Annotated in this window: 38 protein-coding genes and 1 pseudogene (1 of these 39 cut by a window edge); 14 read left to right on the plus strand and 25 right to left on the minus strand. The window is 49.8% G+C overall.

Annotated features, from left to right (window positions below; all coding sequences use genetic code 11):
* From ACGYLY_RS26550 to ACGYLY_RS26610, 13 genes are all read right to left on the minus strand, one after another.
* Positions 1-160: the beginning of a dockerin type I domain-containing protein gene (locus ACGYLY_RS26550; protein WP_395285746.1), read on the minus strand. The gene continues 1,475 nt to the left of window position 1, outside the view; 160 of the gene's 1,635 nt are visible here — the first part of the coding sequence; it begins with the start codon at positions 158-160; its stop codon lies beyond the left edge, outside the window.
* A gap of 887 nt (positions 161-1,047) precedes the next feature.
* Positions 1,048-2,817, minus strand: coding sequence for a malectin domain-containing carbohydrate-binding protein (locus ACGYLY_RS26555; RefSeq protein ID WP_395285745.1), 1,770 nt, complete (start codon positions 2,815-2,817; stop codon positions 1,048-1,050).
* A 209-nt stretch (positions 2,818-3,026) separates the two neighbouring features.
* Positions 3,027-3,878, minus strand: a complete 852-nt coding sequence (locus ACGYLY_RS26560; protein WP_395285744.1) for a sugar phosphate isomerase/epimerase family protein — start codon at positions 3,876-3,878, stop codon at positions 3,027-3,029.
* A gap of 63 nt (positions 3,879-3,941) precedes the next feature.
* A complete protein-coding gene (locus ACGYLY_RS26565) occupies positions 3,942-4,853 on the minus strand; it encodes a UbiA family prenyltransferase (protein WP_395285743.1) in 912 nt (303 codons plus the stop codon).
* A 27-nt stretch (positions 4,854-4,880) separates the two neighbouring features.
* The gene (locus ACGYLY_RS26570) at positions 4,881-5,756 is read right to left on the minus strand and encodes a sugar phosphate isomerase/epimerase family protein (RefSeq protein ID WP_395285742.1); all 876 of its coding nucleotides are present in this window, start codon (positions 5,754-5,756) and stop codon (positions 4,881-4,883) included.
* Entirely contained in the window at positions 5,756-6,538 is a 783-nt protein-coding gene (locus tag ACGYLY_RS26575) for a TatD family hydrolase (RefSeq protein ID WP_395285837.1), read from the minus strand. The genes ACGYLY_RS26570 and ACGYLY_RS26575 overlap by 1 nt, the downstream gene beginning before the upstream one ends.
* A gap of 439 nt (positions 6,539-6,977) precedes the next feature.
* On the minus strand, positions 6,978-7,847 hold the full coding sequence (locus tag ACGYLY_RS26580; RefSeq protein WP_395285741.1) for a sugar phosphate isomerase/epimerase family protein: 870 nt from the start codon (positions 7,845-7,847) through the stop codon (positions 6,978-6,980).
* A 193-nt stretch (positions 7,848-8,040) separates the two neighbouring features.
* Complete coding sequence (locus ACGYLY_RS26585; protein ID WP_395285740.1) at positions 8,041-9,096, minus strand: ABC transporter permease; 1,056 nt, start codon at positions 9,094-9,096, stop codon at positions 8,041-8,043.
* Complete coding sequence (locus ACGYLY_RS26590; RefSeq protein WP_395285739.1) at positions 9,093-10,229, minus strand: ABC transporter permease; 1,137 nt, start codon at positions 10,227-10,229, stop codon at positions 9,093-9,095. Before ACGYLY_RS26590 ends, ACGYLY_RS26585 begins: the two co-directional genes overlap by 4 nt.
* Positions 10,222-11,817 carry an ABC transporter ATP-binding protein gene (locus tag ACGYLY_RS26595; RefSeq protein WP_395285738.1) on the minus strand — a complete coding sequence of 532 codons (1,596 nt, stop codon included), beginning with the start codon at positions 11,815-11,817 and terminating at the stop codon, positions 10,222-10,224. The genes ACGYLY_RS26590 and ACGYLY_RS26595 overlap by 8 nt, the downstream gene beginning before the upstream one ends.
* Positions 11,818-12,135: 318 nt before the next feature.
* Positions 12,136-13,209 (minus strand): BMP family protein, encoded by a 1,074-nt coding sequence (locus ACGYLY_RS26600; protein WP_395285737.1) that lies wholly within the window; start codon positions 13,207-13,209, stop codon positions 12,136-12,138.
* A 431-nt stretch (positions 13,210-13,640) separates the two neighbouring features.
* A complete protein-coding gene (locus ACGYLY_RS26605) occupies positions 13,641-15,002 on the minus strand; it encodes an alkaline phosphatase family protein (RefSeq protein ID WP_395285736.1) in 1,362 nt (453 codons plus the stop codon).
* Positions 14,999-16,198 carry an inositol-3-phosphate synthase gene (locus ACGYLY_RS26610; protein ID WP_395285735.1) on the minus strand — a complete coding sequence of 400 codons (1,200 nt, stop codon included), beginning with the start codon at positions 16,196-16,198 and terminating at the stop codon, positions 14,999-15,001. The genes ACGYLY_RS26605 and ACGYLY_RS26610 overlap by 4 nt, the downstream gene beginning before the upstream one ends.
* A 715-nt stretch (positions 16,199-16,913) precedes the next feature.
* On the opposite strand from ACGYLY_RS26610, the gene ACGYLY_RS26615 reads away from it, so the two are divergent.
* The 5 genes from ACGYLY_RS26615 to ACGYLY_RS26635 all read left to right on the plus strand — a co-directional run bounded on the left by ACGYLY_RS26615 (position 16,914) and on the right by ACGYLY_RS26635 (position 26,113).
* On the plus strand, positions 16,914-17,669 hold the full coding sequence (locus tag ACGYLY_RS26615) for an IclR family transcriptional regulator (protein ID WP_395285836.1): 756 nt from the start codon (positions 16,914-16,916) through the stop codon (positions 17,667-17,669).
* Positions 17,670-18,408: 739 nt separating this feature from the next.
* Positions 18,409-22,002: a ThuA domain-containing protein gene (locus ACGYLY_RS26620; RefSeq protein ID WP_395285734.1), complete on the plus strand. Its 3,594-nt coding sequence runs from the start codon at positions 18,409-18,411 to the stop codon at positions 22,000-22,002.
* A 657-nt stretch (positions 22,003-22,659) separates the two neighbouring features.
* Positions 22,660-23,043: a hypothetical protein gene (locus ACGYLY_RS26625; protein ID WP_395285733.1), complete on the plus strand. Its 384-nt coding sequence runs from the start codon at positions 22,660-22,662 to the stop codon at positions 23,041-23,043.
* Between the two features lie 880 nt (positions 23,044-23,923).
* Positions 23,924-25,138 carry a Cdc6/Cdc18 family protein gene (locus ACGYLY_RS26630; protein ID WP_395285732.1) on the plus strand — a complete coding sequence of 405 codons (1,215 nt, stop codon included), beginning with the start codon at positions 23,924-23,926 and terminating at the stop codon, positions 25,136-25,138.
* A 384-nt stretch (positions 25,139-25,522) separates the two neighbouring features.
* Entirely contained in the window at positions 25,523-26,113 is a 591-nt protein-coding gene (locus ACGYLY_RS26635) for a YqaA family protein (protein WP_395285731.1), read from the plus strand.
* Between the two features lie 408 nt (positions 26,114-26,521).
* Here the strand turns inward: ACGYLY_RS26635 and ACGYLY_RS26640 are convergent, their stop codons facing one another.
* Positions 26,522-26,785 (minus strand): HalOD1 output domain-containing protein, encoded by a 264-nt coding sequence (locus ACGYLY_RS26640; protein ID WP_395285730.1) that lies wholly within the window; start codon positions 26,783-26,785, stop codon positions 26,522-26,524.
* A 549-nt stretch (positions 26,786-27,334) separates the two neighbouring features.
* Between ACGYLY_RS26640 and ACGYLY_RS26645 the strand changes: the two genes are divergently transcribed.
* Entirely contained in the window at positions 27,335-29,098 is a 1,764-nt protein-coding gene (locus ACGYLY_RS26645; RefSeq protein ID WP_395285729.1) for a multicopper oxidase family protein, read from the plus strand.
* 375 nt (positions 29,099-29,473) lie between these two features.
* On the opposite strand, the gene ACGYLY_RS26650 is transcribed toward ACGYLY_RS26645, so the two are convergent.
* The 5 genes and pseudogenes from ACGYLY_RS26650 to ACGYLY_RS26670 form a co-directional block, all read right to left on the minus strand.
* Entirely contained in the window at positions 29,474-32,284 is a 2,811-nt protein-coding gene (locus ACGYLY_RS26650) for a LamG-like jellyroll fold domain-containing protein (protein WP_395285835.1), read from the minus strand.
* A gap of 471 nt (positions 32,285-32,755) precedes the next feature.
* Positions 32,756-33,541, minus strand: a pseudogene (locus ACGYLY_RS26655) (DUF1080 domain-containing protein); the annotation flags it as partial.
* Between the two features lie 444 nt (positions 33,542-33,985).
* Positions 33,986-34,354, minus strand: a complete 369-nt coding sequence (locus tag ACGYLY_RS26660) for a VOC family protein (protein WP_395285728.1) — start codon at positions 34,352-34,354, stop codon at positions 33,986-33,988.
* 219 nt (positions 34,355-34,573) lie between these two features.
* Positions 34,574-35,716 (minus strand): Gfo/Idh/MocA family protein, encoded by a 1,143-nt coding sequence (locus tag ACGYLY_RS26665; RefSeq protein WP_395285727.1) that lies wholly within the window; start codon positions 35,714-35,716, stop codon positions 34,574-34,576.
* A 9-nt stretch (positions 35,717-35,725) separates the two neighbouring features.
* Complete coding sequence (locus tag ACGYLY_RS26670; protein WP_395285726.1) at positions 35,726-36,694, minus strand: sugar phosphate isomerase/epimerase family protein; 969 nt, start codon at positions 36,692-36,694, stop codon at positions 35,726-35,728.
* 1,085 nt (positions 36,695-37,779) lie between these two features.
* Here ACGYLY_RS26670 and ACGYLY_RS26675 point away from each other — a divergent pair.
* From ACGYLY_RS26675 to ACGYLY_RS26700, 6 genes are all read left to right on the plus strand, one after another.
* Positions 37,780-38,625, plus strand: coding sequence for an FAD binding domain-containing protein (locus ACGYLY_RS26675; RefSeq protein WP_395285725.1), 846 nt, complete (start codon positions 37,780-37,782; stop codon positions 38,623-38,625).
* Entirely contained in the window at positions 38,622-39,104 is a 483-nt protein-coding gene (locus ACGYLY_RS26680; protein ID WP_395285724.1) for a (2Fe-2S)-binding protein, read from the plus strand. Before ACGYLY_RS26675 ends, ACGYLY_RS26680 begins: the two co-directional genes overlap by 4 nt.
* Positions 39,105-39,106: 2 nt before the next feature.
* Positions 39,107-40,447: a xanthine dehydrogenase family protein molybdopterin-binding subunit gene (locus ACGYLY_RS26685; protein ID WP_395285723.1), complete on the plus strand. Its 1,341-nt coding sequence runs from the start codon at positions 39,107-39,109 to the stop codon at positions 40,445-40,447.
* Positions 40,440-41,471 (plus strand): xanthine dehydrogenase family protein molybdopterin-binding subunit, encoded by a 1,032-nt coding sequence (locus ACGYLY_RS26690; RefSeq protein ID WP_395285722.1) that lies wholly within the window; start codon positions 40,440-40,442, stop codon positions 41,469-41,471. The genes ACGYLY_RS26685 and ACGYLY_RS26690 overlap by 8 nt, the downstream gene beginning before the upstream one ends.
* Positions 41,472-41,510: 39 nt before the next feature.
* Positions 41,511-42,182 (plus strand): cyclase family protein, encoded by a 672-nt coding sequence (locus ACGYLY_RS26695; protein WP_395285721.1) that lies wholly within the window; start codon positions 41,511-41,513, stop codon positions 42,180-42,182.
* Positions 42,183-42,312: 130 nt separating this feature from the next.
* Positions 42,313-42,750: an SRPBCC family protein gene (locus tag ACGYLY_RS26700; protein WP_395291309.1), complete on the plus strand. Its 438-nt coding sequence runs from the start codon at positions 42,313-42,315 to the stop codon at positions 42,748-42,750.
* A gap of 56 nt (positions 42,751-42,806) precedes the next feature.
* Here the strand turns inward: ACGYLY_RS26700 and ACGYLY_RS26705 are convergent, their stop codons facing one another.
* The 4 genes from ACGYLY_RS26705 to ACGYLY_RS26720 form a co-directional block, all read right to left on the minus strand.
* On the minus strand, positions 42,807-43,151 hold the full coding sequence (locus ACGYLY_RS26705) for a PIN domain nuclease (protein ID WP_395285719.1): 345 nt from the start codon (positions 43,149-43,151) through the stop codon (positions 42,807-42,809).
* Entirely contained in the window at positions 43,148-43,381 is a 234-nt protein-coding gene (locus tag ACGYLY_RS26710) for an AbrB/MazE/SpoVT family DNA-binding domain-containing protein (protein ID WP_395285718.1), read from the minus strand. The genes ACGYLY_RS26705 and ACGYLY_RS26710 overlap by 4 nt, the downstream gene beginning before the upstream one ends.
* Before the next feature lie 238 nt (positions 43,382-43,619).
* Positions 43,620-44,195, minus strand: a complete 576-nt coding sequence (locus ACGYLY_RS26715) for a hypothetical protein (RefSeq protein WP_395285717.1) — start codon at positions 44,193-44,195, stop codon at positions 43,620-43,622.
* Positions 44,196-44,274: 79 nt separating this feature from the next.
* Positions 44,275-44,925 (minus strand): hypothetical protein, encoded by a 651-nt coding sequence (locus tag ACGYLY_RS26720; protein ID WP_395285716.1) that lies wholly within the window; start codon positions 44,923-44,925, stop codon positions 44,275-44,277.
* A 469-nt stretch (positions 44,926-45,394) separates the two neighbouring features.
* On the opposite strand from ACGYLY_RS26720, the gene ACGYLY_RS26725 reads away from it, so the two are divergent.
* Positions 45,395-49,615 (plus strand): malectin domain-containing carbohydrate-binding protein, encoded by a 4,221-nt coding sequence (locus tag ACGYLY_RS26725; protein ID WP_395285715.1) that lies wholly within the window; start codon positions 45,395-45,397, stop codon positions 49,613-49,615.
* A 515-nt stretch (positions 49,616-50,130) separates the two neighbouring features.
* Here the strand turns inward: ACGYLY_RS26725 and ACGYLY_RS26730 are convergent.
* Positions 50,131-54,423, minus strand: a complete 4,293-nt coding sequence (locus ACGYLY_RS26730; protein ID WP_395285714.1) for a family 16 glycoside hydrolase — start codon at positions 54,421-54,423, stop codon at positions 50,131-50,133.
* A 990-nt stretch (positions 54,424-55,413) separates the two neighbouring features.
* On the opposite strand from ACGYLY_RS26730, the gene ACGYLY_RS26735 reads away from it, so the two are divergent.
* Positions 55,414-55,701, plus strand: a complete 288-nt coding sequence (locus ACGYLY_RS26735; RefSeq protein WP_395285713.1) for a twin-arginine translocase TatA/TatE family subunit — start codon at positions 55,414-55,416, stop codon at positions 55,699-55,701.
* A 177-nt stretch (positions 55,702-55,878) separates the two neighbouring features.
* On the opposite strand, the gene ACGYLY_RS26740 is transcribed toward ACGYLY_RS26735, so the two are convergent.
* The gene (locus ACGYLY_RS26740; protein WP_395285712.1) at positions 55,879-56,889 is read right to left on the minus strand and encodes a sugar-binding protein; all 1,011 of its coding nucleotides are present in this window, start codon (positions 56,887-56,889) and stop codon (positions 55,879-55,881) included.
* Positions 56,890-57,671: the final 782 nt, after the last annotated feature.

Genomic DNA, 57,671 nt, shown 5'->3' on the forward strand with positions numbered 1-57,671 from the left:
TAGCGGCTTGTTGGGATGCGGCTCCTACTAGCCCGACGGTACCTACGGCCGGAGCGCCGATTACCATCCCGACCATCAGAACTAGAGTAAACACCCGCAGTAGTGGTGTCCTATTTTTCAATCGATTCGATGAATCGTGACTTCTCTTTCTATCTTTCATGACTTCGTGTTGTGTACTGTTTTTTCTGTGCCTTAGTCTGAGCCAACTACCATTTTCGTGGTGTGATATTCGATTTCACATTGAAACGACGGTTATAGCTTGACTCACGTTCGTATGATCTTCTCACACTTTGGTAACAGGGGGGATAGACCCTATTTCTGAATGATCTGTCTTCACCACTGTTAGCGAGTGGCACGTCTGAATAGTTTATTATACATAATATTAATATTTGTGGTCCGATTTCCTGACTCAATCGCTCGGAACGATGGACATTGAGGTGCGAGTTGTGAAGCGACTGATTTTCGTCGCCCTGTTCGAATCTTTGAGACGGATGCAATGTCGAGACTCTCATTTGATTTGTGGACTGTACAGTGGTGTCCCACCGTACTCTTGTTTGGACGACGAATCGAGATCTCCATTGATGGTCATATCTGCAGCAATTGTAGAACCACAAATCTAATTTTTTTATATTCAAGACGAAACTGTAGAGGATCCTCGAAAATCTATTACAACACTAATTCTGTAATGGGAATTACGAAATTAGGTCTGTAACGGGAATGTCAATTTTGAACCAATCACCTAGTATTGTGAACTATTTGTTCCGATTTCTCCTGATAAAATTGAGAAAACAATTTTCATATAATCAGAACAAATTTGAACATTCACCGTTCCATTACCTAGATACAATCGGTGCATCTCTTTGAGAAAACTGAGATCGTGTCCTTCTCAAAACGAAACCACTCGGATCGGGAGAAATAACATTAACAGATGAAATTTGTGGATTATAGTCGAACTCGACTCGGGACGAAATTCGCACGTTGAAATGTGCGGGTCAACAAGTATCGATTACTCACGGCAAAGAAAACGCGAGGAAATATTGTTTTTGACTACTGTGAACGGAAGAGCTCGACGATATCGTCGAAATCTAGCTGTCCGTTTTCATTGAAGTCGAATGCATCCGGATTCTCTTGGACGACCGAATCATCGTAGTTATGGAAGAAATCAACGACGTCGTCGTAGTTCTCCTCGCCGTCACCGTTGATATCTTCGTACTTGCCATCGTCATCCGGATCTGTCGGTGATTTGTCTCCAACGATGGGGTCGAGATCCTCGTTATCCTCTGCAGGTCTGATTACGAAGCCACTGAATTTCGAGTTCTCTGCATACGTCTTCGTAGTGATTGAGAGATTCCCATCGGTGACTTCGACGTCTTCGACCGTCTTCGTGAAGGCGGCGTCATGACCGACTCTCGCATAGATATCCAACTTGGAGAACACCTGCTCTCCCTGGACAGAGACATCGAATACCCGTGACCCTTCGCCGCCTCCGGTTGGACTTCCGTTGAAGTCGCCGCCGAAGTAAAACTCTGCAAATTGAAGTGTCACGTCATATGTGCCATTTTCGATGGAGACGTCATATGAGAGATTGCCGCCGTACTGCTCACTCTGATAGAGCAGATCGTGTTCAGTTCCCTCGATAGGATCAGAACTCACGCCTGTTTCTACAACGGCACCGTTGGAACTCGCACTCCCATCTCCGTAAGCTTCCACGGCACCCGATTGCGAGACGAACTCGATTCCATCGATTGTGACCGTACCGGACGCTTCCGTTCCTCCCGCATCCCAACCAAATGGTGCAGAGATCGGTTCCGCTTCTACCTCGCCGCTGAGATTTCCATTGTAGTCTGGTCCTCCTACGTCTTCAAATTCCAGGCACTCGAGCCCGGGACGACCATCGAGGAACGAAAGTACACCTGCACCAGTTCCGACGGACCCGGCGGGGTTTTCCGGCCGGTCGTGTTCATACACCAAGTACTCAACGTTGGCCTCTTCTCGTGCGACTTCGGCAATCGTTTCTAAGTCGAGTGCACCCTCGCCGAGCTCATAGAAACCGCCGTCCTGCATATCTTTCATGTGAATCAATTCGGTACGGGTGCTGTACTTGCGAATTACCTCGACTGGGTCGTGTCCGGCAGTATGAACCCATCCGACGTCGATTTCGAAGATGACGTTGTCATTCAGGTTCTCGTCTAGAACCTCCAAGATTGTTCTGCCGTCAATCTCCTCGAATACGGCGTCGTGATTGTGGAAACCGAACCGTGCATCGTATTCCTCCAAGTTCGCTGCAACATCGTTCATCCGCTGTGCAACGCTCTCGGCCTTCTGCACGGAATCAATTGACGGGAGTCCCGGCGTAACAAACATATCGACACCGAGGTCCGCGTACGTCTGAGCGGTACTCTCAAAGCTATCTCCTTCTAGGCTCTCGAGACCGATATGGGCAGACGGAGCGGAGAGCCCTGTCTGATCGAGGACGCTATTAACTTCCTCTGTGCTTGCACCGCCCAATCCAGCGAACTCAACGGCATCATATCCCGGTCCGCCGTTATTGTCAACACTACCCACCCGTTGGATTAGCTGTGGTACAGAATCCGGGAGATTACGGAGTGTGTACAGCTGAATCGATATAGGTACCCCTGATGATTCATCTCCATCATCGTCACTGCTTCCGCCATTCTGCTGTTGAGCGGCCGCAGTTCCGATCGCACCGCCGCCCACGCCAAGCGCAGCAACCCCTTTGAGTAGTGATCGGCGGTGGACGTCAAGTGACGTTCTCTCTTGGCTAATCTCTTCTCTCTCTGTATGATTTTTTGACATTGTTTTATCTCTCGACTTCGTTTATTCCCGTTCTAGTTGACCGTAGTGTCGCTAGCCCAGTGTCACGGGATACCATATATTATATGCCTATCAAAATAAATGTTTATATCAAAAATTCTAATCTATATAAGCAGTAATTGAGATATAAATTATTGATCGGATTCCGTGCGATGTGAATTCGGGTAATCTACCGCCATAGTCGAGAGTTTTCAGTCGAGATATTGGATGAGTTCGTCGTATGCTCTTTCGGCCGCTCGGTCTGGTGAATTCGGATACGTGTACAACTCTAGCGTTGCAAATCCATCATAACCGATATCATCGAGTGCATTGAATATCGACCCGAAATCTAAGTCCCCATCGCCAGGAATCCGATGGTAGTGTTTACCACGTATGCCCCCTCGAATATCTTCTAAGTGGACTCCAGTAATGTGACCAGCACATTTATGTATACTTTCGGCAGGATCATCGCCGTAGACCGCTGCATGTCCGATATCAAGGTTGACCCCCAAGGATTCGCGGTCGACTTCTTCGATAAGTTCCAATACTTCGTCGGTGCACTCGACGAGGAGTTCGGGTTCGAACTCGATCCCCACGTCGATATCCTTGGTTTCCGCATAATCGAGTATTTCGTGAAGTGATTCGTGCAAGTATTTCCTTGCTTGTTCTGGGGGATTTCCGGGGAGTGGACGGCCAGTGGCAATACAGACAGGGGGTGAACCGACTCTTGCGGCTAAATCAATTGCATCTTTCGTGTACTCGATTCTCCAATTTCGATCGTCATCTTCCGATGTGATGATGGTCGGATCAAAAAATGACGATTCCGGAGCATCTTCATAGTACCCACTTGCTGTGTTTGCGTTGATATTCGATACGGAGAGAGTCGACTTCTCCAGTGCCATCTCTAAATCATCCGTGTCTTGTTGGTCGAACTCGGGAAAATATGCATGTGGCTTGTCAGCTAATAACTCAAACCCGTCGTAGCCATGCTGTTCAATATGTTCTATTGCATCTGGAAGTTCAAATTGAGTATAGGCGTTCGTAGAAAACGCTAGTTGAACCATACCGATAGATTGTATTTTATAATTAAATAGCTTTCCCCGGAAAATCCACTAAAGAATGGCGGATTAGGTAACAGAGATCATCTGGGAGAATCCGATACTAGGTATGAGAAATAGGAGTGTGATTAACGCCCACTTTGAGCCGACTGTCGCGGCGAATGCGGCGTCTAGGATTGTCAATCCGAGGACGCAACGTCCGACAGCCGGACCAATCGTCTTTGGTGAGGGATCGGCATAGGCACTCCACAACGGCTGTCCCGTCCAGCCGATGAACACGAGGAGAAGTACGATTACAAGAGCGATATTTAATAGCGAGGTGGGATGAACGATGAGAAATCCGATGGCTCCGATAGTAGCCAACGCCGTTCCCCCTATCGCAATGAAGACAGAAGTTCGATCGCCCTCTCCTGTCTCTTGTTCGGCCATGTACGTCACGCTGGCGATGTATATGAGGATGAGTAGCGGTATTATCAGTAATCGAACCGGAATCTCAGCGATGACCTCTACTATAGCCATTCCCAGCAGTACATTTAGCGCTCTGCTGCTCCCCATAAACAGGAATCCAGTAATCGTTCCGTTAAAAATGCCATCGTAGATCAGGATGACAAAGGCGAGAACTCCAGCTATTATACCCGCCACTGATCCACTAACTATCGATGCGGTTACAATACCTCCGATTAGAAAACTGATCCCGACAACGAATGCTCTATCTCTTTCGATAACCCCCGACGGAAGGGGTCGCTCTGGTCGATGGTGAGCGTCCTCTGTCACATCAAAACAATCGTTTAGGGTCGTTCCTGCTGCATACAGTAATATAGACGCCACCGAAAGTCCGACAACTGCCCAAGCGGGAAATGTATCGCTCACACTAGCGACGAGAGCGGCACCTAAAATGATATCCGGCGGGGCTGTGAAAAGGTTTGGCAACCTGACCAAGGTAGCATACGCCCTCAGTGATCGAGGACTTCCGTTACTCATCGAAAATCGGATAGAGCAATCATTCGACTACGCCCACCCGTTCTCTTTTAAATATTGCATGGCTTCGTGAGCTGTCTCAGCAGCTGTTTCTCCATATGGATACAATTCAATCGTAACAAAGCCATCGTAGCCAGTACTTTCGAGACTTTCGAGGAACCCATTGATATCTATTGCTCCCTCCCCGAGTTGTGTATGCTCGTGAGTTCTATCCGCAGGGATATCTTCGAGGTGGTAGTGACCAGTGTATGAGCTTAGTTTATCGATGAGTGGAACTGGATCTTCGTTGACGGAATAGAAATGACCGACGTCAAAGTTACACTTGAGCCTTGGTGAATCAATTTTGTCGACGAGCGTCAAAAATTCGTCAGAAGTTTCGATTAAAAGCTCCGGCTCTGGCTCGACTAATACATCCACATTGACTTCTTCGGCAGTTTTCAGGACATCCTGTAGCCCTTCAATGAACATGTCCATTGCCTCATCACGGGGAATCTGTTCTGGTACTGGTCCACCAGGTGGAATCGAGATGTGCGGGACGTCGAGTGCTGCTGCCGTTTTTAGAGCGGCCTTCGTGTGCTCCTCACGTTTTTCCCGATCCTCTTTTACGGGTTCGACGAATGATGGATGGTGGAAAAGCTCTGTGTCCCGTGAATAGTTCGCTTCGAGACTTTCTTCGGATCGCTCCATCGCGCTAAGCATGAACGCGTTACAGTTACTGATAGCGAGTTCACGATCATCGAGCATGGTTAGAACTTGCTCTATTCTTTCATTATCGGCGGTCGGTGGATAGAGATGTGGATCGTCGAGCAATATTTCGACTCCATCGTATCCAGCGTCGGCTAACGCATCGAGCGCTTCTTCGAGTTCATATTCTCGAAAAGCATTCGAGGAAAATCCAAATTTCATTATTTGAGCTCGTAATTAAAGTTCGAAGATTGATTGAAGAACTCGAATGGGTTCTCCCAAACGACTTTCCTGACTTCCTCGCGGTCCCATCCCCGATCGAGCATCTTGTCTCGTGCTTTCGGTACAGCGAGCGGATCGGAGGGGTCCCAGTCAGCGGCACTGTTGAGCAGCATCTTGTCACTCCCATACTCTTCCAATAGATCGATGGCTTTGGTATCCGTTATTTTCCCGGGATAGAGAGTAAAGCCGACCCAACAATCTGTTTGAAGTGAAGTCTCGATCGTGTTTTCCGTGTTGTGGTCGATGATTATTCGTTCTTCCGTAACATCTTCTTCCTTAATCATCTCGACAAGCCGCTCGGTTCCTTCCGGCTTACTTGTATGAGGGGTGTGAATTATGACCGGAATCTCTCTGCTTTCGGCCATCCGCAACTGACGCCGAAACGCATCTTCTTCCGCCTCGGTTCCTTGATCGAGACCGATTTCGCCTAGACCGACAACATTCTCTCTGTCCAGATAATCCGGGAGTGTCTCCAAAACCTGGTCGGCCATTTCTTGGTAATTTGCCTCCTTTGGTTCCAGACCGATGGTGACATAGTGGTCTATTCCTGCGGTTCGATCCGCTCGTTCAGTTTCGAACTCGATTATTTGCTCGAAATAATCAAAAAATGATTCTGGGTATTGTTTGTCCGTTCCACTCCAAAATGCAGGCTCAATACAGCATTCAACCCCTGCCAGTCGTGCCCGTTGGTAATCACTGCTCGATCGAGATATCATATGCATATGCGGATCGATTATTGGAATCGACATACTGTGGGGCTTATGCCTCATTACTATTAAAATTATGCATAGATACAATATATCGATAGAATGATAGAATGATGGGTTAAATATTTTTAAATCAATGACTTACTAACTACCATGCCCGAGATATGCCCACACTGCCAGGAACCAATCACTTCGGTACGAAGGGAGCCGGAAGATGGGCGCCCATTTGAAGTCTGGAAGTGTGAAAACTGCGAGAAAGAATGGCGACATCCACAGGAAACGATTCTCAATAAAGACCTGGATTTCAGTGAAAGTCAGGATCAAATCACACGGCGGAATACAGACGCTAACTTGGAGTGGTGATTGACGACTGATGGGAGTTGAGACGACCAGCCTAGAATGGTCGAATGTCGTTCAATGGAATATCGACTTGTTGAGTAGTTGTTTCCTGTAACTATGCACTCTTACTCAGATTGCCGTTATAATTTTCCCCGCCGATGTCGGAGATGTCGATGCATTCTAGGTCTTGAGATCCATCGACGAGGGAGAGGAATCCCGCTCCCGTTGACGTCGAGCTAGCGGGACTACCAGGTTGGTCATGTTCGTACACCAGTACGTCAACGTTAGCGACGTTCCGTGCGGTTTCAGCCACTTCCCTCATATCGACATCTCCCTCACCGATTTCAGCGAAGTCATGCTGGTCACCGTCGACCGTCATATCCTTCATGTGGATCAACTCGACTCGATCGCTATACCGCGAGATGTGGTCGACAGGGTCATGACCAGCAGCTAACACCCATCCGACATCGACCTCGAAAATCACGTGATCATCTGTCGCTTCGACAAGTACATCATATGCTGTCTGATCGCCCAGCATTTGGAATTCGTGATTATGATTATGATATCCAAGTCGGATGTCTTCTTCCTCGAGTCGATCGGCAGCACTGTTTATTCGCTCGGCAAGGTCATTGACTTTTTCGCGACTACTGAATTGCGAGGGACCGATATATGGGATGATGAATGTATCACACCCCAGTTGACTATACGCGTCTACGGTCGCCTCGAAGTCGTTCTCTATTGGATCAAAACCGATATGCGCACTCGGTGCGCTCAGTTCATTCTGATCCAGTATCGTTGCTATCTCGCTCGGATCTGCGTCTCCCAATCCCGCAAATTCGACGGCATCGTATCCCGGCGCACCATTGTTGTCCACACCCCCGACCCTTTGAATCAATTGCGGGACCGAATCGGGTAGGTTGCGGAGCGTGTACAGTTGAATGGAGGTCGTTACACCCGTCGAGTTATTGGTATCGTTTTCTGGCATGTATGTGTCCGTTTAGTACTCCCGCTTACATGGATCTTTCCGGTCGGATCCATTGTTACGGTGTGACATAGAATTCTAAATGTATCATAATAAATCTTCTCGTCGGGATATTTATATTCCCTAGTTATACCGTAAGCTGTACGCGCAAAACCATTGAGCATGTGAGTAGAAATCGGGAACCGATCAGAGCTCCTTACTCATCGGTTTCGTACGGTTCTCCAGCCGCAGAAGGTGTACGAGTCCGGCCAACCAATGCGAGCACGAGTAGCACCGCCACATACGGGAATAGACTCGTGAGACTTTGCGGGAAACTGATTCCGATCGTTTGAAATTGGACCTGCAGCGCATCGGTTCCACCAAACAGTATCGAGGCACCAAGCGCGCCGAGCGGATTATAGTTCCCGAACATATACGCGGTGATTGCAATCCACCCACGTCCATCAACCAGCGTGGTACCGGTTCCAGTGAAGCCGCCAGCAAATCCGACTGCCAACGCAGCACCTCCTAACCCGGCCAGGGTACCCGAGAAAATCACAGCCAAATAGCGGACGTGATTGACATCGATTCCTGCGGTTTCCAACGCTTCGGGGTTCTCACCTGCGGCCTGAACCCAGTAGCCAAAGCGCGTGCGGTAGAGATGAACCCATGCTGCGATGGAAACGAGAATCGTGATCAACACCATTGGAGATACCGCGAACAGGATCGGACCAACGATCGGTATTTTCGACAATCCGGGAATCACGATATCGTTGATGTTCGGCATGGGTGGACTCGAAAGGTCCTGCCAAATGAGACTAGCAGCGAACGGCGTGAATCCTAACCCGACAAACCAAACGCCGAGACCAGCAACAATCTGATTTGCCTTATAGCGGATCGTGAGAATCGCGTACAACAACCCGAGGAACGTACAGATGACGACCGCAACAATTACACCGAGCCAAAGATGAAGCTGGGTAATAGAACTACCACCAGAGATGAACCAAGCGGAGGCCGTCGCGGAGAACGCTCCGAAGATGAGAAAGCCTTCAAGACCGATGTTGAACACACCACTCTTCTCCGCATATAGACCACCTATCGCTGCCAATGCCACTGGCGCAGCTGCGCGAAGAGTTCGCTCAATGACACCCACGTTGAGAATATTACTCACCGCAATATCTGTGAAGAGTACGGTCAATATCCCAATTACAACGAGGGCGATCACCGAACCGATCGTTGAGTTTCGACGAGTTACCAAGTCAGTTACGCTCATTTGTCCACCTCCTCGTTTCGGATGTTTCTCCAAAGAGTAGCCATTCTGAATAGTTCTGGAGTTGCGACAAAAACGATTATCAAGCCGACGATCCCATCGACTAACTGCCGTTGGATATCCATGTTATAACCGATGTACTGTTTGCCAGCCTCTAAACCGCCAAAGAGCAGGCCAGCAGGAACGACGGCCAGTGGATTATTTGCGGCCAATAGACTCACAGCGATAGCGTTAAATCCGATTTGGGGAAGGGTTCCTGGATCACTATAGTATCCCAACACCATCACAACGAACACGGCACCGGCCAAGCCGGCGAACATTCCTGAAAAAACCATCGTCCCCACGATATTCTTTTTCGGGTTTACTCCCGAAAATGCGGCTGCAGGTGCCTGTTTACCGCTGGTTACTAAGTCATAGCCGAATCGCGTTCGATTCATTATTAGATGAACGCCGACTACGGCTACAAGTGCGATCAGGACACCAATCACAGAGAAAGATGGGCTTCCAAAGACGATCGATGGGAGCATTGCATATGCTGGGATGCTCTCAGTATTTGTTGCCGAAGCGTTTGCTGCCTTAAAGTGCTGATCGATGAGGTAGAATGTGACACCTGTAGCGATAAAATTGAGCATAATCGTCGTTATCACTTCGTTCGCGTCTGCATACGCTTTCATCAACCCCGGGATCGCAGCATACATGCCTCCGGCGAGGATACCGGCGACGGTTCCAAAAGCGACCAGCAATATACCGCCGATGACTCCCGAAGGGACATAGGGGGTCAACCAAAGGATTCCGATGGTCGTAGCGAAACCACCGAGGACGAATTGGCCTTGGACCCCGATATTGAATAAGCCCGCTTTAAACGAAACGGCGACGGCGACTCCTGCGAGACAGAGGAGCGTGGCTTGTTGAAGAGTCAAAGAGAGGTTTGAGGTCGTTCCGATTGCACCATAGAGAAGTGCATAGACAAACATAACGGGGTTGTTTCCGGTCGCTGCGACGACTATTGATCCAAGAAGTAGCGCCAGAACGACCGCAGCGAGTGCTATGAATATCCGATCCAAGGCACTTGCTGAGAGTATTCGACTAACGATGCGATCAGTAATTTCTTGTTTCCTGGTGTTTGTTTCACTCATTTTTGAACTCACTAGTGTCATTTGCTTTCTCTTGCTTCCTCTCATCGAGGCTTTTCACAGTGGTCGGTTGACGACCAGCCATCATCAATCCGAGATCCTCTTCAGTAACCGAATCCGGATCGACTATGTCGACTATTTTGCCCTCGAACATCACCCCGAGTCGGTCGGAAAGCTTCTGGACTTCATCGAGCTTCGACGAAACCAGAAGAACTGCTTTCCCTTCTTGACAGATCTCCAATAGCTGATTGTGAATGAATTCGGTTGAGCCGATATCGACCCCTCGAGTTGGAAAAGCGGCGATAACTAAGTCCGGGTCGTGTTCAAGTTCACGACCGACGATGAACTTTTGCTGATTTCCGCCAGATAAGGAGGAAGAAACAGCATTGGCGTTCGGAGGCTTCACACTGAATTCGTCGATGATTTTATCGGCATGACCCTGGACTTCATCCCAGTCTATGATACCGTTGTCTGCAAAGGGTTCAATGGTTTGATTACCCAATAATGCGTTCTTTCTAAGGGAGTAGTCGAGAACGATCCCTCGCTTCTGCCGGTCCGCGGGGATATATGCAATCCCGGACTCGATTCGGCGCCGTCGAGGCATATCCGTAATATTTTCGTCTGAAAACAAGATTCTCCCTGAATCAACGGGTTGAAGCCCCGCAATAGCTTCGATAAGTTCTAATTGCCCATTCCCCTCGACTCCAGCAATCCCAAATATCTCCCCTTGCTTTACTGAGAAATTAACTAGGTTCACTTGTTCTATATCACGGTTGTCCGTAACACGAAGACTATCGATATCGAGGACCTTTTTACCGGTCTCCACGGATCGGCTATCGATTTCGAATAGGACATCCCTTCCAACCATCATCCGTGCGAGATCTTTGCGAGTCGTATCGTTCGCGCTTACAGTAGCTACAATCTCGCCGTCTCTCAACACGGAGATATCATCGGCCGCTCTCAGCGCTTCGTCTAATTTATGCGTGATGAAGATGAGCGAATGGCCTTGTTCGGTGAGTTTCTCCATCATCCCAAAAAGCTCCTCAACCTCTTGAGGGGTGAGAACAGCGGTCGGCTCGTCGAGGATCAATGTACTTGCCCCTCGAAATAGGGTTTTCAGAATTTCAACGCGTTGCTGGGTGCCAACACTGAGTTCTTCAATCTTTGTATCTAATTCCTGGTCTACATCGAATCCATAAATGGAACACAGTTCCTTTATGCGCTCGCGTGCAGCATTAGTATCCACGAGGCCACCGGAGGATGGTTCATGTCCAAGTATGATGTTTTGCAGTACCGTCATAGAATCCACCAACATGAAATGTTGATGGATCATTCCTATCTCCGCTTCGATGGCATCTTGTGGTGAGTCGAAGGATCGTGAGTTACCATCGATATACACTGTCCCTTCATCGGGGGTGTATAACCCATGGAGGATATTCATCAATGTGGTTTTCCCAGCACCGTTTTCACCGATGAGTGCGTGTACGGTACCTTTACGCAGGGTGAAGTCCACGCTATCATTCGCTACGATGTCTCCGAATCGCTTTGTGATCTCGCTGAGCCTAACCGCATTCGAACTCGTTTCACTCATTATCGTACTCTTGTAGCCCAAACATGATTTTAAATCCTTTAATATTATTACTCACGGTCCGAATGATATCCACTCCCGGATCATTGAATGTGGAGTGCACCGAACTTAACGAATGCTCGCCACCCCGTTTCTGTATTGGTTCTGACAGCACCCATTTTTCAGTAGCATAGTTCGCGTATTCGTGTTTAACCATACATAGTCAATTTTTATCTAGCCTCTTCACTTAACCATTTCTTCGACATTCAAACATTTATATAAAAAATTATAGTTTTACTTGTCCCAAATAACAAAATTCGAATTCTGATTCGTCACCTTTTCTTAGCTATTACACCCGGACGCAGTACATGGCACTTTGACATCCCCGTCAACAATCGCTTTACGAGAACTATCGAGATTCTTCTGCACCTCTTGGGGAAGTTCGGACCCAACCGATTGTCCGAGAACTAGTTTTACACCGTTATCATCGAGTCCAAGAACGTTTTTCCCTTGGACGGAATCCCATTTGTCATTGTTGACCGCTTTAGCAACTTCAAAAGTACCTTTATTAATGTACTTTACGCTGGATCCCATAATGACGTCCTTATACTCCGATAGCGTCTTGGACTGGTCTGCATCCGTTCCGATTCCGAAGCGGTTTTTCTGTTGTGCCGCTTGGAAAATGCCTTGCCCAGTGGCCGCTGCAGCGTGGAAGACGATATCAGCGCCGCTATCATACTGTGATAGTGCAATCTGTTTCCCTTTCTGTGGACTGGTGTAAGTACCCGCATAACCGACATTTACGTTGATATTTTTATCGATACGATGAACGCCAGCTATGTACGATTTCTCGAATGCACGAATGAGGGGGCTATCTTCCCCACCGACGAATCCGACCGCTTTTTTATCCGGGTTGGTGGAACTGTTCTTATATGAGAATGATTTCGTCGTCATCGTACCGGCAAGGACACCTGCTTGATAGGCCATCTCGTTATTAGCCCAGATGTAACCCGCAACGTTGGGTCTATCGATCGTGTCATTGATCAGCATCCAATTTTGATCCGAATACTCCTTTGCGTTAGTCTCCAATGCTTTCGTATGGTTATACGATACCAAAACGATGACATCGTAATTGGGATCCGAGCTCTCCGCCAATCGAGATTGGACGCTTTGATACTGTGATTGATTCGTCTCTTGGACTTTTTGAATATTTGCTCCGAATTTCTTCTTAGCTTTCTGTAGACCTTGGAGAGCCAAATCGTTGAAGGCTTTGTCACCAAAACCGGATGGGCTCGATACAATCGCCAGATTTAATTTTTCGCTATCTGATCCCGAAGGATTGCCAAGACATCCAGCGAGTGAAGTACCAACTATTGCTGCACTACCTTTTTTCAGAATATCGCGACGGCTTGTCATTAACATTCTAAGTGAATACTTGCAGTGCTATTAAATATATTTATAAAATAACCTATACAAACTCCTTGAGATATAATTTACTACGGAAGCAAATAAAAACCGGAATGCAAACAGATTCCCGGAGTATGGACGGGTTTCGACGGCTATTTTCTGCATATCTCCAGTGATCACACGAATCCTCATAACCTTTTAGTAGTAATACACTCACGGTTAATCAGAGGAATAAAAATGGAATGTGCAGTTTGTGGAAGCCCCGTTCACCAGTATGAACAGATCACAACGAATCACGAAACTACGGATTACTATTTTTGCTCGGACGAACACAAAGAGGAGTTCGAGAGTCTCCCGGGTGAGTTCACTAAGTAGAAGAAAGGCCGGTAAGAAGGACACTATTCAGCAACCCGCTATCTAGACTTCGGAGAGATCCTTTTCTATACCATCGGTGGCTCTTCGAACTGGAGTTCCTCTTCGATTCCCAGAACTTTTGCTATTGTTGGCGCGACACTCAGAGCATCTATCGATTCTAGTCGATTGAGGTCAAACTCGGAAGCTGCAGGACCTCCGATTCCATATACAGGCCACGTATTCGAATCGATTCGACCGTGGGATCCCCCTACTTTGGATGGGTCAAGCGAAACTAAACTGCGATCCCCGACAAAGAGCTCGCATGGGTCAAATCCTGGTTTAGCGTGAATATCCATATCCACGGCATAGTGCGGGGCTTCGTCAGAAGATTCCCACCAATAGTACTGGAACCATGCATTTGGTTCCGCGACTAATACCAAGTCACCTGCATTTGGATGTGCGATATCGAACGTTTCTTTCCCTTCCTGGTCAAGGACGGAGTCTACTCCCTCGAGATTTTCGAATAGCTCTTTTACCTCGTTAACCGACTCATCATCGGCGTAAATATGGGCAATCTGGTGGTCGACCATGGCGAAGGCCTGTGAGGATTCCAAATCGACATCCCTGCCACCCTTTTCATCGTCAGTAACCGATAGTAGATTTGCCTGCCGCAGTGCTTTATTCGGGAGTAGAGGTGTATCGACCGAGTGAAAGCCATATTCGCTAACGACATTAACGACTGTTTCTTCCCATCGAGGAGTCTCTCTTAGTTCAGTGAGGAACTCTCCGACGAGTTCATCGACGACACGCACTTCGTCCTGTAATTCTTTCCCTGGACCTTCTCGGAGACCCGTATAGTCCAAATGTGGTACGTACACCCAGAGAAGATCAGGATCGAAACGATCTATCGCCTCGGTCGCTGCGTTAAATATCCATTTGGTGCTGGTTTTGTCAGCAGCCGGCCCCCAGTAGTTTAATAGTGGAAAATGGCCGAACTTCTCTTGAAGTACGTCGTAGAATTCATCCGGATTCGACCAACAGTCCATTTCGATGAGATTGTTATCTTCATCTTCTATTGGAGAGGGGGTAACAACAACATCCCCATTTGATCCGATCAAATGCTGGAAGAACAATGCCCCGGTCGTCAACCCCGCATCGTGAGCAGTTTCCCACAGACGATTTCGTCCGCCACGGTCCCGTTCCCAGAATTCCGCTTCTTTCCGGTCGCGGTCGAATTCGCCACTTGCCACGTCTCCATGATCCCCAGGGGATTGCCCCGTTGCTAACGTTGTTTGGGCGGGGACGGTCAATGCGGGGAACGCCGGACGCATAGAGATCACTTCATCAAGGAGATTCGCAAGATTCGGAGCAAGTTCTGACGAAATATGATCCGGTTGGAGGCCGATGATATCCAAGACTATCACACGGCTTGCTTCCGACTCCGTCATTTATTCCTCTCTTTGTTGTGTTCTCTGGTGTAGTCGTCGAGAAGTTCGAACTGTCGAGACAAGTCGTGTTCCGCCACTCCAAGCGGTGACTTGAAAAACGAGGCGAGTTGAGGTTGAAGACCTCCGTTCCCGTATTCGTCTGCATGAGCTGTTAACCGGATAAGATCCAATATGAGTGGTGCAGCCAATGCCGAGTCAGACCCTTCCCACGTGAACTGCATCTTCATTTGCGTATCGAGAAATCCAGTAAAACGAATATCGTCCCAAGCTGTTTTCCAATCTCCGAGCGGTGGAGTATAGTCGATTCGAACGTGGTTATGGAATTCTCCTTGTAGGATGCTGTCAAGGACACCGCCTTTGCTCGCTAATTTCCCAGCTTTATTATCATCGTCTTCAAGAACGAACCCATCCTTATTTCCGAGGATATTGTGGCCGACCCATGACTGAACACGAAGGTTTCGCTGTGCAAACATTGGAGCGAGAGCGGATTTCACGAGCGTTTCTCCAGTCTTCCCGTCTCGACCCATATGCGGAACGTCGTTCAAATCTGCTAGTTGACGGAGACCGCCCAGTGCAGAGCCGGTACTCGGTGTGAAGTTGACGTATGGCATTTCCTCTACGAGGGCCGCATACGCGTAAAGAGAACTAGCTGGGATCCCACGATCATTGTTCTCGATGGCTTGCTCGAACGTATCTAGTGTGTCATACTGGTCTGCATTTTCGAGCGGTGGTTCAGTTGATGCAGCGTTAACGACAATGACCCGATCCAGGTCGTTATCATCCGCAAAGTTTCGGTAATCCCGTCGGATTTGGTCGACAACATCGGAGAGTGAATGAGATGACAGGGTCTGTTCTGCAATTTCGTCGACTGCACGACCACAATTGAGTGCCGTACCGGTTTTGATCCGCTTGTCGATAACTTGTAGATCCTCTTTTACTGCTTCGATTGTTTTTGCTGATGGTGTGCCCGATTCCGATAGCGACTTAGCGGTCGATAGCAGTGAAGTCTGTGATACATCGTGACCGCCAAATACCAAATCTCCAATTTCCGGCAATTCTAATGACCGATATGGATCCCGTGCCGTGACTAAACCGGTTGTATCTGTCACTCCTGCTCCAATAGCACATGCACCAGTAATTGCGGTAGTTGCTACGTTTCCACGTGCTCCAATTATCCAAACACCTGTTTGACTCATAGTATACCTCGGTTGCTTCGTTTCAGAGTTTTCTGCTTTTGTCCGATATCGCTACTTCTTGCGTTTGTTTTCTCAAGATGTGAGTCCATGTCACGCATCTATTTTGCTAGTCATCGCTCCTCACTATTGACCTTTGTGCTGAAAATACGCCGGCATCATTTTTAGGATCGGACTGTTGATCCAGATGCATCTTTGTCCTTGTATAACTTTGTGATCCTTGGAGATTCGGGATATTGGGTGATCTTTATATTGCCTCTCAATTTTGCCCGGACATAATAACAATTTTATTAACATACATTATTTCTACTATTTATAATTGAGAAACAACCCCGTCATTTTCGAGAATCGATTCCTGATTCTGTCGTGGTTTCAATCGAAAAAGGGCAAACGAAAAAAAGACTCGAACAATTCTATTATTCTTTGATGATTTATCGACCTCAGACAAAGAGGTTTTCCAACATAACAAACATTTGATAACCTGTCTTGAACACGGATTTCTCTGTTAACAATCACCAAACGTGATGAGTTCCCTAAGCAGATATCAAGTCAACACCCAACTATGAATATAAAAATGTGTATATTTTCTGCTAACAGGTTGTGTTGGGAAATACATAGATAATTATTGTCAAAATATACCTTTATTATAGATTGTAATGAAAAAATTCCCGTTCTGATAAGCAGAATTTTTATTATGAAGAAATACATAGTAATGACCGTGAATACTAAGCATGCCGTTAGGACGACTGAGAAGTCGCTCCTAATTGTCGAGAAACTGAGAGAGAATGGTCCTAGTGGGATAACCGAGCTTGCCGATGAGACAGGTATGGGGAAAAGTTCTGTCCATAATCATTTGATGACTCTTCGAAAATTTGGATACGTGAAGAAAAATAACAAAGATTACGAGCTCGGATTGAAATTTCTCGATTTAGGTGGCTATATTAGGAAAAATATGTCTCTTTACCAAATGGCATCTCCCGAGGTAAAATCACTTGCTCGAGAAACAGGCGAATTGACGAATTTGATGGTCGAAGAACAGGGTATTGGAGTATACCTGATGAGAGCCATGGGTGAGAACGCCATTGAGTTGGATACACACGCTGGTTTTCGGACTCCGCTACATACAACGGCGCTTGGAAAAGCAATTCTTGCTTATCTTCCCGAATGCCAGACCAAACAAATAATTGAAGAGAATGGACGGGGATCAGAAGTAAACAGTGCCATTGATTCGAAAAGGGCGTTGTTCGATGAGCTCGACGTTGTTCGCCAGCAGGGCTATGCGATCGATGATCAGGAGAGACTACAGGGTGTGCGATGCCTTGCAGCACCAATCTGTCTCTCCGATGATGAGGTCCTTGGTGCGATCAGTATTTCCACACCCGCTAGTAGGATGCAAGATTCAGACATTGCGGAGTTATCAAATAAATTAATGGGGTCGGCGAATGTTATCAGCCTAAATATTAGTTATAGATAGCCTACTGTAGTCCTTTATAGTCTATTCTTCTATTCGGCCGAAGTTAGTGAGTTTATGATTAACTAGAATATTATTGCAACATCTGTGTCTTCTACTCCTATTATAACCGCAAAATCAGAAAACAGTGATAATAATAACAGTATCAAGTATATAATCATCATATATCCCTGTTCTACTATGCAAAAACGTCATTTATTTTGCTGATACCCATGCAATTATCATTCCAAAAATTAATTGCGGATAAAGATAATTATTATTGGGGGCTGCATGGGCTGGGAATTACATTACTACCTTTGTAAACATCCATTACAAAACTAGTAATGTAAAAGTTGGTCATCGAATACCTCTCTTTGTTGTTCATAGAATAAGAACAACCTTCTCGTTTTTCTACGAATTCATTTCTTAAATGAAATGTCCTTGGTTTATTCATCCTTCATATCTCATGATAAATTATATTTAAAATTGACTAATAATATGTTGCACAAAATTAAATGAGTTTTATTAGATAATTCGGCGGTTATTAAAATTATTTTCCTTGCACCAACACCTTTTTATATTTTAGCTTTGAGTAAATATGTGTGGTACTAACATGAGCAATAGTAACACGCCTGAGTCAGACACACATAAAAAAATAGACACTTATCGACGACGAGTTCTTCAAGGAATCGGAGGACTTGGCGTCGCTGGGCTCTCTGGAGTTAGTGTAGCGAATTCTAATACCCCAGCCAGAGCCAAAGAAATGAACGTGGGAGAGAATCCTGCTATTCTCGTCCTATCGGTGACTGCAGGATATCGCCACCAAGCGATTCCGACAGGGAACCAAACGATCCAAGAGCTGGCCGATGAGATCGCTACAGAGAACGGTATCGACGAGATTACGGTTGATATCATCGATGACCCCAATGGTGATGCTTCCGCATTCCCGACGAATGCTGACGATCTAGCTCAGTACGACGTCGTGGTTTGGAATAGTACCACGGGGGACGTGTTGAATGAAGAGCAGCAATCAGCTTTTGAAGAATATATCCAATCAGGTGGTGCATATGCTGGAATCCACGCTGCAGCCGACACCGAGTATGAGTGGGAATGGTACGGTGGATTGGTTGGTGCATATTTCGAGGACCATCCATCGATACAGACTGCCAATGTGCACGTAACTGATCGTACCCATCCATCCACGGAACATCTTCCTGCAGTATGGGAAAGGACGGATGAGTGGTACGACTACCAATCGAATCCTCGTGGCGATGTACACGTTCTGGCTAGCCTGGACGAGAGCAGTTACGAGGATGCGGGGATGGACGGTATAGACCATCCCACAGCATGGTGCCAATACTACGATGGCGCACGATCCTGGTATACAGGAGGCGGCCACACGGAAGATAGCTATTCGAACGACGCGTTCCGCCAACACCTCAAAGGTGGGATAATGTGGGCTGCAGGCTACGTCGATGGTGGGGCCTCTGGTACGGTGTGGGACAACTACACTACCGTGCCACTAGACACGGATACGTCCAGCCCAGCAATGGTCGATATCGCACCCGATGGTCGAGTTTTCTACATCGAACGCGGTACGTTCGGTGGTGGTCCGGAAACTCCTGCCCAAGTGGTAGTAATCGATCAGAATACCCCTGATAACGATAAGCACGTCGCCCTAGACCTCACGGTGTATGCAGAGCAGGAAGATGGTCTTCTCGGAATTCTCCTCGATTCCGACTTCGAGAATACCGGTTGGGTGTATCTTTACTACTCGCCACTAAACGAAGACATAGACGAGCCGCACAATCGTCTTTCGCGCTTCACGATGGATGGCAGTACGATTGATCGAGACTCTGAAGTCACGATAATGAAGGTCCCGACCCAGCGAGAAACCTGCTGTCACACTGGTGGCGACATGCACTGGGGACCAAACGGTGAGCAGCTATATCTCACCACCGGCGATGACTCTAATCCGTTCGAATCCAGTGGATACGCGCCACTTGACGAGCGTGACGGGAGAAAATATTACGACTCTCAGCGTACCGCAGCCAATACTGCGGATCTCCGCGGCAAAATCTTGCGGATCACTCCCCATGAGGACGGGTCCTATTCGACTCCAGATGATAACCTGTTCACTGGATCCGAATATTCGGACGACCTCGATAACGGCCTCGTAAAGCCTGAGATCTACATCATGGGTAATCGGAATCCCTACCGGGCGTCGGTGGATCATGAAACGGGTACGCTCTATTGGGGCGATTACGGTCCAGACGCTGGCAGTTGGAACGCCGAGCGTGGCCCACCGGGTACCGTTGAATTTAACAAAGCTAACGGACCGGGATTCTACGGATGGCCATATTTCATCGGCCCCAATATCCCGTATAAGGACTACGACTTCGAGACTGGTGAATCGGGAGATCCGTTCGACCCGAACAACCCGGTCAACGAATCGCCGAACAATACCGGTTTGACGAACCTCCCCACGCCCGAAGAGGCGATGATCTACTACGACGGCGACTGGGAGGCGTACCTCAATGGGCCCGATTATGCTCAAGAGTACCTCCCTGAAGAACCACCCTTCCCCCAGCTACAGGGTGGCGCACCGATGGCTGGATCCGTCTTCCACTATCATGATGACTATGATCCAAACCGTTCACTTCCGGAATCATTTGAAGGCAAACTATTCATCATGGAGTGGGGTGCGGGTTGGATCAAGTACGTTTCATTCGACGACGATGGAAACGTAATGGAGATCGATCCGTTCCTTCCGAATGCTGGATTCCACAGACCGATGGATATGAAGGTCGGCCCTGATGGTGCGCTTTACGTCGTTGACTGGGGAAGCGACTTCAGCGGCCCCAATGACGATTCAGGGGTTTACCGCATCGAACATACCAACATCCAGGCTCCGTCGATCAACTTCAGCGATGGAGCAGAGGTGACTACCGAACCGGGTAATACAGTAACCGTCGAAGCGTCGTTGACGAACACTACCTCATCGGCCCTCGAATCCGGTGAGGTCACCCTCGCCGCATCTGGTGGATCGAATATCGAAGTCAGCGCCAACGACGGGACGACCTTTGATTCGCTCGCCGCAGGTGAAACCCAGTCGATGTCCTGGGACGTGACGGTACCGGATTCGGCAAGCAACGGGACACAGTCACTCTCTGCCACGACGACGTACACCCTCGATGGAAACCAGATAGAGAAGAATTCCACCTTCTCCGTTCGGATTACCGGTCCGCTCTCGGCGCCATTCGGATTCGATTCTGGTGGCGGTGAAATCGATGGTACAGTCACGATCGACGGTGTGGACTTTGTTGCTCAATCGGACGCCGTTCAGGCATCCGGTGACTCGAGTGCAAGTGGAAACGATGTCGACGTCGCAACGTCCACGACCGGAGATCCGATCGACGGGACGGAGCACGATGCGCTCTATCAGAGTGAGCAGTACGGCGGAAACCTATCGTACGACGTCGCGATTCAGAACGGCACCTACGACGTAACTCTCCACTTTGCGGAACTGTATTGGAACGAGATTGAAGGTAACGATGGTTACGTCGAGGACGCCGAAGGACAGCGCGTGTTCGATGTCTCCGTGCAGGGCGAATCCGTGCTCCAAGATCTGGATCTGTTCAAGCGTGTTGGTCATGACGTGGCCTTCACGAAGACGGTGCAGGACGTCGAAGTTACGAACGGTTCCCTCTCGATCAGTACGACCACGAAAGCAGACAATTCGAAATTCAGCGGTTTCGAAATCCAGCCAACGGATGGAGGCGGCAGTGGTGACGTGATCGAGGGCGGGACGACGATCGAACTCGGCGGCGAAACCCCCGGTTGGGTCGGTCAGGCACCGAGTATGATCGATGGGGAGACGAACCCAACACTTCCATTGGTGGAGGGAGAGAGCTACACGATCACCTTCGAAAACCTCGATGGTGCACCGCACGACCTCCACATCCTCGACGACAATGGCGATTCCCTCGTCTCGACGGATCTCATTCAAGAGGAAGGTGGCACGGCAACGATAGAGTTCACTGCCTCGCCCGAGATGGCGGAGTACTACTGCTCGGTTCACCCCACGCAAATGCGTGGCACCGTCACGATCAAAGAAGGCGGCAGCGGTGGTGACGGTCCAGAACCTGTGGTCGGCGATTCGCGACCGACGGACCCGGACGGTGACGGCAAGTACGAGGACGTTAACGGTGACGGCGAGGAGAATTACGATGATATTGTCGACCTCTTCGATAACTTCGAAGACGACGCGGTACAAGAGAGCCCGGATGCGTTCGACTTCAACGAGAACGGACAACTCGACTTCGATGATATCATCGAACTCTTCCGATCACAGTAACCAGTGATCTGATTAATAACTCTTTTTGCAGCCGAACAGAAGAGAGTGTAGTCGGATACGGGAAGTTAGAACTCTGAACGTAGGCCTCTCGGAACATGATGAAGTGTGGTGCAGAAGACCGAATACGTATGAGTTCAACGAGCATGGGTATCTTGGTTTCACGATATCACCGGGGTCTTACATCCTCCTTTCATAATGTTCAAGACTATATAAAATAAAAAATTAGAAAAGTTTATTATTATAGGGGGCCACCTTTTCTATGTTAGGTAAGTCCTGACTTACCTGATAATTGTGGGAGTTGCTCACGTAGTAATCTCTCACCATCCATGCCTCTTGCATACGTGGCGAATTGTATCGAGAGTATTACAACCAGATTCCGATTTCGACCAAGTGTTTTGACTGAGGCTTAGACGGACTCTATAGCCACACGAACTGGTAGAAATCCACAAACAGACACAGTGTTATTATTCAGAGAGTTGGCGCTGCTTGTCCTGACTAGTGGGTTCAAACCGTTCTATCGATATATTTTCACGGACGCGAAACACCGGAGTGAGAGCGGTGTGAGCCTATCGGAAAGCCATTTGAGTGTAACGAGTCGGCGCTGAGTTGTACCTTCCATCTCCAAAAAGTAATCAGAGTGCACTACGATATGAAGATATGTCCACGACCACCGGGAACCAACTGGAACGCGCGTCTATGGAACGACTAGAGTGGATCGGTGTCGTTCTATCTGTCTTAATGGGATTGACGTACTTCTTCGAGGCTGCTGAGTCGCTACCGAGCATGTTGGGCCTCTCTTTTCTGCTTGCTGGGTTAGGATACGTTGGGGCGATCGTCCTCGCGCTCGTTGATTTTCGTCGATCACTTCTTTACGTGGCGGGAGTCGTATACAATCTTCTCCTCATCGGAGTATACTTCTTGATCCGAGGAGTGAACGATCCGGAACTCGTTGGCCCTCACGGCGCCGCCAAACTCCTTCAGGTTGTGTTCGTAATTCTTCTACTCGTGCTCATTATCCGTAAGGGACAAGAATCTGAATAAGCCACAAGGGGACTACGGAAGTCCACAATTGCGCACTGTAATCCCAATCAGCAAGTCAGTCTTGGTTGTCGGCCAACGCTCTTCTGTCTTGAATTGGTAATGAAAAGACTCGATGACTTCCGTGGACTGAATCCTCCGAATACGAAGCACGGTTAATCTTCCTTGTCACCTCCGCCGTGCGGGTGTGGTTGCTGTCTTGCGTTCCTGCGTGCATCAATTCACGCCGGTCAGAGTTGAGCGCTACTGGCCGCTGTATACGCAGTGTACTCGACTCGGCTGCTGGAACCAATACGACTGTTGGAACGTTTGGCAACATTGGGTTCGTATAAAGTCCACTACGAATCTCTGTCAGGTTCTATTATCGATTGCTCAAGCGGGTGGTGTTATATGAGTACGAATGATGTATCGTTGCAGTATGGAAACCGAGCGTTCTCCATTGGGCCGATTGCTGTTACAAATCGTACCCATCGATGCGTGAATTCATGCCGTTATAGGTAGTCAACTCCCGAGAACGAACCACACACACACCACTTTTCACGAGCTCTCCTAGTTATTTACTATAGCCCGAGTTAAAATGTGGCAGGTGATCGCTAAAATTAATTAGAGTACATTCCCACTACGGATATGGTTGGAATTCAATTACCATGAACCTTTCTCCGCTAAATAGGGTTCTAGACACAATAACTAGCTGTAGCAAAACAAACTTAGGGTAGCGTGATACACGCTTTTTCAGTTTAGCACTACTTAGACGGTACTGGAACGCTTTTCTCGTGAAATTAGGAGAGGGTGTGTTTTAAGTAAAATTAAGCTCATGAAACCCATGAAACTCGTGAAAGAGTAGTTTTATATGTCCTTGGTTCTTGTTCTCAATGAACAATCAATGGGGCTGAAAAACTTCACCCGTGATGACTCAATTTTCGCCAACGAGGCCGTTCTCCGCGATAGCTATCGGCCTGAAAGGCTCGTTGAACGCGACAAAGAGTTATCTGAATATCAGGAAGCGCTGCGTCCCGTCATTAACGCTGCCCCTCCGAAGAATATTTTCTTGTACGGTCAGACGGGAGTGGGAAAGACACTCGCTACACGTTTAGTACTAAACCAGCTTTTGAACGACCAGTGTAGATATGATGATCTCAGTATCGAGGTAATCAATCTGAATTGTAAATCCGCATCGAGTAGCTATCAAGTCTCCGTCGATCTTGTAAACCAATTCAGAAACAACTGTTCAAAGATTCCATCGACTGGATACGCCGGTAGTCAGGTTTATCAAATGCTCTGGAATCACGTGGACGACTTGGATGCTACCCACCTGCTCGTAGTATTGGACGAAATCGATTCGATTGGCAACGATGATGATATCTTGTACGAACTGCCCCGAGCAAACGACAATGAGAAAATCAGCGATACGTTGGTTGGTGTGATCGGGATATCGAATGACTTCACCTTCCGCGATAATCTTAGCGCACGTGTCAAAGATAGCCTGTGTGATGAAGAAATCCATTTCCCACCCTATAATGCAAATCAACTTCGCAACATCCTAGAACGACGCGCTGAACATGCTTTTCGCGATGGCGTTCTGTCTAGCGATTCGATTCCCCTTTGTTCCGCATTTTCAGCACAAGAGTCCGGGAGTGCAAGACAGGCGTTAAAATTGTTGTACAAGGCTGGGGACCTGGCACGGACAAGAAATGACCCCGAGATCGCTGAAGATCACGTTCGAAATGCTCGTGATACGATTGAAAAGGGGAAAATCCAAGAGGAACTCAAATCACTACCGACCCAAAGCCAGTTGACACTGTTTAGTCTACTCCAATTGGAGGCGGAAGGCAGAGCTCCCTGTAAGAGGTCCGAAATTTATCAACGATATCAAACAGTAGCCGACCAAACCAATACCGACATCGTTTCGGACAGGACGATTCACAATCGAATCGGTCAACTGCGGTTGAAAGGGTTCATTCAACACGATGAGAGAAACGATGGTATTCACGGCGGTAGCTACTACTTATATCGGCTCGACATACGGGAAGAGATAATCAGAAGCGCCTTGAAAAAAAGCGAATCTCGGGTATCCGATCTTCTCTATATCAGTTTGTGATTCTTCATTTCGGACTATGATGGTATGTGGCGTGGCCACAACCCTCATTAGTCAGTTTGTATATGGTAATAAGTGATGGACGAAATAACAAAGCAGGAAATGTTTTCGAGAAAGGGTGAAAGGGAGTATGCTTCCACACGTATTCTGCTCACCAACAGAACAGGGGCTTGTGCTAATTGTGGTGTAGAGATTGAGCTAAATCAACCGCACAAACATGTATCATATGTCTCTTGGACGGAAAATAACGACAGCGTATTTGAAGAGGCCGTGTTGTGCGATTCTAATTGTTTGTCAGGCTTTGCCCATCGAGGATGACGGGGTTCCCATCTTCTAGTTGTTGTTGGTGATAGATTTAATATTCGCGATTGTGTAGAGCAAAGTAACATGCAGAACCTCTTTGACTCGCTTGCTGTATCCAGATCATTTTTCGAATCGTTCGGGGGCCCCGGTCTATTTGCCGTAGCGTTTTTAGAATTTTTTCTGCTTCCAATTCCACCGGATTTCGTTCTCATTCCTCTGACTGCCGCAAACTCTGACTTAGCGATACTATACGTCGTATTGGCAACGTCCGGCTCCGTGTTTGCTGGATTAATCGGGTACGGCATCGGCCGAAATGGAGGACGTCCTGCCTTCAATTCACGCTTTGCTGGTCAACGAGCAGATCGGATCGAAGGCTATTTTGGTCAATATGGATCTGTCGTTGTCGCTATTGGAGCGTTCACCCCGATTCCGGAAGGGTACGAACTAATCTCGATCGGGTCTGGGGTGTTCGGTCTCGACCCACGAACTTACTTTGTAGCGTCAGTCATCGGTCGAGGTGGTCGCTACTCGATCGAGGCCTTACTGGTGCTATTGTTCGGCGACGCTATTCGGAATGCTACGGAAAATGAGATATACCTGATTGTCGGGGGAATCGCTTTGATTATTATGTTTGCATACTTCCTCCGAATTCGGCTGCAATCGAGTCATCCGTGATTTAAGCGTAGAAACTCCATCCAGATTAATACGGAAAGACGACCGCTCGTTACGGTTGTGTACTGCTTGCTCGTGTTCTAGCTATGTTTCTTCGTGTCCATTGACGGTTTTACCGCTCATTGAGTCCTTGGCAACGAATTCATCGGCTGCAAGGCCCCACCTTTCCGGCCCGTAATGAAAATCCCGTCGGAATCACTCCTGTATTACTGGACCACATGGATTTGCGAGGCACGAGTACAGTAATGGCCCGAGAGAATTCACTTTCCACGTGTCACTTACGTATTCTGAAGGATGACCAGGGGTTCAACAGAAGAATCTACAACCAGGTGCTTTCCGGGAACCGATCCACGATAAAACTGATTCAAAAACGCGCGAGTACAACAACTTACTCGTGCGGGGTGAATTCGCTTATGTACTTAGCTTGGACGCAACGACAGTTTTGTCAGGATGGATTGTAACTTTGTGGTCCGCATACTCGAACGTGACCTTCTGTCGACCGTGTTCATAAAGGTCTTCGAGTGCATCGGGATCGATTGCCTCGTAGAGGGTAGTCTCTGGTTTCGTACCATTGTCTTTGGTTACTGCCGCTACTACGGCAGAGACGACCGAGGATGCTTCTTCTGGCGTAATCCGTGTGGGTGTCCCTTTCTGCCCAGGTGGCGAGTTGTGCATACGCACAGGAAGGATAGAGCATTATAAGGGGCTTTGGCTGTGGAATGTTAACATTTGATGGTAATATCCTGTAAATGTCGTTTGGTGAATGTCTCTCGTTCGTGCATTCAATCCACAAATGGACTCTATAAGGTCAGTCAATTCCACTTACAGACGACCTCGCTGCGTATTCCGAAAATTTAGCGCTCTCTCACTGTCTCGATGCCCTCATTCTGACATTCCATATCGATAAGCAACCCACCGCAGAACTAATCAGTACTCCCCCTGCTTAAATTGCTCTCACAGAAGGGTGTACACGTCGGTCTCGGGGGGTCACTTGATCGCTATACGTTCGGACTATGATTACTTTGACTCTGCCTCAAGATTTAAATAGTTCGGTTAATAATGAGATTATAGAACCATGAAAATAATCAACAGCGATGAGTTTGGAATATATAATTATTTAATGGGTATATCTTGTAGGAGTGACTAAATATGAAAAAACTGTCTCGGCGTAAACTACTCCAAGCGGGTGCTTCACTCGGCATCGCGGGGGCGATTCCACAAACGATGAGCACGGTGGCTGCGGAATCATCACCCACCCTCGAAAAATTCGTTCAACCATTACCGACCTTGGAGGAACGCGAACCCGATGGGACACGAGATGGCGTTGATGCCTATGATATACCGATAAAGGAGTTCACACAAAACCTTCACCCAGACCTGCCAGACACCACACTCTGGGGATTCGATGGCGTTTATCCTGGCCCTCTAATCACTGCAGAACGCGGAGAACCGATGCAGGTTCGCTTCGATAACAGTTTCCTCCCGGATACACATCTGCTGGAAGTCGATGAGCGAATCGGGGGAACGACGCCCGAGAACTATCACTATGAGGGCTTCGATGGTCCAGTTCCCGAAGTGAGGACCGTGACTCATTTCCACGGCCTCGAAATCGAACCTGAAAGCGATGGCCAAGCAGATATGTGGACGTCACCTGGTGGGGCTGAGGGGCCGAGATTTAGCAAGGAATGGCAGGAACTTCCGATGGAACAGGCCAGGCTAACGTCGACGTATCACGATCACACGGTCGGGATTACACGTCTCAACGCCTATGTCGGACTCCTTGGTCTATATCAGATCACTAGTCAAGCCGAACAGGATCTCAACCTCCCGAGCGGTGAGTACGATATCCCCATGTTGATTCAGGATCGATCGTTCAATGATGATGGGTCGCTAAAGTATCTCGATTCGTGGGCATCGTCATTCCTCGGTGATACGGCCGTAGTGAACGGAGCGGTGTGGCCATCTCTGGAGGTAGAACCACGTCGATACCGGTTCCGACTTGCTAACGGGGCGAACCATCGGGCGTTCGATCTCAAACTTCAGAGCGACTCGGGTTCGGGTACACCGATGCTCTATCAGTTTGCTCCTGATCACGGATATCTCGATTCGGTCGTATCCATCGGACCGGGCGGTGACCTCGACTCGCTTCGAATCCACACGTTCGAGCGTGCCGAAGTAATCGTCGATTTTACCGATTATGCTGGACAAACGTTTACCGTCACTAACGAGGCACAGATGGGGGTTGGCCTCGAAGAAATCTTCCAGATCAACGTGTCTGATCCGGATACGGCACCCGAAGATCCTAGTACGGCACCGTCCGATCTAAATCTCCCGTCGGTAGGTCCGACGTTCAACGAAGACGACGTGGTCGAGACGCGAAATATGGATCTGGGGCTCGAGATCAAGGGTGATCTGCCTACCTACACGCTGAACGGATATACAATGTGGGACGATGGGTCGATGGTCTACCCACAACTTGGATCGACCGAGATTTGGGAATTCCAGAACCACACGAGCGGTACACATCCGATGCATATGCATCTTGTTAAGTTCAAGGTGATCGGCCGTGGACCGGATGGGACTGACGACCCACTTCCGAACGAACGTGGTCACAAGGACGTTGTTCGCGTCAAGCCTGATGAGAAGGTGCGAGTCCTCACACGATTTGATGGGTATACCGGGCAGTATCCTTGGCACTGCCACATGCTCGAACACGAGGATAACAAGATGATGATCTGCTTTGTTGTGCAGGACGGGGAAGAAGAGGGTCCTGACCCAGTCGTCGGGGATAAATCACCGACAGACCCGGATGAAGATGGTCTGTACGAAGATATCGATGGTGATGGGAGTGAAACCTACGACGATGTTGTCGATCTCTTTGAGAACTACGATGATCCGGCCGTCCAGAACAATCCTGGCGCCTATGATTTCAACGAGAATGGGCGTCTCGATTTCGACGATATCGTAGAGCTATTTAAAGAGCTGTAAAATCCACGCAGCACTCGACCACTACAACGACTTTCGGGAAACACGAGACCTGTTCTTTCACTGTAATAGGTCCATTACGAACCGATCCGTGAACCACTCACAATTTTATAGACGCGGCTTTTGAGCACTGTTCTCAGTACTGAAAGAGAGATGGCTCGTATCCATTGAATTGAGTCTTTCAATACCGATCGAGTAGACTTGAGTACATCTACTCGAGTAGTATCGTCGGATGCAACCCTAGCCATGGGAATAGCAGACCACGGTGAAGAACGGCTACAGAACCGAGTACCGCTTTGTCACTCGCGTTACCAATTACAAGAAAGCAATGGGATGCCGTTTTAGGTCCCTCCTGCGAGAGTCAAACAGAGTGGGAGATTAGAGAGAGCGGAAGAGTTCGACGAGGTCGTCAAAGTCAAGCCGGTCGTTGTCGTTGAAGTCGTACGCGTCGGGATTGTTCTGTACGGAGTCATCGTCGAAGTGGTCGAAGAAATCGACCACGTCGTCGTACTCGGTCTCACCATCTCCGTCGATATCTTCATACTTTCCGTCGCCATCGGGGTCGGTTGGCTTCGAATCGCCAACAACCGCGGGAGGCTGACTGCCACCGGTACTACCGTCGTACTGGTAGAGACCGTAAATCTCGACCTGCGAGAGCGCCCGGTTGTAGAGGCGCACGTCGGCGAGCATCCCGCTGAGCCAGTCCTTGGTGCCAGATTTCGATGCGATAGCGAGATCGGCGGTCGACGAGGATGACTCACTGGCACCTTCCGAGGAGGTTGCCGGAGTTCCGTCGATGTAAATCTCCGAGACACTCTCGCTGGGTGCGTGTCGATAGACCAAGTGGTGCCACTCGCCGTCGGCGATTCCCGCTTCTGTAGCGAATGCGCCATTGCTGGAATCGTCATCGGGGTCGAACCGCGGATGGGAACCCTCCGAATCGAAACCAGCCCACATCGATTCGTTCTTGCCGACGGTTGCGGCGTAATAGCCGGCATTGTCCGTGTTGATCCAGGTGGAGATGGTGTAGGCCGCCGGGTCAAGCGCATCGGCGTCCGGAATGACGACGGTACCATCGCTACCATTGAATTCCGCGGCGTCGCCGGGGATATCTGGTGTGTCAATACCGGTGGAGACGCCGCCAGCAATCGTCCCGTCGTGGTCGTTACCGGTCGCGTCAATGACGGTATCGCCGTCAACGTTGTCCGCACCGAACTGCCATTGACCGACGAGACCTTCTGTGGGCTCCTCCACGTCCGCTTCGGTGATTTCGAATCCGCTCATCTTCGAGTTTTCTACCGGATCACTCATCGTGATCGAGAGCGAACCGTCGCTGACGGCGACGTTTTCGACGGTCTTGGTGTAGGCAGTTGCGAAGCCGACTTCCTCTCGGAGGTTTAGCTCGTTGATCACTTGTTCGCCTTCGACCGAGACGTTAAACACGCGCTGTTGACCGTTCGGATCATCGAACGCGAATTCCGCGAAATGAAGCGTCACGTCATAGACCCCGTCTTCGAGGCCGACCTCGTACGAGAGGTTTTCACCCCATTCTTCGCTCTGGTAGAGCGCATCATTTTCGGTCCCCTCGATCTCGAGATCCGGCTCCCCGGTCGGGCTGCTATTCCCTTCGTTAGAAACCTGAACGCTGGGTGATTCGGCGACGAATTCGAGGCCATCGATGGTGACCGTCCCATCGATCGTCTCCCCTCCAGCATCGTAGCCGAAGGGGACCGAAACGGGTTCAAGGTCGGGACCGCCATCGTCTACTTCCCCAGTAGTGATGTAGTCCAATCCACCATATTTGAGGAGATAGAGACCACCCTGTTGGCCTGTATGTAACATCATGGGAGTGCCGCCATCCGTGGGGAATGGATCGATACGGCTAACTGATCCGTCTTCGGCGTAGGTGACGGTCTTGAACCATCCGCGACGTTCCATGATGATGTGTTTGTCGTCGTAGTACCCGGGCAAGGCGATCGAGGGGTCGAAGTCGTCCTTGTACTGATATATCTCGCCGATCATGGGCGACCCACCCGTTGGTGGATCTGTGCCTTCGATGGGATACGGAATCTCGTCGGGGACATTATCATCGGCATACTCCGGAACGTTGTCGATGAGTTCATCCCACGAGTAGGGATTGGTGATAGTCGCTGATTGGGCTGGTGGGAGTTCAGTGAGTCCGTCGTTGTTGGGCGAGTCGTTGACCGGGTTATCCGGATCGAACGGATCACCGGTTTCACCCGTGGCGAAATCGTAGTCGCGGTAGGGAACGTTCATCCCAGTGAAATATGGCCAGCCATAGAACCCAGGCTCGTCCACCCGCACGAATTCGGTGAGTCCAGGCGGTCCTCGCTGGGGATCCCAACTACCTGCGTCGGGGCCATAGTCGGCAATGAAGGGATCTCCGGTTTCCTCGTTGACGGTGAGCGTAAACGGATTCCGGAAGCCCATCGCGTAGATCTCGGTTTTAACCTTGTTGTTCGCGCGCGCATCTGCGTACTCGTCACCGGTAAAGAGGTTGCCATCGGGGACCGTGTAGCCACCGTCGTCCTTGGGCGTGATCCGAAGCAAACTCCCACGAAGGTCGTTCGTGTTGCCTGACGTGCGCTGTGCGTCGAAGAACCGTCGACCATCTCGCTCGTCTATCGGCGTATATGCACTCGACTCGAACGGGTCAGTATCGTCTCCTGTAGTGATCAGGAGGTTCCCCTCCAGATCGAAGGCGAGCGCACCGCCGACGTGACAACAGCGCTCACGTTGGACAGGGATCCGAATGATCTCTGTTTCGGAGGCTGGGTCAATCGTGTCGCCGTCGACGGTGAAGCGTGAGACGACGTTGTAGGGGTCAACGAGAGACTCACCTGGTGCCTCTTTGTAGGTATCGAGCGATTCGAGTTCTTCTTGATTATCGGCGAGTTCGTGGTTCGAGGGAGAGTAGAAGAAGTAAACCCATCCGTTTTCTTCGAAGTTCGGGTCGAAGACGATGCCTTGACCGCCATCCTCGATTCCACCGTGGACTTCCTTTTCGAGAGCGATGGTAGTCTCGCCGCTATCTGGATGATAGACCCCTATCTTTGCTGTTCCAGTCGGCTCGGGGGGATATCGGGGGTCGCCGCCTTCGGAGTTCGTAAAGCCTCTCCCTCGGGTCGTGTAGAAGACTCGCCCGTCTGGCGCAACATCGAGTTTCATCCCGTTGCTTAGCGAAGCCACCTGATTCCTGTTGAGGGTGACTGACGGAGGAGAACCGTCGGATTCGGGCTCTGGGTAGACGGGGACCTTGAAATCGATGGTTTTGGACCCGTCATCAACCGAGTAGGTGGTCGAGCTGTTCAACAAGTATGGGCCGCTGTCCTCGCTAGGACGGGTTACCTTCCAAGAGACCGACCGGGAAGCTCCCGAGGAAAGCGGTCCAAAGCTGGTGTCGGTTTGTGGCGTAACCATCACCTCGGAGCCGCTTTGAGAGCTGAGAGTAACGTCGCCATCAGTGATCTCCGAGTCGTATGGGTTGGTAATCGTGGCGTCGATCGTACTGGAAGTGTGTTCGACGGTGAGAGAACTATCCGTGAACTCTGGTACCGATGCAGGGGTAGGTCCGGATTGGAACCAGACATTGCGGAATCTCACTGGTTGGCCGTGATTTTGGAGTTTGATCGGCTGTTCGACGGGGTGTTGGCTATATTCTGCGACGTCCTTGTAGACGGTGGGGCCGTTCAGGACTGTCTGGGCCTGCACCAGCACATCATTCCAGTAGATGGTCACCATGCCGGGCGACTCAAGGTCGCCGTTATCGGCAAAGCGTGGAGCACGCCATATAATGTCGTAGGTCTGCCAGTTTCCTTTTGGGCGGCTGGCGTTGACAAGCGGGGGGTGCTGGCCATACACCGAGGCGGCATACCCATCTGCATAGGTCGGATTTTGGTAATTGTTGAGAACCTGGATTTCGTACCGGTTCGCCAAAAAGAATCCGCTGTTGCCAGGCACTTGGTTACTTCCAGAGATGCTCTCGGGGGATTGCCACTCGACGTGGTAGTGCCCATCACCGAAGTTCTGTTTGCTGACGATGGAACTGTCGCCGACGACGACGTAGTCGTCTTTGATGTCCCAGGTACTGGAATCGTTCCAATCGTCAAGGGATATCTGTCCGTTGTCTCCGTCTCCAATGAGGACGGTGGCATCTTCGGGTGGGTCAGGAAAAGCGGGTTCACCCGGATCAACAACGGGCGGGTGGGGCCGACACGGGTCATGGACTTGCCAGGGTGAATTAGGGAGTCGGGGAGTCGTGTTAAACCCCGGTCCTTGGCAATCTTCGGGGGGCTGATATCCAGTTCCCACATCGTGGTCAGCTACTGCAGGACCGATGAGGCCACTAGCCATCGTGAGTCCTGCTGCACTCAGTATCGATCTACGAGAGAATTTGCTATCATTACTCATGGTCTGATGATCCATCTTATTGATGACTAAACAATAAATTAAGCCTTACTATATTTTTTACTCACTTTAATATTGGGAATATAATGCGTTCGAATTGCATTCAGTACTCGATAGCTGTCTTAAGCAAGAATGACTCATTCACAACGAGTTGAAAAGTAGTCACGTAAATTTAATTACAGATGTTCTCCTCAACGATTTACTAATTACCTCCTACCCTGCTGATTCAAGAAAAAATCTGCGCCAGCGGCGTCGAGACGAACACAACCCCAGGGAATGCTGGAGTATCCGGTCTTTCCTATGAAATCGACGTTGACAATCGTACAACTTTCTTGTGAGACGGATTTTTGAGTTCTCGACGCAATAGACGCCGATTCTGCGTCTCCAAAAGGGTGTTATGGCAATAAGAAGTCTCACCATCGCCGAGTCACCCTCACGAACGCCGAGCGAGTAGGGTGAGGGTCACTCAGATATAGTGAGAAGCTCTATCCGGTTTTCAAACGGATCCCGGAACGAGAACCGCTCTATCCCTGAAATGGGTGGTTCGTCCTGAGTTTCGAACCCCTTTTTCTCGAGATAAGATCGCACCTCGTTGACGTTCCCGATTTCGAATGCAGGATGTCGCTTCGATCGTGAGTGTTCACCATCCTCGACACTAATATGTAATTCTATCTCACCTGCTCGAAACCACATTCCACCATCCGAAGAAAACGATTCAGGTCTCGGAACCTCATCAAAGCCGAGAATTGAAGTATAAAATTCGCGTGCCTCTGTTTCGGCCCCCGGCGGGATAGTGAGCGTAACATGGTCAATTGATTTCCAGTCAATCATTAGTTTGACTGTGTCTGTAAAGCGTATATATCGACTGATCCCGGCAATTGTTCTTTGTAGTATCACATACCAAGTGTAGATTAAACTGATCCTCGCATCAATCGTTCTGTTCTTATTGCCGGATGGCTATCGGTTTTGCTCGATTTCGGTACCCGAGATCGATTACTCAACGAGCCACTAGTTCGAAAAAGTAGTGCTTCTGGTCCAATTCCCTGCCGATTAGGAAACGTCGATCCGTTCACCGGATTCGTCGGATGCTTCGATGGCAGAGAGCAACTGTTGGACGCGATAGCCGTCCTCGAAGGTCGGGACGTCGCTCGACGACCGTTCGTCGGAATCAGCGTCTTTGTTTGCGACCGCGGAAAGATACTCGTAGTTCTCGAAGACGAAGGTGTGCTCCCATCCGAGAACGTGCCCCTCCGGCCACCATTGTTCGAGGTACGGATCCTCGTCCGCCGTGACCATGATCGTCTGAAATCCGCGGTCGTCGGGGCCAAGGAATTCCAACTCGTTCGGTCGTTCGACTGAGAACCGAAGGCTCCCCTTCGACCCGTTCACCTCGACCGAGTGGTCGTTCTTGTGGCCGGTCGCGAACCGCGACGCCTCGAATGTCCCGACCGCACCGTTTTCGAACGTTGCTTGTGCCGTGTACGCGTCGTCCACAGTCACCGGACGCGTTTCGTCTGTTCCGGAAACTGGACGCTCGTCAACGAACGTTCGCAGTTGCCCACGAATGTCTTCGATATTCCCCGTTCTGTCCTCGACGAGGAAGCGCGTCAAGTCGAGTGTGTGTGCGCCGAGGTCACCCAGTGCGCCGCTACCAGCTACGTCGGCATCGAGTCGCCACGACCAGGGTGCCTCCGGGTCGGCGAGGAAGTCCTGTAGGTAACTCCCCCTGACGTGCCGAATCTCACCCAGTTCACCCGAATCGATGAGCCGTTTTGCGTAGCGAACCGCAGGGATGAACCGATAGTTGAACGCGATACCCGAAGGGACGTCCGCGTTACGGGCAGCGTCCCGCATTCGTTTGGCGTCGTCAAGCGTGTGTGCAAGTGGTTTTTCGCAGAACACCGCCGTTCCAGCTTCGAGCGCGGCGATGGAGGGGTCTGCGTGAATCGCATTCGGCCCGAGATTGTAGAACACGTCGACGTCGCCGACGACATCCTCCCAATCAGTATTGTACTCCTCGAACCCGAGTTCGTCGACGGCATCCGCAAGTGCGTCTTCGTCTCTTCCGACGAGAACGCGTCGTTCGACGTCTGGCGCGTCCGGGAAGAACATCGGCAGGCGGGCAAGCGCATTCGCGTGAGCCTTGCCCATGAAACGATAGCCGAGGACGCCGATGGAGAGTGGTTCGTTCATTTGTCCACCTCAGGCCCAATAGGCGTCGCCGGGGTTCGTTTCGAACACAGCTCGGTCGAGGACGTCGATGGCCTTTTCCAACCCTTCCTTCGACGACGTGAGCGAATCCTCGTGTTCGATAGAGAGCGCTCCGTCGTAATCCACCATCCGTAGGGTGGAGACGACGTCTTTCCAGAACGTCTCACCATGGCCATACCCGATGGAGCGAAACAGCCACGAGCGGTCGATTTCCTCTGTGTATGGGGTTGTGTCGAGCACGCCTTTCTCGCGGGCGTTCGCATTGTACACTTTGGTGTCCTTGGCGTGGAAGTGGTGAATGGCGTCCTCTTGGCCGAGGAGGCGAATCGCATCAGTGATGTCGATGTCCTGCCAGAACAGGTGGGACGGGTCGAAGTTGGCGCCCATACGGTCACCGGTCGCTTCGCGGAGTTCGAGCATTCCGTGCGGTTCGTAGACGAGCATATTGGGGTGCATCTCGATGGCGATGTCTACGTCGTAGTCGTCCGCATACGCTTCGAGTTCCTGCCAGTACGGGATACCAACCTCGTTCCACTGATATTCGTGAGCCTCGTGGTGCTCGTTTGGCCACGGGGCGGTGATCCAGTTAGGGACGGAATCGTCGGGGCCACCGGCGGGCAATCCCGAGAATGTCGTGACAGCGTCTACGTCTAGTTGACTTGCGAGCCGAATGGCCTCGCGAAGCTCCTCGTCGGCTTCGGCCGCCTGATCTTCCACGGGATGCAATGGGTTGTTGTGCGTCGCCAGTGCCGAGATGTACAGGTCGTTATCGTCAAGCAACGACTGTAGGTCAGACTGGGCTTCCTCGTCATCCAAGTACTTCTCTCGAGGAAGGTGTGGGTCGCCGACGAACCCACCGCAGCCGAGTTCGACCGCGCCGACACCGAGGTCGGACAAGTACGAGAACGTGTCTTCTATCGATTCACTAGCTAATGCTACTGTGAGGACACCGACATCCATGGTCGAGAATCCCACGGTCGATTCAAATAATTTGGGGTGTCGGAACCATGAATAATGTCCTCGACCTCGATCTGGAGGACGTTTGTGACGCTTTCACCCCGTCGCGAATACACTCTTGACGGAAGACCATGCCCCGTTCCCGAAACTGAATTGAATAAATCCTGCCCTGTGGTCCTCGTGAAGCCACGGCAGGGTGTCGACCGTCTGGAAGTTCGCATCGACCTCACGAACTCCTTCGTGATGGTCGTTCCATACCGAGCGGAAAAACCTGTGAGACGTTAAGAGCGGCCGTCGCTCGGATGGGGTGGTTGTGAATCGAGCGAAGTTCAGCAGGTACTCATCGAGGAGAATCTACCGTGACTTCGGTTTTCAGCGTCGTCATGGATGCCTGACACCGCTCGCGATAGAGAATACCGGTAACCCATTGTTGATCTGCAAGTGTCTTGTATTCCGCTATCCTTCGACCCCGTGGCAACGAGACGGGGGATTTCGGTATAGCAAAATGGAATTTATAGTGGCTCAGAGGAGTGTTCTCGGGCGATGTACTGCCTAAAACGCACGATTACACTGGAGGTGATGGTGCCTCATGTACTGCCGCTTTCCCTTCTAATCGGAAGTAAATGGGTTACGGAGGTGATCCAAAAACTATGCACGAATGTCACCCCCAAATCAGGGTCCGATGGATACGTGTGGTCAGATCTAATTAACGACGTCAGTGAATTACTGCGACATCTGGTCGAGAACGACCATCCAGTACATTATCGAGACTAAAGAAATAGTAATCGTCACATTGCATGTCTGGGTCACGCGTTAAAGACTATCTAGCGTTTCCAGACAGAACTCCAAGCACACAAACGCCTAACTTCCAGTTTCGATTCAGCAACTAATTCCTCGCTGTGGTTGCTAGCGTACTTGCCGTGATTAGAGACAGAGTTGTTGCTGTCGATGCTATTCGGCAGGTGATTCAAATTCTTGCATATTGAAACATAACAACTTCTCACAAGGATTTAATTATGTGGAACACGTTTTCGTTTCTGAAATGGTAGGAAATACTATAATCGTACCAAATGAAAGGAGTCGGTGATATGGCTGTTGAAGCGTATTATCGCCCAACAACGCTAGAAGATGCCCTTGATCTCACAGCAGAGTACACATCCTCCATCGAAATCATATCTGGCGGAACTATCACGATGCCAGAAATAAACGAGGGACACAAATTCCCACGCTACGTGATGGATCTTCGGGAATTAGATCTCGACTACGCGGGGGAAGGAGATGGATACCTGAGTTTAGGGGCGACACTCACCATGACCCAAGTCCTCGACCAAATCGATGAGCCGATGTTACAAAGGGCGGCTCGACACACGGGTGGTTGGGCTGTACGGAATATGGGTACCGTTGGTGGAAATTTGTTTGCACCGCCACCGTTGGGTGATTTTGCTGTAGCGCTACTCGCTCTTGATGCGGACGTGATAGTTCGAGATCGAGACGGAGAACGTCGTATTTCTCTGTCGGAATTCTACACCACGTCCGGAGAACGGGCAATCAATTCCGATGAACTAGTTACAGAAATTCGAATCCCAACAGTCGAGGGACAGACTGTGTATATGAAATATACACGAAGTCAAGAACCCGCTCCCTCGATAGTAACGGTCGCAGTTAACCTACAATATCGCGACGATACCGTCACGGATGTTCGTATCTGTCTGAATGGTGCTGGCTCTCATCCAATGCGGATGCGGAACGCGGAGGAGATTTTGTTGGGATCTGAACTCGATGAACCCATACTCAATCGAGCGGCCGACGTAGCAGCAAAAACGGCAGATCCACCCGAGGATGCCATCGCAAGCAAATGGTATCGCCGAAAGATGGTTCGTCATCATGTTTCAAACGCACTTGATCAGTTCACTAACGCGGAGAACAAACAATGAGTTCGAAAATCGTCGAATTAACAGTAAACGGTCAAACCGTTGAGGAAATCGTGGAACCGTTGGAATCGCTCCAATCGGTACTCAGGGACAAACTTGGAAACACAGCTACGAAAACGGGATGCAAGCAGGGTGGTTGTGGGAGTTGTACTGTACTCATCGATGGCGCTCCCGTCATGTCTTGCTTGGTGCCCGTTGAGGAAGCCGAAGGTGAAGAGATCACTACGTTAGAAGGGTTAGCTACTGGCGATGAACTGCATCCTCTCCAGAAGGCGTTCAACGAACACTTCGCCATGCAGTGTGGTTACTGTACGCCTGGGATGATCATGGTTACCAAAGCGCTTTTAGACCGAAATCCGGACCCATCTCGGGCGGAGATTCGGGATGCGATCTCCGGAAACATCTGTCGGTGTACAGGGTACGAACCGATCATTGATGCCGTGGAAGCTACTGCAGACAGCTTGAACGGGGAGAGTGACTAACAATGCAAGAACTCAATTCTGTCGGAACGACCGTTGAACGGCGTGACGGCGAAGGACACGTAACGGGACAAACGGAGTACGTTACCGATCGAACGTTTCCGGATCTGAAATATCTCCACGTCGTTCGAAGTCCAGTTCCACACGCCGAAATCAATGGGATTGACTTCTCGGAGGCCGAGAAGGTGTCCGGATACGTCGCCAAACTCACTCACGAAGACGTTCCCAACAACATATACACTATCCTGCGGTTGATCGGGATCGGTCCGAACGAAGAACCACTGCTCGCTGAAGACAGGGTTCGATACAAGGGGGAACCCATCGCGGCAGTGATCGCCGACAGTAAAAACGCCGCGATGGAAGCGGCATCGAAGGTAGACGTTGACCTGACTGAACTGGCAGCCGTCTTTGACGTGGAAGAAGCTCTGGAGGAAGACGCTCCTACGTTGAAACCGTGGGGAACGAATCATTTCGAATTCCAAGGACACGAGTGTCGTCGTGTCCGATACGGCGATGTCGAAGAAGGGTTTGCAGAGGCGGATCACATTATTACCGAAGAGTATCAAACCAGTCCTATCGAACAGGCACCAACCGAGACAACGGCGGCTATTGCTAAACCCGAAGCAAATGGGCGCTTCACAGTATTCACCAATACGCAAGCGCTCTATTTTTCGCTTGACAATACGGCAATGATCCTCGATGTCCCGTTCAGTAAGCTCCAATTCAAAGGCGGAACAGTGGGTGGCGGCTTCGGTGGCAAGGTGGACGTCATTGTCGAACCGCTGGCGACGCTCGCTGCAAAGAAAACGGGATTCCCCGTTCAATATGAGTTCACCCGTAAGGAGGAAATGCAGGTCTCCTCCCCACGTGGAGCTTGGCGAATGTATTTCAAAGACGGGGTTACTGACGATGGTACCCTCGTTGCTCGGGAGGTTACCAGTTACGCTGATGCAGGTGCCTATAATCGACATACCCCATATGCCGTAATAAAACACGCCGCAAATCTAGGTGGCCCATACAAGATACCGAACGCCAAATTCGATTGTTACTGTGTGTACACGAACAAACAGCCGAGCAGCGCCATGCGAGGGTTTGGTGTCACGCCCTGTTCGTTCGCAATTGAAGGTCAAATGGATAGGATTGCTGACGAACTAGACCTGGATCGATGGGAAGTTCGTTTCAAGAACGCCTATCAGAATGGAGATATCAAGCCTCACCGCAAGGAAGTCGAAGACGCAAGCCTCATCGAGTGTTTGCAATCGACTGCTGACATGGTCGGAAAGGACCTACCAACGGAGTTCAAAGAAATGCGTTCATTTGAGGAAGCGGAGGGGAACCATGTCTAAAAAGCGAGGGCGTGGAATTGCTTCGGTCAATTACCCGACTGGGATGAATTTAGGTGGTGATCCGACCCAGGCGCTTCTTCATAGTACCACCACCGGAAACTTCGTAATTTCACTTTCGAGCACCGATCTGGGACAAGGGGCGAAAACGGCCCTCGCCCAAATCGGAGCTGATGCGATGGGAGTTCCGGTTGAGAACATTATCGTCGATACCGGTGATACTGATACCGGTCCTCATTGTATGGGAACATTTGCCAGCAGGCTGACCCACCGTGCAGGAAATGCCATTATCGAAGCTGCTACAGAGGCTCGTGAAGTTCTCATGGAAGTTGCAGCCGAGGAATTAGAGGCAGATCCCGAAGATCTTGTGATGGATGGCGAAGGCAATATCCACGTAGAAGGTGCAACAGAGTATTCTATCAGTGTCATGGATGCGGCCATGGCGGCACATTTCGAACACGGACGCACTATTTCCGGCCGTGGCATCGGTTTCAAACCGAAAAGTGACGTCGACTCTGAAACCGGTGAGATGGACCCTGACTCAGCAGAGGCTCATGCATGTATGGTTGCTGACGTGGAAGTGGACACAGATACCGGCGAAGTAGACGTTCTCGATATCACGTGCACGTACGAAATCGGTCAAGTAGTGAACCCTGCACTTGTCGAGGGGCAGATCGTTGGTGGCGCTTGGATGGGGATGGCTCACGCGCTATATGAAACTACGGACCCCTACTATCCAACCCCAGATCACAAACCGAAAGGTTTCAGCGAGTATAGTCTTCCCGGACCCGATGAGGTACCCAATATCGAACACGAGATTTTGGAGATTCCCTCTGAGACTGGTCCGTTCGGGACGAAGGGTATCGGCGAAATGTCTGCTACGCCCCCCATCCCGGCAATCGTCAATGCAATCAATGACGCGATCGATGTTCGTATAACAGAGATTCCAGTAACACCAGAGGTTGTGCTTACAGAACTAGAAAAGAAACAAAAAGAAACGGAAATTAGGGAGGAAAACGATGGATAAAACCATGCTCACCGAGCAACGAACGAAAGAGGTCCGTCCATGTCACGAATAGTCGATCTATCAGTAACCATCGGAGAAGAAACCCTGAGCCCGCCGTCTGTCGACAAGCAATTGGAGCTGACTACACAGACGATGGACGGCAAGAGCCACTGGCAGAGCAGTAAAGTGGATATGTTGTTGCACACCGGATCTCACGTCGATTTCGAACGTCATACTATTGAAGGTGGTGAGACGGCTGCCGACGTTTCACTCGATCGGGTCTGTGGCGATGCATTCGTTATCGATCTCAGCGAAGGTGGAGCGGATTATGAAATCACACAAGCGGATGTCAAAGAGCAGGCTGCAGACATACGAGATGGCGATATCGTACTGATCCGAACCGACTGGACAGATGCCCAGTGGGGAAATTATCCAACCTACTATGAAGATTCCCCCTATTGCTCTCCAGAGGCCGTTGAGTGGCTCATCGACAACGGTGCTAAAGCGGTGGGGTTCGATTGCTTCAGTGAGTATTCGGCTCGACTTCCCGATTTTGCACCTGAAGATTTCGTGATCCACAAAATAATTCTGGAAAACGATGCGATCCTCATGCAGCACCTCACGAACCTCTCAGAATTACCATCAGAAGGGCGATTTCAGTTCTTTGCCCCGTTCATTAAAATGACCGGGGCTGAAGGGACTCCCGCTCGGTTCTTCGCGGTGCTCGAATAGGACCCCGGTGTCTATCCTTTAGGGTTCATTTTGAAAAGCATTTTATTGTTTCATTTTTATCATATGCGGCTACTCAATATGCTACTCGAAAAATTTATGTGAATCTATGCCAATCTTTTTCATGGATTATATGCCCTATCAAGCAAGAGTATTGGTCTCACAGGTGATCCCCGGACCAATAAATGATGTGTGGGACACCGTACGCTCGTTTGACAGTATCGATTCGTGGCATCCCGGGATAACGGATTGTACTATGGACGAGGATAGATCACCAGTTCAAATCGGTGCAGTGAGGGATTTTCAAGCTGGTGACCGAACAGTACGGGAACGGCTGTTAGCCCACTCGGACGTGGACCAATACTATCAGTATACTATGGAGGATGGCGGTGCTAAGACTGATTATCTGAGTGAGTTCAGGCTAATACCGATCACAGAATCGAATCAAACGTTGGCGAAATGGTTCGCACATTATGACGTGGAAGAAGAAAAAAGGAAAGAAGAAGCAGAACATTTGAACCATGTCTTTTCGGCTGGCCTCAATAACCTCCGAGACGTATACTCCGAATAATTTTCAATCGTCAATCGATCCAGGGGAGCTCGTAATTGTTCGCTCTCCTAGTGGTCTCACATTGGTGAAAGCATATCCATCTCGCGTGCATCCGCTGTTGCCGCGTGGAAGGCATCTAACGGAGTCATTCCTCTCTCATAGTAAATAACGGTTTTCAGGATCGCTTGTTTCTCTTGTTCATCCTGTACAGGCACAAGTTCGAGAAGGTTTGTCACGAGTGAGAGACAATCAAAATCGTGCTGTGCATGAGCGAGAATGAGTTCGAGATACGAGAAGGCCGATGTTTCGACCTCGTAAGTTTCGAGAACCTCCTCTACCGATAACTGGTGCCAATCTGAATCCGTCGTTATCGCGAGCAAGAAGTCCGTCTCTACGTAGACTGTGTCGACGTAGACAGTCATCTATTCGTATCCTTGACCTCGGTTGCCGTGCTGATACTCTTTCGAATGTTCTCAATGGATGCATTGGAGAGGTCTCCTGCTGCCTCATGAACGGCCGTAAGGGGGTCATCTGCAACCGGCATAAGTTCGACCCTGTCTTCACATGTCACGATATGAAACTTCTCGCCGTACTTTTCTCGTACTTCTTCGGGAATAAACAAACGTCCCTGCTTGTCCGTCTCTATTGACATGGGAGTACTCCGATGATACGGGTTAATAATTCCTCCTTTGTAATATTATTATTTGCGTTGCATTGGCAAATTAACTTCCAACTACAATCTTTTTCCATCCAAACGATGCCAAAGTAGGTGTTCAGATTATCGACGCTGAAGAAGTCCCGACCGACCACAGTCCTCGATAGTTCGAGTGATTTCCGCTACGCTCTCCGATACTTGTCCACTACTACCGCCCGATAAGAGTCCTATTCAGTTAGAGAAAACGGTTCACGATCGACTCGACCCGATTTTTGATCCCACTTTCGCCTGTAACCGTCCCATCACGGGTAATAGTATGCTCAACTCCGTACTTCTCTACTTGAAGCTCCTGTGTGTCTGCTTCGTACTCCACGGTAAATTCGTTTTGCTCTAAGCGTTCGATAATCGGTTTATACGACTCTATTATTGCTTCTTGGTCGGTTGATTTTTTATCTTGTCGTAGCTGACTTTCACTCTCGACTACGGGTGTGAGTCGTGGCTCTGGGAATCCGTACCGATGGACGGAGTTGTCTTCAACACCTTCGAGGAGGTCTTCAGGATCTGTATCTCTCCAGTCTTCCCAATAGTCGTTTAGATCAGATCGAAATGAGATGATGACTAACTGCGTATTTGCTGGATATTTGGGGTTCGTGTCGGCAGTCGTCATTGGTCCTTCGCTGGTCGGAAACTCCCAGTCTTGGATCGTCTGTTTTGGTGGTCTCGCGATGACAATACCCTCATTGGGATCGTCGTCTTCGATGTCAATCACGCGATCTCCGATAGACAGGGAATTGATGTTTGATTCGCTCATAGTTTCGAGTACGACCAAGATGTGTTAAATCGTATGGCCTGTGGTTAGTACGAGCTACTAACCTTCATGCGACCGAATCTTAGTCTCGAAGGAATGAGAGGAAAGCGACTGAGAAGATCGCTATCACTCCCACAATACCACCGAATCCGGGCTGGCCACTATCGGAAGATGTCGTGGTGGGTGTCTCGTTAGACTTCTTACTTGTGGTTGTAGTGGTTTTCGCACCGTCTCCAACCGAAATCGCTCCAGCGGCGACTGATACGTTAATGGGACTACCATCTTCGGAATCGAAATTCCGATCAACAACATTAATTTCCGTCTGACCATCCTGTTCTCCTTTCACTGTGAGTGTGACCAGGGGAACGTCTTTATCCCCGGGTTGGAAATTTTTATTTAGGTCGACTGCTCGGACCTGTATGCTCCCATTGTTCAACTCTGTCGTGTTCGTAAGACCGTATGAACTAGAGAAGTTACTCTGTGTGATGGTCGCGACATCGGATTCTTCCAACTTCACGATGAAATCGAAGCCAGAGAGCCCGTTTGGAATTTGAGAAGCATTGATTCGAACTGTACCGGATTCCCCTGCATCGAGTTGAGTGTCATTCGCTGTGACCTGAGGTGACTGTTGTTCGTGGGCATTTGTTCCGGTAACTCCTCCGACCGCAATCCCGAGAACAATCGTCACAATCACCAAGCTGCTCAAAATGCCGTTGAACTTCGATTTTGACATCATATTACACGACCAAATGGTTGTCACGCCTTCATTTAATTGTTGTGATGCGGACAAAATAATATGAGAACGACGACAAGCGGTTATGTTTAACCATGCTATTACACGATGGCGTTTCAAGCGGCAAAAGTGGTTGTGAAGGATCTAAGTATTATATAGAAATAATGGGATTGAGTTCTCATATCGTACGCTACGCTATAACGGATGATTCGTATGCTATTACAGGGTTAGAGGTGTAATGAAGTAGTGGACTATACAGAAAATGGACCGAATAGCAATCAATCATCCGAAATCACCGGGGAAAATGGATAGAATGCTATTCAGAATATACGAACAAAATCGCTTCCTCGATTGTACCATATTAGTCCCTTGTAGCCCGTGCCACCACATTTATTCTCTTTGTAAATATACAATATTAATAGTAAAACTTATGCACTGAGTAATAAGTCCTACATTTGGTCATTCGAAAATGAGCGACGATCATAAGTTTACACGCCGATCAGTGTTGGGTGCAACAGGTCTTGCGATGGCTGGCGGATTCACATCGCCTGTCGTTGCGGACCACGATGTCAGTATGGGTAATCAGTTTCCTGAGACCTGCGAGGGTCCCGGATTTAATGACACACCCCAACTTCCTGATTCTCCGTGGCGAGTCGGCGACGCATGCCGTCCACACCCACCTGCAGTTGCTGCAGGTGAACTCACATTTCCCGAACCTCCCGCAGACGCCACAGTACTCATAGGCGATGGTGACGATGAGCCGATCTCTTTGGACGACTGGGACAACTCCAGTAGTTGGGAAATCAAAGATAACTACGTTGTCGTCGGTGATCAACCGATAGTGAGCAAAAATGGCTTTGGTGATGGCCATTACCACGTCGAGTGGCAAACTCCACCGAGTGTTACAGGCAGTGGTCAAACTCCAGGGAATAGCGGGTTTTTCTTGGCAAATCAATACGAGATTCAGATTCTGAATAATTACGAAAATCCCACGTACGCAGACGGTTATGCAGCGTCGGTTTACGGCCAACATCCTCCGCTTGTGAATGCGAGCCGTCCCAAAGGCAACTGGAATGCTTACGATATAATTTGGCAGGCACCTCGATTTGCCCACAACGGCGACGTTGAATCGCCTGGTGTCGTTACCGTTTATTGGAACAACATTCTAGTTCAGAGCCAAACCGTCCTCAACGGCCCCACTGCCTACAAGGACGTCCTCGAATATAGTCAGCATCCGGTACAAGCACCGATCAAGATTCAAGACCACGGTCAACCAGTCCGTTTCCGAAACGTGTGGTACCAGTCGGGTCCAACTCCTGAATCTGTGGTGGCATTTGATGACGACCAGCTCACCGCTGAAAACGTGTCGACTACGCTGGAAGCATCGATCACAAACGAATACTCCTCTGAGATGGCGGATGGCGACATCACACTCGCCCCTCCCTCTGATTCGGATGTAGCGGTCTCTGCACAGGGGGAAACGAGCTTCGGAACCCTTGCTGCTGGAGATTCCCAGCCCGTCTCTTGGAAGGTGACACGACCGAATGCCGATAGCGGCCCGTACTTACTGAATGCCACAATATCATTCTCTGTTGGCGGTGATCAGCAAGAATTCGACTTCAGGGTTCCTGTCTATCCCGAACCGAAATCGAATGCTCCACCGGAGCCTATCAACCTGACTAAAACCAAGGTTGCTGACGCTACCAATGCGATGAAATTGGACGTCGCACCTGATGGACGCGTCTTTTTCACCCAGCGCGGGCAGAATTTCGATCGTTATCCTGACAATCCAACCGGTACTGGAAAAGTCCGTGTCTACAACCCAGACTCTGGAGAAACGACAACAGCATTAGAAAAGGACGTCCACACTGGTGTCGAAGAAGGTGCCCAAGGAATCGCCTTTGATCCAGAGTTTGAACAGAACGGTTGGATCTACTTCTTCTACGATCCTTCGAATGAGGTGGTTGCCGATACTCAAGCGGGGGTCGACTCGCTCAACACATACCAACAATCTCCGAGCGAAGCAATGGATGGGCCTCAACCGTACGATCTCGTCTCCCGATTCACAGTCGAAGGCGACACAATCAACCCAGACTCGGAGGTTGAAATCATCCGAATTCCAGCTCAGCGCGAACGATGCTGTCACGTTGGCGGTGCGCTTGAATTCGACCACGATGGTAATCTCCTGATTACAACGGGAGATGGGACCGATCCGTTCGAATCAAGCGGGTTCACTCCTATCGACGAACGTGATGGCCGAAAATTCTTCGATGCTCAGCGATCGGCTGGGAATACGAACGATCTCCGAGGGAGTTTACTCCGGATCACGCCCAAGGACGACGGTGGCTACACCGTTCCTGATGGCAACCTCTTCACCAGTGACGAATATGCTGACGCTCGCGCAGATGGGCTCGTCAAAACCGAAATCTACGCGATGGGATTCCGAAATCCGTTTACACTCACCGTTGACGAGAAAACTGGCCATCCCTATATCGCAGACTACGGTCCCGATTCCGGTAGTTGGGATCCCGAGCGTGGACCATTAGGGATCACAGAGTGGGTTCGAGTAGATGAGCCGGGTTTCTACGGATGGCCGTACTTCACGGGCATGAACGTTCCATACCGAGACTATGACTTCGCTACAGGTGAATCTGGCGAGCCCTTTGATCCGGAAAACCCGATCAACGACTCGCCCAACAACGACGGACTCACTGAACTCCCACCGGCTCAGCCTGCTACTATCACCAATCCGTATAATTGGAATGAGCTCATCAATAATGTCCCGGCTTATGCTGAGGAGTATGTCCCCGATGAGATTCCGTATCCATTAGAAGGAACTGATCCACCGACGGGTGGGTCGCCCATGATCGGTGAGCTCTATAACATCCAGGACAGTTTCGACTCCGACATTGCACTCCCGGGTACCTATGACGGAGCTCACATTATCATGGAACGACGTGGGTGGTTCAAAACGGTCTCCTACGATTCCAACGGTGAAGTCAGTCGCATTGGTCCCTTCCCTCTCAGCGGAAACGCACCGATGATGCTTCACACGGGTAAGAACGGGGGGCTCTACCTCCTGGAATATGGGGGACTGTATCACGTCACGGCCACCGAAGAGAGTGATATCGAACCGGTTTCAGCGCCATTTGGCTATGACGCCGGTGGTTCTCTGACCGACGGAAACGTTACCATTGATGGGTTGGAGTTCGTTGGAGATTCGCCAGCTGTGCAAGTCTTCAATCAGGGGGGCAACAGTCCAAACGTCCCGACGCCGGTAGATCCAATCGATGGAACGGAGTACGACCTGCTGTATCAAAGCGAACAGTGGGGAGAGAACCTCTCGTATGACATCCATATCGAGGACGGCGTCTATGACGTGACGCTGCATCTCGCAGAACTTGCCTTCCAGGAACCAGATACACGTGTGATGAACGTCTCGGTCCAAGGGACACAGGTAATCGAGAACCTCGACCTGTATGAGGAGGTCGGCTTCCGAACAGCCTACACAAAGACGGTCGAAAATGTCGAAGTCACTGACGGTATCCTCTCAATCACCACTTCGGATCCGATCGAAAATTCAAAAATGGGCGGCATTGAAATCCGACCCGCGGAAATCGAACCCATCTCGACACCGTTTGGGTTTGATGCCGGTGGTGAACTGAAAGATGGAACTGTTAGCATCGATGATCTCGACTTTGTCGAAGACAGTCCAGCAGTACACGCCTACGGCGATGCAGATGCGAGTGGAAACGATAAAGCAGTAGAGCCAGCCGAGCGTGGAGATCCAATCGATGGAACTAATCACGACCTGCTGTATCAAACAGAACTGTATGGAGGGGACCTCTCATTCGATGTTGCTGTGGAGAACGGTACCTACGATGTGACCCTGTACTTTGCAGAAATCGTCCAGACAAACCCTGGTGATCGAGTATTCGATGTCTCTGTTGAAGGCCAGTCCGTGTATTCACCACTCGACATCTATGCAGAGGTTGGACACGATGTCGCCCTCACAAAGACGGTTGAAGGTGTCGAAGTTACTGACGGCACTCTTACGATCAGTACGGTCACACAGGTCGACAACTCAAAGTTCAGTGGCTTCAAAATCCAATCTGGAGAGGACAATGGCGGTAGTGGGGAAGCCTTTGAACTTGGCGGCAAAATGTCTGGCTGGGTTGGTCAGGCACCAAGTTCAATTGATGGAAAGACGAACCCGACGCTTTCATTGGTGGAGGGTAAGAGCTACACGATCACCTTCGAAAACCTCGATGGTGCACCGCACGACCTCCACATCCTCGACGACAATGGCGATTCCCTCGTCTCGACGGAGTTCGTCACTGAAAAAGGAGGTACGGCAACGATCGAGTTCACTGCCTCGCCCGAGATGGCGGAGTACTACTGTTCAGCCCATCCCACACGGATGCGTGGCACAGTTACCGTCGAAGAAAGCGACAGCGGCGGTGACGATCGACCGCCAGCAATCGTTGGCGATTCGCGCCCGACTGATCCCGACGGTGACGGCCTCTATGAGGACGTCGACGGCGATGGAGAAGTCACGTACAACGATGTGGTGGCACTGTTCGATAGCTTCGAGGGCTCGGCAGTCCAAAACAATCCCGAAGCGTTCGACTTCAATCAGAATGGACAACTGGACTTCGATGACATCATAGAGCTCTTCAACTCTATGTGACACCCCTGAAAAGGTGACCAGACCTACTCGCACTGGTCTCCTTGGGCTGTTTGATCGAATGAACAGACAGATACTGTGCAGCGATTACAGTCACATGCCGATTTAGCCGTGGATTCTCGGCAGTGTCGTATACATCCCTTGGTAAGCAAGTCCTCGTTTCGAAAGCGCTTTTATTTGGCTGTGATACCCTTGCTTAGTATCGGTTCATTCCGGTTGGCTATTCAAGCGTGCTGATGCCGTTGAATCGGTTTCTCGACTGAACAGATTCTGGGCGTCTCGCCGTATGTCTTCTGCCGCATCGTCTACGATGAATTCTCTAAAATATGGATTCGAACCAGCGGGCTTCATCGGAGAGATTGCGACAGCTATGATACCGATCGTTGATTTAGATAGCTCCGTTAACATAGGTGAACGACGACCAATGGTTGCTCACATTCACCGGTTATTACCATCGTCGATAGAATCGATCTGTTGACACAAATCAAATCAGAAATTGAGGATAAGTAGAAAGAAGGTTAGAGAGAATTGAACAACGCAACGATGTCGTCGAAGTCCAACCGTCCGTTCTCGTTGAAGTCGAACGCCTCGGCGTTGTCCTGCACCGCGTCTTCTTCCATGTTATCGAATAGGTCGACCACGTCGGCATAGTTAGCCTCGCCGTCACCATTGATGTCCTCGTAATGGCCATCGCCATCGGGATCTGTCGGCGATGAGTCACCGACGACGGGTGGTAGTCCGTCACTGTCGTCTTCTTCGACAACGATTTCTCCATGCATTAGATTGGGATGGACCGAACAGTTGTAGGCAGTCATCTCGGTGGTGGCGGTAAACTCGAGAGTCTGCGTTTCGCCTTCTGTGCTCATGGTTTCAGTCCCCACAATTTCGTTGCCTTGAGCGTTGAGGATGTTGATATCGTGAAGAACGCCATCAAGGTTCTCCCAGGTGATTTGGTAGGTTTCGTTTGCCTGCAACCTGAGTGTGGGGTTTTTGGCCTCCTCGATCGAACTGGGAGCCCGTCCTTTCCAACCTGACGTTTCGCCACCCAACTCGATCGTTGTTCCACCTTCGATGACTTGACCGTCGTCTTCACTATTGCTGCCAATCACCGCAAATTCGTACAGCGAGAACCCGTACTGCGGTAGTGCTCGAGTCTGTCCGTAGACGCGGACATAGCGGGCGGTGGTGGGTTCGAACGTGATAACATCCTGATTCCCATCACCGTTCGTCTCCGTGTAGACGGTAGTCCAGTTAGTGTCGTCGTTTGAGACTTGAATCTCGTATTCGGTCGCGTAGGCTGCCTCCCACTCTAGGATCACTTCATTAACCGACATTTCCAACCCAAGATCGACTCGAATCCACTCCGGTGCGTCGTATTTGCTTCCCCAACGAGTGTCCATATTCCCATCGACAGCTTTGGCTGCCACTCTGTCGGTATCTGTCTCGACCGAGGACGCTTTCACTGGCTGATTCAGCGCCAAGTTAGTGTCTTCTGTGGGTTGAATTTCAAAGCCGCTGATCTTCGGATCACCGCTCGTCGCCGTCACGCTGATCGTGAGATTGTTATCAGCGACCTCTACGTTTCTGATCGTCTTCGTGAGAGCGACGTCGTGGCCGACTTCTGCGTAAATATCGAGACCCTCGAAGACAGTTTCTCCCTCGATGGAGACGTTGAGGACGCGTTTGCCTTCGGCGTTATCCAGCGTACCGTTACCGCTTCCCGACTCCTTCCAGTAGACTTCTGCAAAATGTAGCGTGAGGTCATACGTGCCGTTTTCTACGGCGATGTTATAGGAGAGGGTACTCTCGTCTTGGCTGGCTACCTGCTCGCTTTGGTACAGCGCATCATCGTCAGTACCGTCGATAGAGTCGCTGGTTGCATATGTACTCAGTCCGTTGCCGGTGACTTCTACGGACGGAGATGAATCGACAAATTCGACGTCGTTTATGCTGACGGTCCCGTCAACTTCGTTACCGCCAGCGTCGTACCCGAACGGCGCTGAGAGCAACTCGACCGTTCGACGCTCAATACGTGAAACCTTGGAATTGGCTTCGCCATACCGACCACCGTATTCTGCAACGTACAACATCCCCTTTGGCCCAACCTCTAAGTCGATGGGCGCATCGAACTGAAGATTCGAGGCGAACGGACTGATCTCCGCGATCGCACTGTCCGCAACATTTCCTTCGAACGAGACCGTTTTGATCCAATTCTGACTCCATTCTGCGATGAAAAGATCACCATCGTGGGACTGGGGGATTCCCTGGTCGGTAAAGCTGTCCTGGTAGCGAAAGAGGGGTCCTCCGATTGGCGCCCCTCCTTCGATCGAAGGGAAGGGTGCTTCGGAATGCATATCGTAGTCGTCGGGGACGCCTTGTAGAGCCTGATTCCAACTCCCCGGATACCAGATTAGCGGATCTTCCGCCGGTGGAAGTTGTTCGAGTCCCGCACTGTGAGGGGAGTCGTTAATTGGCGCGGAGGCATCAAACAAGTCCCCGGACGATTGAGTCTCGTAGTCGTAATCGTAGAAAGGGAATGGACCTGTGAAGAGGGGCCAACCATAATTTCCGGCCCTCGTTGCTCTGTTGAATTCGTTGAAGCCGGGGGGCCCCCGCGTATCACTCCAGCTACCCGAATCAGCCGAGTAATCTCCCCAGAAGAGCGTGCCAGTTTTCAAGTCCACGCCCGCTTGATAGGGATTGCGCACACCCATCACGTATATCTCGGGTAAGATTTGCTCATCTGTGTAGGACTCTCCGGTTTCGTTCTCCCACCACTGTTTCAGATTCCCTTCCGGAATAGTGTACGACCCGTCGTCCTGTGGGGTGATTCGGAGAATCTTCCCTCGAAGATCAGCGGTGTTAGCCGACGTCCGCTGGGCATCGAAATACTCTCTATCCTCTCGTTCATCCAGCGGTGCGTACCCATTGTCGGTACTCGCCCGTGAGTAGGTATTGTCTCCAGTAGTGAGATAGAGATTTTCACCGTCGGGTCCGAACTGAATGTCGCCACCAACGTGACAGCACATATCGCGCTGAACAGGAACCTGAAGGAGTTTGGATTCCGAGTCCGGGTCGATCGTGTTATCGCTCACAGTAAAGCGTGAGAGCTGATTGTACGGGCTCCCAAGTGATTCGCTCGGGGGGCGGGCAACGTCATCGCCACTTTGCCCCGCTTCGTTGAGGTACTCCAGTTCTTCGTCGTTCTCAGCAACTTCCTCGTTTGGAGGAGAGTAATAGATATACACATAGCCGTTCTCATCGAAGTTTGGATCGACTTCAATACCCTGTCCTCCGTCTTCTAAGCCGTTTCCGGAGAAGATATCCAGTTCGAGTGCGATAGTAGTTTCATCTGCTTCTGGGGTAATCACCCCGATTTCAGCAGTACCGCCCACCGAACTCCTGAAGTCTGCACCCCGTGTGATATAGAAGACACGCCCGTCAGGAGCAACGGACAAATCAATCAAGTTGTTCATCCCGTCGTCTAACGTCCTCTTTACGTACGAGACAGTTCCGCCCTCACCGCCCTCGTTCTCGACCGGTTTGAACGATGCGTCCTTGATTTGAATGCTGCCGTCGCCGCCAAGGTGTTGGAACCCAAGATATCCCGAGGAATGAGCGCCGTTGGTGAGGGTTGCCATCGTGATCCCGTTGACCCATACTCGAATCTCGTCGTCTTCTGCCTTCACGCGGTAGTAGTTCCATTGGTCAGGCTTGAACGCCATTTCCGCGTATTCACTCCCCGAGGTGTCCTTCAGGTACTCGCCGGCATCAGAGTCATAAACACTTCCAGATGAGTTACTGTCGGTCGGATCGATATCCGCACGGTAGCCATCGGCTTGGTCCTCACTTGAATTGCGGAACAGAATTCCGCCTTGAGTGTCAGCCTTGATCCACGTCTCGAAGATAAAATCGTCGTACGTTTCGTTTGTCCGGACGAAAAACGATTCATCGCCGCTCAACTCAAGGACGCCGTCGGAGACGGTGACGTTGCCCTCGCTGGAAGAGCTGGTCCATTCGTCTGTATTCTGGCCGGTGAATAGCGGTGTCCATTCCTCGGTGTCAAGTTCCTTGATCTGGATATTCCGCCAGCGGACCGTACGCCCGGTGTCATTGATGGAGTGGACTTGGAGGCCGATAATCCCCCACGGAACCAAGTGGTCATCGTCGAACTGGCTGAGATCGAGATCCTCCTCGATCGGCTCGCCGTTGATCCATGTCTGGAGACTATCGCCCTCGACACGAATCCGGAAGTCGTTCCAGCCGTCATTGTCGAAAGCGCCATCTAAAGGACGATCCTTGCTAAGCCAGCCTAAGCCAAGCCCTTCGCCATACACGTATCCGGCTTCTCCGGGTGGAATCTGTTGAGTTCCGTCCCCCGACAGCTCGATCTCGACTTGAGGACCGTGAACCGATGACATCTCTTGACTCAAGTTGCTGCGAACTTGAACTCCAGAGTTCAGACCATCCGGGTCAAGCTTGACCTCTAGTTTGAGCTCAAAGTCATCAAAAACCTGATAATAAGTCAGGAAGCTGTTGGGGCTCCCCTGTACTGACGAGCCGATAATCGTGTTATTTTGGGTCGAGTATTCTGCTTCTCCTTCGACCTGGTGCCAGTAGGAGTCTTCGAGCGAGCCGCCGTCGAACAGCGAGACGAACTGGCCACTGTCTTGTTCAGCAGTTACTGTACCGAGAGCACCGGTGCCTAGGCTGAGCGCTGCTAAAGACTGAAGTACTGATCGCCGTCTTACTGCTAGTGGTGTGTCGTTCGTATCCGTAGTCGCGTGTTGTTCTGTGTGGTTATGTCTCATTGATACTGAACTCTATTGATCGCAGTCGTGTGTCTGTCCGCCCATTAGGTGTGCGATCTATGCAATTATTATTAGCAAACCATATAAGATTTATTTCGTTCTAGATACAGAACTATTTACGGAGGAGTAGTCACTTTTTCTTGAAAAATTCGGTTGGTTGAGGAATGGTCAATAAAAGTGCAGTAGTATGCGAGGTACGGATGCAAGCACGTTACAACTCCCCATCCGGTTGATAGAGATGTGTTTGAGTTGCACTGTCACTGGGTAGTGGCAATTTCATACCGGATGATTCTGACAGTACTTGGTCTAGGTTTGGGTTGAGTGGTTGGTAGTCCTTCACTTCAGTTAGAGTGCCGTCACCTAATTGTCATGCATCTTCTTAAAATTCCGGGGGTGCTGGTGGGAGAATCGATGGAAGTGTACACATAATTAGTCGCTGGAAATACAGAACCAAGGAAAGAAGATTCTTATATTCCATAATACTCCGATGTGTATTGATTGAGCACGGTTACAAAACTATGTCTGTAATGGCTCCCTTAATCCCATACCGAATGTAGACGATAATAACAAAAAAGAGGGTTCAGTTTCCAATTATCCACTAAAAGTATTCTACTAGACGAGAAGCATGGATTCTGTAATTATGAACAAGCGATTAAACGGCCATTGATTGTTTTCTCGGCAAATTATTCACAAAAAGCTCCATTTTTCGTGTATTCTTGTCACTATCTGTCGTCCTCTGAGGATATATGTTTAAACAGGGAACTTCTCTCCCAATATAATTATGCAATTTTAAGTTTTCGAGATGGATCTGATAACGGGATTTACACTGTTTCGACTGCGAAATAATATCGCGATTAACGAAAATAGACTTATACTATCTATCCGTCACCATGATTGACAACATTGTGTGGGTGGCGATGTCCATTTGAATGAGAATGCATCTAGGCCATAGAAAAACTTATGGTTAAACAATATGAAGACAATATCGAAATGATCGGTCTGAATCCCTTATTCGCACTTCCTGGAGGACCAGAGATGTTGATTATCGTTGTAATATTCATATTCCTCTTCGGAGCCAATAAGCTCCCAAAATTGGCTCGTTCGACAGGTCAGGCACAAGGAGAATTCAAGAAAGGTCGCGAAAAGATGGAACAAGAACTCAAAGAAATGAAAGGTGAATCAGACGAAACTGATTCTGAGGAGTCGAAATCATCCATATCGAATTCGTCGAGTGATACGGACGAACCGATGACAGAGATGGACCACCATAGCAACTGAGGTGATGACGGAGATTTGTTCAGAACCTCCACCGAGCTTGCCCTATCTCCTCCGAGGAATATCCAAATTCGATGTGTTGTGGTTACTGTCTATTTGCGTACTTTGATTCAGAAGTATAGTTCGAAGGCGTCTTCAACAAGACCCCGTGATGGGGTTTGGGGCTTTTCTCAATCCGGGTTAGATGTCTTTGAACAATTTGACGATGTCATGGTAGTCGAGGCGACCGTTTTCGTTGAAGTCAAAGGCATCCGGATTGTCCTGAATAGATGAACCATCGTAGTTCTCGAAGAAGTCAGAAACATCATCGTACGTTGTCTCGCCGTCTCCATTGATGTCTTCATACTTCCCGTCACTATCCGGATCCAGTGGTTCATCGTCACCAACAACTGGATTTGGTGCATCGTCGGACCCTAAAACGAGCGTTCCAAGTCCCGCTGGTGATTTATCGGTGCTAATCCCTGGGAGCGTCCAACCGAGGACGGCATCACGAGAACCATCACTGTCACGTTCGTTTATTAGAACACTGAACGGAAAAGAGTCACCAGGTTCCTTGCTCTGGGCGAACATGGCATTCCAGGGGATTGTCGCTTCATACGTTGTCGTCGTTCCACTCCGCGCAGTCGAAGCATCGATTGCGGAGGTGCCTGCTGACTCATTCCCCTGAATCCATCGGTGGATCGAAGTGTCGCCGTCGACATGGCTGAGCCCGTATTCCGGACCGTATGTGTCATTACTGGCAACGGCCCATTGGAGGCAGTCTGCTTGCCACATATCCGCACCAGAGATTCCAGCGTGCGTATCATCGGTAACCTCCACCCGAAGGTAGAGATTGTTTGTATCGTAACCGAGGAAAACATCTGCTGAGAGATCCTCCGGTCCACTCGTTTCACCGTCTCCATCGATGTCATTGAATGTGTCCCCCTCGGGTAGCAACGTGAACGCCGGCTCATCGGCCGTCCCACCTCCTGTATTGGGAACAACGTACTCTCCGTTGTCCTGAGCCGCGATGGATGCTCCTGCATCCGCATCGGCATCAACAACATCGTTTTGCTGAGCACCGACGGAGCCGACGCTGCCGGCACCCAATCCGAGTGCAGCAATACCTTGAAGCATAGTGCGGCGCTTCAGTCCAGCTGAATCTTCGAATTTCTCGGTGCGTGTATCTTGAGTGAGGTTGTCTTGTGACATTCCCGGCTCCTATTATATTATCAACAACAATAAAAATTAGTGATAAAATAGTTATAGTAAAATAATGTGTCTCACTTAGGTTCGCAAAAGCGTGATAGTCTCATGCCTGGGTCAAGAAGTTCGAAGCTTTCGGATTTTTAGGATTCGGTGTTCTCTTTGGAGATAGTTATTATCTCATCTTTAACGTAGTCCACACTGACTCTACTAACCGAATTTTTAAGTATGTCCTGTGGCAGACATCGAAATCCCTCTTCTCGAAACTAACCATGAGAGCAAATTCGTCACGTTGTTCTCCTCGGTAATGTCTGGCACAAATCGATGTGAGGTGAGTGGAGAGTACCGCAGTTTCACATCAGCGTTGAATAGCTTCTCAGCCATTCTATTGACAAACGTATCTGTCCTCTTCAGGACATTTGATACAACAGACGCAACTGAAATAAATCGATTGATGTGACAGATTCAACTGTTTAATTATCATGGAAGAGAGCCCTGACCAATTTAGGTTCTCTTCGAATAGGCTCTGATAATTGAGCAATTGGTGCGGTCTCTGACAACTATAGTAGTGTGAGATATATTCAAGACTATGACAGAGATCTAGATTGTCTACCCACGACGCGTGGAGCCGACCAGTCCATATTTGAGCGTATAGAGTCATTTTCCCGATCAGAATTTCGTCTGTATAGCCGGTCAACTACACAACTCAATTCGAGAGAGTGAAGTCCGATACTCGTGACTTTGGATAAGATTCACAGTATCCAAACAATCCTGTTTCTCGGTAAGAT

The organism is Haladaptatus sp. CMAA 1909, from assembly GCF_043952005.1.
GTDB lineage: Archaea > Halobacteriota > Halobacteria > Halobacteriales > Haladaptataceae > Haladaptatus.

What these genes read in the sequence shown, in the direction of transcription:
- ACGYLY_RS26580 (WP_395285741.1), bottom strand. Translation starts at nt 7,847, where the DNA reads ATGCCAGAAAACGATACCAATAACTCGACGGGTGTAACGACCTCCATT.
- ACGYLY_RS26610 (WP_395285735.1), bottom strand. Translation starts at nt 16,198, where the DNA reads ATGAGTCAAACAGGTGTTTGGATAATTGGAGCACGTGGAAACGTAGCA.
- ACGYLY_RS26630 (WP_395285732.1), top strand. Translation starts at nt 23,924, where the DNA reads ATGGGGCTGAAAAACTTCACCCGTGATGACTCAATTTTCGCCAACGAG.
- ACGYLY_RS26590 (WP_395285739.1), bottom strand. Translation starts at nt 10,229, where the DNA reads ATGAGTGAAACAAACACCAGGAAACAAGAAATTACTGATCGCATCGTT.
- ACGYLY_RS26650 (WP_395285835.1), bottom strand. Translation starts at nt 32,284, where the DNA reads ATGAAACTCGATGTTGCGCCAGACGGGCGAGTCTTCTACACGACCCGA.
- ACGYLY_RS26735 (WP_395285713.1), top strand. Translation starts at nt 55,414, where the DNA reads ATGATCGGTCTGAATCCCTTATTCGCACTTCCTGGAGGACCAGAGATG.
- ACGYLY_RS26620 (WP_395285734.1), top strand. Translation starts at nt 18,409, where the DNA reads ATGAACGTGGGAGAGAATCCTGCTATTCTCGTCCTATCGGTGACTGCA.
- ACGYLY_RS26700 (WP_395291309.1), top strand. Translation starts at nt 42,313, where the DNA reads ATGCCCTATCAAGCAAGAGTATTGGTCTCACAGGTGATCCCCGGACCA.
- ACGYLY_RS26740 (WP_395285712.1), bottom strand. Translation starts at nt 56,889, where the DNA reads ATGTCACAAGACAACCTCACTCAAGATACACGCACCGAGAAATTCGAA.
- ACGYLY_RS26585 (WP_395285740.1), bottom strand. Translation starts at nt 9,096, where the DNA reads ATGAGCGTAACTGACTTGGTAACTCGTCGAAACTCAACGATCGGTTCG.
- ACGYLY_RS26720 (WP_395285716.1), bottom strand. Translation starts at nt 44,925, where the DNA reads ATGTCAAAATCGAAGTTCAACGGCATTTTGAGCAGCTTGGTGATTGTG.
- ACGYLY_RS26675 (WP_395285725.1), top strand. Translation starts at nt 37,780, where the DNA reads ATGGCTGTTGAAGCGTATTATCGCCCAACAACGCTAGAAGATGCCCTT.
- ACGYLY_RS26575 (WP_395285837.1), bottom strand. Translation starts at nt 6,538, where the DNA reads ATGCATATGATATCTCGATCGAGCAGTGATTACCAACGGGCACGACTG.
- ACGYLY_RS26715 (WP_395285717.1), bottom strand. Translation starts at nt 44,195, where the DNA reads ATGAGCGAATCAAACATCAATTCCCTGTCTATCGGAGATCGCGTGATT.
- ACGYLY_RS26725 (WP_395285715.1), top strand. Translation starts at nt 45,395, where the DNA reads ATGAGCGACGATCATAAGTTTACACGCCGATCAGTGTTGGGTGCAACA.
- ACGYLY_RS26645 (WP_395285729.1), top strand. Translation starts at nt 27,335, where the DNA reads ATGAGCACGGTGGCTGCGGAATCATCACCCACCCTCGAAAAATTCGTT.
- ACGYLY_RS26685 (WP_395285723.1), top strand. Translation starts at nt 39,107, where the DNA reads ATGCAAGAACTCAATTCTGTCGGAACGACCGTTGAACGGCGTGACGGC.
- ACGYLY_RS26665 (WP_395285727.1), bottom strand. Translation starts at nt 35,716, where the DNA reads ATGAACGAACCACTCTCCATCGGCGTCCTCGGCTATCGTTTCATGGGC.
- ACGYLY_RS26695 (WP_395285721.1), top strand. Translation starts at nt 41,511, where the DNA reads ATGTCACGAATAGTCGATCTATCAGTAACCATCGGAGAAGAAACCCTG.
- ACGYLY_RS26710 (WP_395285718.1), bottom strand. Translation starts at nt 43,381, where the DNA reads ATGTCAATAGAGACGGACAAGCAGGGACGTTTGTTTATTCCCGAAGAA.
- ACGYLY_RS26670 (WP_395285726.1), bottom strand. Translation starts at nt 36,694, where the DNA reads ATGGATGTCGGTGTCCTCACAGTAGCATTAGCTAGTGAATCGATAGAA.
- ACGYLY_RS26565 (WP_395285743.1), bottom strand. Translation starts at nt 4,853, where the DNA reads ATGAGTAACGGAAGTCCTCGATCACTGAGGGCGTATGCTACCTTGGTC.
- ACGYLY_RS26605 (WP_395285736.1), bottom strand. Translation starts at nt 15,002, where the DNA reads ATGACGGAGTCGGAAGCAAGCCGTGTGATAGTCTTGGATATCATCGGC.
- ACGYLY_RS26595 (WP_395285738.1), bottom strand. Translation starts at nt 11,817, where the DNA reads ATGAGTGAAACGAGTTCGAATGCGGTTAGGCTCAGCGAGATCACAAAG.
- ACGYLY_RS26680 (WP_395285724.1), top strand. Translation starts at nt 38,622, where the DNA reads ATGAGTTCGAAAATCGTCGAATTAACAGTAAACGGTCAAACCGTTGAG.
- ACGYLY_RS26560 (WP_395285744.1), bottom strand. Translation starts at nt 3,878, where the DNA reads ATGGTTCAACTAGCGTTTTCTACGAACGCCTATACTCAATTTGAACTT.
- ACGYLY_RS26690 (WP_395285722.1), top strand. Translation starts at nt 40,440, where the DNA reads ATGTCTAAAAAGCGAGGGCGTGGAATTGCTTCGGTCAATTACCCGACT.
- ACGYLY_RS26600 (WP_395285737.1), bottom strand. Translation starts at nt 13,209, where the DNA reads ATGACAAGCCGTCGCGATATTCTGAAAAAAGGTAGTGCAGCAATAGTT.
- ACGYLY_RS26660 (WP_395285728.1), bottom strand. Translation starts at nt 34,354, where the DNA reads ATGATTGACTGGAAATCAATTGACCATGTTACGCTCACTATCCCGCCG.
- ACGYLY_RS26570 (WP_395285742.1), bottom strand. Translation starts at nt 5,756, where the DNA reads ATGAAATTTGGATTTTCCTCGAATGCTTTTCGAGAATATGAACTCGAA.
- ACGYLY_RS26635 (WP_395285731.1), top strand. Translation starts at nt 25,523, where the DNA reads ATGCAGAACCTCTTTGACTCGCTTGCTGTATCCAGATCATTTTTCGAA.
- ACGYLY_RS26625 (WP_395285733.1), top strand. Translation starts at nt 22,660, where the DNA reads ATGTCCACGACCACCGGGAACCAACTGGAACGCGCGTCTATGGAACGA.
- ACGYLY_RS26640 (WP_395285730.1), bottom strand. Translation starts at nt 26,785, where the DNA reads ATGCACAACTCGCCACCTGGGCAGAAAGGGACACCCACACGGATTACG.
- ACGYLY_RS26705 (WP_395285719.1), bottom strand. Translation starts at nt 43,151, where the DNA reads ATGACTGTCTACGTCGACACAGTCTACGTAGAGACGGACTTCTTGCTC.
- ACGYLY_RS26730 (WP_395285714.1), bottom strand. Translation starts at nt 54,423, where the DNA reads ATGAGACATAACCACACAGAACAACACGCGACTACGGATACGAACGAC.
- ACGYLY_RS26555 (WP_395285745.1), bottom strand. Translation starts at nt 2,817, where the DNA reads ATGTCAAAAAATCATACAGAGAGAGAAGAGATTAGCCAAGAGAGAACG.